Origin of the sequence: Aeromonas sp. QDB25 (genome assembly GCF_027707725.1) — a bacterium.
Lineage (GTDB): Bacteria > Pseudomonadota > Gammaproteobacteria > Enterobacterales > Aeromonadaceae > Aeromonas > Aeromonas caviae.
On sequence record NZ_JAPCIZ010000025.1, the window covers coordinates 1 to 57,404 of the forward strand.

42 protein-coding genes, 1 tRNA gene, 2 rRNA genes, 4 pseudogenes and 1 riboswitch are annotated in these 57,404 nt (G+C 63.6%); of the genes and pseudogenes, 34 read left to right on the forward strand and 15 right to left on the reverse strand.

The window, feature by feature from the left end; genetic code table 11:
• The 9 genes from PG883_RS10730 to cbl form a co-directional block, all read left to right on the forward strand.
• Positions 1 to 92, forward strand: a 23S ribosomal RNA gene (locus PG883_RS10730); the annotation flags it as partial.
• A 123-nt stretch (positions 93 to 215) separates the two neighbouring features.
• Positions 216 to 330: ribosomal RNA gene (gene rrf / locus PG883_RS10735) — 5S ribosomal RNA — on the forward strand.
• A gap of 97 nt (positions 331 to 427) precedes the next feature.
• Positions 428 to 504, forward strand: a tRNA-Asp gene (locus PG883_RS10740).
• 411 nt (positions 505 to 915) lie between these two features.
• Entirely contained in the window at positions 916 to 1,917 is a 1,002-nt protein-coding gene (locus PG883_RS10745) for a sulfate ABC transporter substrate-binding protein (protein ID WP_042864432.1), read from the forward strand.
• A 39-nt stretch (positions 1,918 to 1,956) separates the two neighbouring features.
• Positions 1,957 to 2,532, forward strand: coding sequence for an RBBP9/YdeN family alpha/beta hydrolase (locus PG883_RS10750; protein WP_039039453.1), 576 nt, complete (start codon positions 1,957 to 1,959; stop codon positions 2,530 to 2,532).
• A 269-nt stretch (positions 2,533 to 2,801) separates the two neighbouring features.
• Positions 2,802 to 3,641 (forward strand): sulfate ABC transporter permease subunit CysT, encoded by an 840-nt coding sequence (gene cysT / locus PG883_RS10755; RefSeq protein WP_039039454.1) that lies wholly within the window; start codon positions 2,802 to 2,804, stop codon positions 3,639 to 3,641.
• Positions 3,638 to 4,531, forward strand: coding sequence for a sulfate ABC transporter permease subunit CysW (gene cysW, locus PG883_RS10760; protein WP_223930465.1), 894 nt, complete (start codon positions 3,638 to 3,640; stop codon positions 4,529 to 4,531). Before cysT ends, cysW begins: the two co-directional genes overlap by 4 nt.
• Before the next feature lie 31 nt (positions 4,532 to 4,562).
• Complete coding sequence (locus tag PG883_RS10765) at positions 4,563 to 5,630, forward strand: sulfate/molybdate ABC transporter ATP-binding protein (RefSeq protein ID WP_010672827.1); 1,068 nt, start codon at positions 4,563 to 4,565, stop codon at positions 5,628 to 5,630.
• Positions 5,631 to 5,746: 116 nt separating this feature from the next.
• Positions 5,747 to 6,694, forward strand: a complete 948-nt coding sequence (cbl, locus tag PG883_RS10770; protein WP_010672828.1) for an HTH-type transcriptional regulator Cbl — start codon at positions 5,747 to 5,749, stop codon at positions 6,692 to 6,694.
• Positions 6,695 to 6,805: 111 nt separating this feature from the next.
• Here the strand turns inward: cbl and gbpA are convergent, their stop codons facing one another.
• Together gbpA and PG883_RS10780 are read right to left on the reverse strand one after the other, a co-directional pair.
• A complete protein-coding gene (gbpA, locus tag PG883_RS10775; RefSeq protein WP_270807193.1) occupies positions 6,806 to 8,227 on the reverse strand; it encodes an N-acetylglucosamine-binding protein GbpA in 1,422 nt (473 codons plus the stop codon).
• A 60-nt stretch (positions 8,228 to 8,287) separates the two neighbouring features.
• Positions 8,288 to 8,373, reverse strand: a riboswitch (cyclic di-GMP riboswitch).
• 229 nt (positions 8,374 to 8,602) lie between these two features.
• Entirely contained in the window at positions 8,603 to 10,282 is a 1,680-nt protein-coding gene (locus PG883_RS10780) for a methyl-accepting chemotaxis protein (RefSeq protein WP_210538295.1), read from the reverse strand.
• 295 nt (positions 10,283 to 10,577) lie between these two features.
• On the opposite strand from PG883_RS10780, the gene PG883_RS10785 reads away from it, so the two are divergent.
• From PG883_RS10785 to PG883_RS10815, 7 genes and pseudogenes are all read left to right on the forward strand, one after another.
• Positions 10,578 to 12,428 carry a M3 family metallopeptidase gene (locus PG883_RS10785; protein WP_210538294.1) on the forward strand — a complete coding sequence of 617 codons (1,851 nt, stop codon included), beginning with the start codon at positions 10,578 to 10,580 and terminating at the stop codon, positions 12,426 to 12,428.
• A gap of 398 nt (positions 12,429 to 12,826) precedes the next feature.
• On the forward strand, positions 12,827 to 13,303 hold the full coding sequence (locus PG883_RS10790; RefSeq protein WP_029313677.1) for a L,D-transpeptidase family protein: 477 nt from the start codon (positions 12,827 to 12,829) through the stop codon (positions 13,301 to 13,303).
• A 121-nt stretch (positions 13,304 to 13,424) separates the two neighbouring features.
• On the forward strand, positions 13,425 to 14,138 hold the full coding sequence (locus PG883_RS10795) for an AzlC family ABC transporter permease (RefSeq protein WP_210538293.1): 714 nt from the start codon (positions 13,425 to 13,427) through the stop codon (positions 14,136 to 14,138).
• A gap of 2 nt (positions 14,139 to 14,140) precedes the next feature.
• Positions 14,141 to 14,475: pseudogene (locus PG883_RS10800) on the forward strand (AzlD domain-containing protein).
• A 122-nt stretch (positions 14,476 to 14,597) separates the two neighbouring features.
• Positions 14,598 to 16,124 carry a YjjI family glycine radical enzyme gene (locus PG883_RS10805; protein ID WP_270807194.1) on the forward strand — a complete coding sequence of 509 codons (1,527 nt, stop codon included), beginning with the start codon at positions 14,598 to 14,600 and terminating at the stop codon, positions 16,122 to 16,124.
• A gap of 10 nt (positions 16,125 to 16,134) precedes the next feature.
• Positions 16,135 to 17,016: a YjjW family glycine radical enzyme activase gene (locus tag PG883_RS10810; protein WP_270807195.1), complete on the forward strand. Its 882-nt coding sequence runs from the start codon at positions 16,135 to 16,137 to the stop codon at positions 17,014 to 17,016.
• A 117-nt stretch (positions 17,017 to 17,133) separates the two neighbouring features.
• Positions 17,134 to 17,457: a DUF1820 family protein gene (locus PG883_RS10815; RefSeq protein WP_039039461.1), complete on the forward strand. Its 324-nt coding sequence runs from the start codon at positions 17,134 to 17,136 to the stop codon at positions 17,455 to 17,457.
• 16 nt (positions 17,458 to 17,473) lie between these two features.
• Here the strand turns inward: PG883_RS10815 and PG883_RS10820 are convergent, their stop codons facing one another.
• Complete coding sequence (locus PG883_RS10820) at positions 17,474 to 18,406, reverse strand: LysR family transcriptional regulator (RefSeq protein WP_103858055.1); 933 nt, start codon at positions 18,404 to 18,406, stop codon at positions 17,474 to 17,476.
• 58 nt (positions 18,407 to 18,464) lie between these two features.
• A complete protein-coding gene (locus PG883_RS10825; protein ID WP_103858054.1) occupies positions 18,465 to 19,661 on the reverse strand; it encodes an amino acid aminotransferase in 1,197 nt (398 codons plus the stop codon).
• 482 nt (positions 19,662 to 20,143) lie between these two features.
• On the opposite strand from PG883_RS10825, the pseudogene bcsG reads away from it, so the two are divergent.
• From bcsG to bcsC, 7 genes and pseudogenes are all read left to right on the forward strand, one after another.
• A pseudogene (bcsG, locus tag PG883_RS10830) lies at positions 20,144 to 21,549 on the forward strand (cellulose biosynthesis protein BcsG).
• Positions 21,550 to 21,563: 14 nt separating this feature from the next.
• Entirely contained in the window at positions 21,564 to 21,788 is a 225-nt protein-coding gene (bcsR, locus tag PG883_RS10835) for a cellulose biosynthesis protein BcsR (protein ID WP_244053664.1), read from the forward strand.
• Positions 21,785 to 22,447, forward strand: a complete 663-nt coding sequence (gene bcsQ, locus PG883_RS10840) for a cellulose biosynthesis protein BcsQ (protein ID WP_010672843.1) — start codon at positions 21,785 to 21,787, stop codon at positions 22,445 to 22,447. The genes bcsR and bcsQ overlap by 4 nt, the downstream gene beginning before the upstream one ends.
• A complete protein-coding gene (gene bcsA, locus PG883_RS10845; protein ID WP_244053805.1) occupies positions 22,444 to 24,942 on the forward strand; it encodes a UDP-forming cellulose synthase catalytic subunit in 2,499 nt (832 codons plus the stop codon). Before bcsQ ends, bcsA begins: the two co-directional genes overlap by 4 nt.
• On the forward strand, positions 24,939 to 27,164 hold the full coding sequence (gene bcsB, locus PG883_RS10850; protein ID WP_244059057.1) for a cellulose biosynthesis cyclic di-GMP-binding regulatory protein BcsB: 2,226 nt from the start codon (positions 24,939 to 24,941) through the stop codon (positions 27,162 to 27,164). Before bcsA ends, bcsB begins: the two co-directional genes overlap by 4 nt.
• A gap of 3 nt (positions 27,165 to 27,167) precedes the next feature.
• Positions 27,168 to 28,277 carry a cellulose synthase complex periplasmic endoglucanase BcsZ gene (gene bcsZ, locus PG883_RS10855; protein ID WP_244053809.1) on the forward strand — a complete coding sequence of 370 codons (1,110 nt, stop codon included), beginning with the start codon at positions 27,168 to 27,170 and terminating at the stop codon, positions 28,275 to 28,277.
• Complete coding sequence (gene bcsC, locus PG883_RS10860; RefSeq protein ID WP_270807196.1) at positions 28,262 to 31,702, forward strand: cellulose synthase complex outer membrane protein BcsC; 3,441 nt, start codon at positions 28,262 to 28,264, stop codon at positions 31,700 to 31,702. The genes bcsZ and bcsC overlap by 16 nt, the downstream gene beginning before the upstream one ends.
• Before the next feature lie 28 nt (positions 31,703 to 31,730).
• On the opposite strand, the gene PG883_RS10865 is transcribed toward bcsC, so the two are convergent.
• Complete coding sequence (locus PG883_RS10865; protein WP_041210999.1) at positions 31,731 to 32,006, reverse strand: metal/formaldehyde-sensitive transcriptional repressor; 276 nt, start codon at positions 32,004 to 32,006, stop codon at positions 31,731 to 31,733.
• Positions 32,007 to 32,077: 71 nt separating this feature from the next.
• On the opposite strand from PG883_RS10865, the gene dmeF reads away from it, so the two are divergent.
• Positions 32,078 to 33,019: a CDF family Co(II)/Ni(II) efflux transporter DmeF gene (gene dmeF, locus PG883_RS10870; RefSeq protein WP_104455267.1), complete on the forward strand. Its 942-nt coding sequence runs from the start codon at positions 32,078 to 32,080 to the stop codon at positions 33,017 to 33,019.
• A 15-nt stretch (positions 33,020 to 33,034) separates the two neighbouring features.
• On the opposite strand, the gene PG883_RS10875 is transcribed toward dmeF, so the two are convergent.
• Complete coding sequence (locus tag PG883_RS10875; RefSeq protein WP_041211001.1) at positions 33,035 to 33,436, reverse strand: hypothetical protein; 402 nt, start codon at positions 33,434 to 33,436, stop codon at positions 33,035 to 33,037.
• Between the two features lie 261 nt (positions 33,437 to 33,697).
• Between PG883_RS10875 and pulA the strand changes: the two are divergent.
• Positions 33,698 to 37,757, forward strand: a pseudogene (gene pulA, locus PG883_RS10880) (pullulanase-type alpha-1,6-glucosidase).
• Between the two features lie 193 nt (positions 37,758 to 37,950).
• Here the strand turns inward: pulA and PG883_RS10885 are convergent.
• The gene (locus PG883_RS10885; RefSeq protein ID WP_270807197.1) at positions 37,951 to 40,368 is read right to left on the reverse strand and encodes a zinc/cadmium/mercury/lead-transporting ATPase; all 2,418 of its coding nucleotides are present in this window, start codon (positions 40,366 to 40,368) and stop codon (positions 37,951 to 37,953) included.
• Between the two features lie 254 nt (positions 40,369 to 40,622).
• On the opposite strand from PG883_RS10885, the gene tpx reads away from it, so the two are divergent.
• Entirely contained in the window at positions 40,623 to 41,123 is a 501-nt protein-coding gene (gene tpx / locus PG883_RS10890) for a thiol peroxidase (protein WP_010672853.1), read from the forward strand.
• 146 nt (positions 41,124 to 41,269) lie between these two features.
• Positions 41,270 to 42,490: a DEAD/DEAH box helicase gene (locus PG883_RS10895; RefSeq protein WP_270807198.1), complete on the forward strand. Its 1,221-nt coding sequence runs from the start codon at positions 41,270 to 41,272 to the stop codon at positions 42,488 to 42,490.
• Between the two features lie 96 nt (positions 42,491 to 42,586).
• Here the strand turns inward: PG883_RS10895 and PG883_RS10900 are convergent, their stop codons facing one another.
• The 3 genes from PG883_RS10900 to PG883_RS10910 all read right to left on the reverse strand — a co-directional run bounded on the left by PG883_RS10900 (position 42,587) and on the right by PG883_RS10910 (position 46,313).
• A complete protein-coding gene (locus PG883_RS10900; protein ID WP_270807199.1) occupies positions 42,587 to 44,146 on the reverse strand; it encodes a methyl-accepting chemotaxis protein in 1,560 nt (519 codons plus the stop codon).
• Positions 44,147 to 44,298: 152 nt separating this feature from the next.
• Entirely contained in the window at positions 44,299 to 44,598 is a 300-nt protein-coding gene (locus PG883_RS10905; RefSeq protein WP_049635948.1) for a hypothetical protein, read from the reverse strand.
• Positions 44,599 to 44,708: 110 nt separating this feature from the next.
• Positions 44,709 to 46,313: a peptide ABC transporter substrate-binding protein gene (locus tag PG883_RS10910; protein ID WP_270807200.1), complete on the reverse strand. Its 1,605-nt coding sequence runs from the start codon at positions 46,311 to 46,313 to the stop codon at positions 44,709 to 44,711.
• 173 nt (positions 46,314 to 46,486) lie between these two features.
• Here PG883_RS10910 and PG883_RS10915 point away from each other — a divergent pair, with 173 nt between their 5' ends.
• Together PG883_RS10915 and PG883_RS10920 are read left to right on the forward strand one after the other, a co-directional pair.
• Entirely contained in the window at positions 46,487 to 47,194 is a 708-nt protein-coding gene (locus tag PG883_RS10915; RefSeq protein ID WP_270807201.1) for a ParB-like protein, read from the forward strand.
• Positions 47,195 to 47,279: 85 nt separating this feature from the next.
• The gene (locus PG883_RS10920; RefSeq protein WP_010672859.1) at positions 47,280 to 47,708 is read left to right on the forward strand and encodes a DUF2753 family protein; all 429 of its coding nucleotides are present in this window, start codon (positions 47,280 to 47,282) and stop codon (positions 47,706 to 47,708) included.
• 2 nt (positions 47,709 to 47,710) lie between these two features.
• Here PG883_RS10920 and PG883_RS10925 read toward each other — a convergent pair whose 3' ends face one another.
• Positions 47,711 to 48,460: an enoyl-CoA hydratase-related protein gene (locus tag PG883_RS10925; protein WP_201985516.1), complete on the reverse strand. Its 750-nt coding sequence runs from the start codon at positions 48,458 to 48,460 to the stop codon at positions 47,711 to 47,713.
• Positions 48,461 to 48,549: 89 nt separating this feature from the next.
• Between PG883_RS10925 and PG883_RS10930 the strand changes: the two genes are divergently transcribed.
• The 3 genes from PG883_RS10930 to PG883_RS10940 all read left to right on the forward strand — a co-directional run bounded on the left by PG883_RS10930 (position 48,550) and on the right by PG883_RS10940 (position 50,417).
• Positions 48,550 to 48,996, forward strand: a complete 447-nt coding sequence (locus PG883_RS10930; RefSeq protein ID WP_270807202.1) for a copper chaperone PCu(A)C — start codon at positions 48,550 to 48,552, stop codon at positions 48,994 to 48,996.
• A 92-nt stretch (positions 48,997 to 49,088) separates the two neighbouring features.
• Positions 49,089 to 49,718: a TIGR04219 family outer membrane beta-barrel protein gene (locus PG883_RS10935; RefSeq protein WP_010672862.1), complete on the forward strand. Its 630-nt coding sequence runs from the start codon at positions 49,089 to 49,091 to the stop codon at positions 49,716 to 49,718.
• 18 nt (positions 49,719 to 49,736) lie between these two features.
• The gene (locus PG883_RS10940; protein ID WP_103244239.1) at positions 49,737 to 50,417 is read left to right on the forward strand and encodes an SDR family oxidoreductase; all 681 of its coding nucleotides are present in this window, start codon (positions 49,737 to 49,739) and stop codon (positions 50,415 to 50,417) included.
• A gap of 192 nt (positions 50,418 to 50,609) precedes the next feature.
• Here the strand turns inward: PG883_RS10940 and PG883_RS10945 are convergent, their stop codons facing one another.
• From PG883_RS10945 to PG883_RS10955, 3 genes and pseudogenes are all read right to left on the reverse strand, one after another.
• Positions 50,610 to 51,239 carry a 3'-5' exonuclease gene (locus PG883_RS10945; RefSeq protein WP_270807203.1) on the reverse strand — a complete coding sequence of 210 codons (630 nt, stop codon included), beginning with the start codon at positions 51,237 to 51,239 and terminating at the stop codon, positions 50,610 to 50,612.
• 195 nt (positions 51,240 to 51,434) lie between these two features.
• The gene (locus PG883_RS10950) at positions 51,435 to 53,159 is read right to left on the reverse strand and encodes a proline--tRNA ligase (protein WP_270807204.1); all 1,725 of its coding nucleotides are present in this window, start codon (positions 53,157 to 53,159) and stop codon (positions 51,435 to 51,437) included.
• A gap of 136 nt (positions 53,160 to 53,295) precedes the next feature.
• Positions 53,296 to 55,274 (reverse strand): annotated as a pseudogene (locus PG883_RS10955) (methyl-accepting chemotaxis protein).
• A 232-nt stretch (positions 55,275 to 55,506) separates the two neighbouring features.
• Here PG883_RS10955 and ruvA point away from each other — a divergent pair.
• Positions 55,507 to 56,121: a Holliday junction branch migration protein RuvA gene (gene ruvA / locus PG883_RS10960; protein ID WP_010672867.1), complete on the forward strand. Its 615-nt coding sequence runs from the start codon at positions 55,507 to 55,509 to the stop codon at positions 56,119 to 56,121.
• 8 nt (positions 56,122 to 56,129) lie between these two features.
• Positions 56,130 to 57,140, forward strand: coding sequence for a Holliday junction branch migration DNA helicase RuvB (gene ruvB / locus PG883_RS10965; protein ID WP_270807205.1), 1,011 nt, complete (start codon positions 56,130 to 56,132; stop codon positions 57,138 to 57,140).
• Positions 57,141 to 57,199: 59 nt separating this feature from the next.
• Here the strand turns inward: ruvB and PG883_RS10970 are convergent.
• A partial coding sequence (locus tag PG883_RS10970; RefSeq protein ID WP_270807206.1) for an IS3 family transposase occupies positions 57,200 to 57,404 on the reverse strand: 205 nt, incomplete at its 5' end.

The window sequence follows — 57,404 nt, forward strand, 5'->3', positions numbered from 1 at the left end:
GCCGTTGGAGACCACAACGTTGATAGGTGGGGTGTGTAAGCGTAGCGATACGTTGAGCTAACCCATACTAATTACCCGTGAGGCTTAACCATACAACACCCAAGAAGTGTTTCTGGCCTTGTAGCGAATGAGCGAACTACTTACAAATTCAGTGGTAATGACAACGCAAACTAGCAAAGTCGTTATTCACGTCAGCTTTCTGGATTAAGATTTTGCCTGGCGGCAATAGCGCAGTGGAACCACCTGACCCCATGCCGAACTCAGAAGTGAAACGCTGTAGCGCCGATGGTAGTGTGGCATTCGCCATGCGAGAGTAGGACACTGCCAGGCACCCAATTAAACGGTGATGTGAAGAATTACATGACCGGCTGCGAGGATGACACCTCAGAATAAGCGGCAAATGATTTAGCGAAAGCTAACCGAATGCGGAGCGGTAGTTCAGTCGGTTAGAATACCGGCCTGTCACGCCGGGGGTCGCGGGTTCGAGTCCCGTCCGCTCCGCCACTAAATTGAAAAGGCCTTCCCTATCGGGAAGGCCTTTTTGCTTTCTGGCGTCTGGATAAGAGCTCAGGGAACAAGAGGCAACCGGCGGGTCTGAATCGCCACTTGTCACGGACAACCCGCCTCTTCCCCCCTGTGGTGATTGCGTGTCTGGCATTGTCCCTTTACCCAGGGCTTACCCTTCGCTCTGGTTTGCCTTTGTTCCTCCATCTTTTCCCAACCCTGCCAATCGGCCGGGCTTTGTCGTGTCTGGAGATGAGCATCGCAAGCACGCGAATACGCTCTGGCCGAGAGTGCCAGAGGACCATCGGGAGCTCATATGCGGATAAGAGATAAGCAAAGCGCTTTTTCTTTCTTCATGGAATATGCATAAGCGGGCATGCTGTACTCAACCCAACGATATGGAGTATCACCATGAAACTGCGAATGACCGCTCTCACCGTTCTCTCCCTGCTGGCTCTCGGTCAGGTCCAAGCCGCCGAGGTGCGGCTGCTGAATGTCTCCTATGACCCGACGCGGGAGCTGTTCCAGGAGTACAACAGTGCCTTTGCCAAGGAGTGGAAGGCCAAAACCGGCGACGATGTGGTGGTGAGCCAGTCACACGGTGGCTCAGGCAAACAGGCTCGTGCCGTGGTGGACGGACTGGAGGCTGACGTGGTCTCCCTGGCGCTGGCCTATGACGTGGATGCGGTGGCCAAGGCAGGTCTCACCGCCAGCGACTGGGAAGGGCGTTTGGCCAACAATGCCTCTCCCTATACCTCCACCATCGTCTTCCTGGTGCGCAAGGGGAATCCCAAGCAGATCAAGGATTGGGGCGACCTGGTGCGCAAGGATGTCGCCATCATCACCCCCAACCCCAAGACCTCCGGCGGTGCGCGCTGGAATTATCTGGCTGCCTGGGGCTATGCCCTGAAGAAAAGCGGCACTGAAGAGGGCGCCAAACAGTTTGTCAGCGATCTGTTCAAGAATGTGAAGGTGCTGGACTCCGGGGCACGTGGCGCCACCACCAGCTTCATCGAACGCGGGCTCGGGGATGTGTTGCTGGCCTGGGAAAATGAAGCGTTGCTGGTGCTCAATCAGCCGGGTACCAGCGACAAGTTCGAACTGGTGGTGCCCTCGGTCTCCATCCTGGCCGAGCCGCCGGTAGCCGTGGTGGACAAGGTAGCCAAGAAGCATGGTACCGAGGCCGTCTCCAAGGCTTACCTCGAGTATCTCTACTCCGACGAAGGGCAGCGTATCATCGCCAAATACCACTATCGTCCGAGCAATCCGGCGATCCTGAAGGAGACAGCGGCCCAGTTCCCCAACCTGACGCTCTTTACTGTCAAGGATCTGGAAGGAGATTGGGACAAGGCACAGAAGAAGCACTTCGCCCAGGGCGGATCGTTTGACCAGATTTACCAACCGGGCCGTTAAGAGACGCAGGCCCCTGTGACAACAGATAGGAGTACCACGATGAACAAGATCCTTCTGGTTCCCGGTCTGCACAACAGTGGGCCGGATCACTGGCAGAGCCGCTGGCACCAGCAATTTCCCCAGTGGCAGAGAATGATGGGTCTGCCCTGGGACAAGCCGGATCTCACGGTCTGGAGCGCCAAGCTGGCGAGCAAGCTCAGGAGCCGGCGCAGCCGGGTCCACCTGGTCGCCCACTCCTTCGGCGCTCTGACGGCCATCGCTGCCGCCAGACTGCAACCAGACAAGGTCTCTTCCATCTTCATTGTTGCCCCTGCCGATCCTGCCCGTTTCGGTATCCCGGATGAGGTGTTGGCGGGGTCCATCAAGGTCTCTGCCCAGTTGATCGCCAGCCGCAATGACCCCTGGATGAGTTTCGAGCGGGCAGAGTTCTGGAGCCGGCAGTGGCAGGTGCCCTTGTTCGATGCGGGGGAGGTGGGCCATATCAATGCCCAGTCCGGCCATGGGGAGTGGCACCAGGGGCTCGCTTTGCTCGGCACCCTATACCGCCGTGCCGAAATGGTGGTGGAGCCTGCTCCTGCCGAGTGGGGCAAGCAGGCTGCACTCAGTTTTCGATGAGGGCGCCTCGGATTGTCTCGGCACGATTTCCAGACAGGCTGGCAACTTGGCCAGCGTGACTGACTTTGCATGTTCCCGGTTTTACCGCTCCGTCTTTTAGGTCTTTTATTTATATAAAAGACCTTTTTTTATGCTTATCGCTCTAAAAGCCTTGTTCCACCATTGTTAGATAAAAAAGTGCTTAGCAAAGGCATTATTGGTGTTTGTTGTCCCTGGCCGCCGTGAGCAAAATCGTCACATCCAAAGTATTTATAACAAACGGATGTGTTATGCGATTAAGTTCTTATTCCGTCCTGCCAGGCTTGGGGCCAACGCTGGGCTTCAGTCTGCTCTATCTGGGCATACTGGTGCTGCTGCCGCTCTCGGCACTGGTGCTGTTTGCGGTGAACAACCTGAGCGCCGCCGAGTTCTGGCAGGTGATCGGCTCCCCCCGGGTGCTCGCCTCCTTTCGCCTGAGCTTTGGCGCCGCCTTCATTGCCGCCCTGCTCAACAGTCTGTTCGGTCTGATACTGGCCTGGGTACTGGTGCGCTATACCTTCCCCGGCCGCAGACTGGTGGATGCGCTGATCGACCTGCCCTTTGCCATGCCGACTGCCGTCTCCGGCATCGCCCTGTGCGCCATCTTTGCCCCCAACGGCTGGATTGGCCAATGGGTCGCTCCGCTGGGCATCGAGCTTGCCTACAACCCCATAGGGGTAGTCATTGCCCTGACCTTTATCGGGCTGCCCTTTGTGGTGCGGACCCTGCAGCCGGTGCTGCGGGAAGCGGAGAGCGAGCAAGAGGAGGCGGCCGCGAGCCTGGGTGCCAACCGCTGGCAGACCTTCATCCGGGTACTGTGGCCGACCCTGGTACCTGCGCTGCTCACCGGTTTTGCCCTGGCGTTTGCTCGCGGCGTGGGGGAGTACGGCTCTGTCATCTTCATTGCCGGCAACCTCCCCATGGTGTCCGAGATTGCCCCCCTGATGATCATGAGTCACCTGGAGGAGTATGACTACGCCGGTGCATCGGCCATTGCGTCCGTCATGCTGCTCATTTCCTTTGTGCTGCTGTTGCTCATCAACAAGTTGCAAGCCTGGAGCTGGGCTCGCATCGGAGGAAGCCGTATATGAACGCCTCTACTGCACATCTCGATCAGGCCCAGGAGTCCGCTCCGGCCACCCCGGCGCGTCATCCCCCGGTGACCCATGAACCGGTCTGGGTCAAATGGCTGCTGGTCTCCGTCGGTCTGGGCTGGTTTGCCGCCTTGCTGCTGTTGCCGCTGGCCACCGTCTTCATCCAGGCGCTGAGCCCGGGTCTGGCCTTCTTCTGGCACGCCATCAGCGAGCCGGATGCCCTGAGCGCCCTGGGGCTGACCGCCCTGGTGACGCTCTGCTCGGTGCCCCTGAACCTGCTGTTCGGGCTGGCCGCCGCCTGGGCCATCGCCCGGTTCCGCTTCCCTGGCCGGCAACTGCTTATCACCCTCATCGATCTGCCGTTCTCGGTCTCGCCGGTCATCGCGGGCTTGATGTTCGTGCTGCTGTTCGGCAGTCGCGGCTGGTTCGGCGAGTGGCTCAGCGAGCACGACATCAAGATCATTTTCGCTACCCCGGGGATCATCCTGGCGACCACCTTCATCACTGTGCCCTTCGTGGTGCGCGAGCTGCTGCCCCAGATGGAGGCGCGGGGCCCGGAGGAAGAGGAGGCCGCCATCATGCTGGGGGCGAGCGGGTTGCAGATGTTCTGGCGGGTGACCCTGCCCGGCATTCGCTGGAGCCTGATGTATGGCCTGCTGCTCTGTACCGCCCGGGCGGTGGGGGAGTTTGGCGCTGTCTCCGTGGTTTCCGGCCACATTCGCGGCCAGACCAACACGCTGCCGCTGCACATCGAGATCCTTTACAACGAGTACCAGACCGGTGCCGCCTTCGCGGTGGCCAGCCTGCTGGCGCTGTTCGGGATCTTCACCCTGCTGGGTGAGACCCTGCTGGCCAGGCTGCGCGGCCAACCGACCCAGTCCCATTGATCCCGAATTAACGGTTATAGGAGAGGCATTCATGAGCATTCAGGTTCAAGGGCTCAACAAGCATTTCAATCAGTACGCGGCGCTGGCCGACATCAACCTCGATTTTCACGACGGTGAGCTGGTCGCCCTGCTCGGCCCCTCCGGCTGCGGCAAGACCACCTTGCTGCGGATCATCGCCGGGCTGGAGCAGGCGGACAGTGGCAGCGTCATCATCCGCGGCGAGGATGCCTCGGATCTCCATGTGCGCGAGCGCAACGTTGGCTTCGTGTTCCAGCACTACGCCCTGTTTCGCCACATGACGGTATTCGAGAACGTGGCCTTTGGCCTGAGGGTCAAGCCGCGCAGCGAACGCCCGGACGAGGCGGCCATCCGCACCCGGGTCAAGGAGCTGCTGGATCTGGTGCAGCTCAGCCACGTCGCGGCACGCTACCCGACCCAGCTCTCCGGTGGTCAGCGCCAGCGGGTCGCCCTGGCCCGGGCCCTGGCGGTGCAGCCCAAGGTGCTGCTGCTGGACGAGCCTTTCGGCGCCCTCGATGCCCAGGTGCGCAAGGAGCTGCGCCGCTGGCTGCGTGAGCTTCACGACGAGCTGCATGTCACCAGTCTGTTCGTGACCCATGATCAGGAAGAGGCCCTGGAGGTGGCGGATCGGGTGGTGCTGATGAACGCCGGCAAGGTAGAGCAGATTGGCACCCCTGCCGAAGTGTATGATCAGCCCGCCAGTGCCTTCGTGCACAGCTTCCTTGGCAGCGTGAACCTGTTTCGTGGCAGGGTGGCCGGGCAGGGGCTCGGCATCGGTGAACAGCAACTGGGTGGCCCCATCCCCTCCCATCTGGCAGAAGGGAGTGCGGCCATCGCCTATGTGCGCCCCCACGAGCTGGAGATCCTGCCCTCGGATGCCCCCGGTGGCATTCGCGCCACCATTACCCGCCTGCTGCCCATGGGGCCGCGCATCCGGGTGGAACTGCGTGGCGATGGGGAGACGGGAGGCGCCCACTACGAGGCCGAACTGAGCAAGGAGGCCGCCCGGGCCTTTGCCCCCGGCCAGGGGGTGCGTCTGGTGGCCAGGCAGGCACAGCTCTATCCCGACTACCAGATCTGAGGGCAAGCCGCGAGGTGCGGCCCTCTGTCAGGCTTGCTGCCGGGCCATGATCCCGGCAATCCATAACAATAGGACGGTGGCACGAGCCACCGCCACTCAGCGCAGGAGGCGATGAGGTGAACTTTCAGCAATTGCGAATCATTCGGGAGGCGGCACGGCGGGATTACAACCTGACCGACGTGGCCAATGCCCTCTTTACTTCCCAGTCCGGGGTCAGCCGCCACATTCGCGAGTTGGAGGAGGAGCTGGGGCTCGCCCTTTTCATTCGCTATGGCAAGCGTCTGCTCGGTATGACCGAGCCGGGCAAGGAGTTGCTGGTGATCGCCGAGCGTATCCTGGGGGATGCCGACAACATCCGCAAACTGGCGAGCACCTTTGCCAATCGCGACTCGGGCCGGCTGCTCATCGCGACCACTCATACCCAGGCCCGTTATGCCCTGCCGAGGGTAGTGAAGGCGTTTCGGGAGCAATTTCCCCTGGTACAGCTGGAGCTGCGTCAGGGGAGCCCGGAGGAGATAGTGCGGCTGGTGCAGACCGGCGAGGTGGACATCGGCATCAGCAGCGAGCAGCTCGACAAGAGCGAAGGGGTGGTGGCCTTTCCCTACTACCGCTGGCACCACAATATCGTCGTACCGGAGCAACACCCCCTCACCGCCGAGCGGGAGCTGACCCTGGCCGCTCTGGCCCACTGGCCCATCGTCACCTATCAGGCCGGCCTCACCGGTCGGGCACGGGTGGATGATGCCTTTGCCGAGGCGGGCATAGTGCCGCAGATCCTGCTGACCGCCCAGGACTCCGACGTCATCAAGACCTATGTCGAGCTGGAGATGGGGGTGGGCATACTGGCGGACATGGCGTTCGATTCCCAGCGGGACAAGGGACTGGTGCAACTGGACGGCAGTCGGTTGTTTGCGCCGCACACCGCCTGGATTGGCCTCAAGCAGGGGCAGTTCCAGCACAACTTTGCCTGGCAGTTCATCCAGCTCTGCAACCCCGAGCTGGCGCTGGCGGAGATCCAGGCCCGCGCCATGAGCAACGAGCCCCTGCTCGATTACCAGATTTGAACCGAGGGGTGGATGAAAAACGGGGAGCCATGGGCTCCCCGTTTGTTTGATGTTGACCTGATCTGGCACGGGAAACGCCGAGCGGGTTCTCGCCAGGTCGGAGACGTCCCATCACTGCGCTGTCCAGGCCTCCTGCCAGTGGGAGCCTACGCCCGGTTCATACTGGGTGGCCGTGCTCGCCCACTGGCTGCACCAGCCGCTGTAGGGGAAGGGTTTGCACTGATAGACCTTGCCGTTCTTCGGCTGCAGCACCCGGGTTCCGGCGGTGTAGGACTTGAGGCCGTCCGGGAAGGTGAACTGGTAATCGCCCCCGCTTGCCGGATCCTTGAACATGAGGTCCAGGGTCTGCTGCACCGCGTCACCACCGGCCTTGGGTTTGCCCTCGATCACCAGCTGATGGTGGCCTGCACTCAAGCCGGTCAGCGCCATGGAGAAACTCTGGCTGCCGTCCTTGATGTCGGCACTGCTCTGTCCCCTGGCGACACCGCCGTGGTCATAGAGGGTGTTGGTGATGGCGAGATCCCCCTGGGCCGTGACGGTGAAAGTCAGGGTGAGCTTGCCGTTGTCGAGGGGGTAGTCGCTCGCCAGACCGCTCACGCTGATCCCGTTCTCCACCGGGGGCTGCTGTTGCTCAAGCTGGATCTCGACCCGTTGCAGGTTGCTGCCAGCCTTGAGGTAGACCGGGTTCTGGCCATAGACGGGGTTGAACTGGCCGTCCGTACCTTGCTGGCCAGCACGGATCTGGCTCTGATCGGCGTTGATCTTGCTCGCCAGGGCGTGGGCCCAGTTGTTCTTCTGGCCCTGCTCGGTGCTGGCGATGGTCAGCTCGGTCTGGAGATCGGTGCGCTCGCCATTGGCATCGAACACCCGGGTTCTGGCTTTGTCACCCGCCACCAGGTCGATGGAGGGATAGATGGTCCCTCCCTGGCTCCAGGTCAGCGGGGGCTGGGTGCCATCCTTGAACCGGGCGTCGATCAGGTTGTAGAAGCTGTTGGCGGTATCCCCTACCTCCCACACCCCGAGAATGACCTGATAACCGGTACGCGGGGGCAGGGTGCACTGATGGGTCACCTGTTTGGGGGGTTGCACCATGTTGCCATCGATGACGCAGAAGGGATTGAGATCGAACGCATCCCGGGTGAGGGGCTGGTTCGGGTTCCAGTCCTGCTTGGTGAGGTAGTAGCGCCAGTTGCGGGTCACGTGGTTGGCAGTGAAGGTCCAGCTGATGGCGAAGGGACCGGCCTGCACCTCACGCTTGGTCCAGCGATCGAGGGTCTGGGTGTTGAGCTCGCCGAATTGGGGGTGACCGGCCGAGGCTATCTGGCCGTCGGCGTGGCCGCCATCGGGGAAGCCGGAGGGGGCTTCCAGGCTCTGGGGTTCCCACTGGATGGCGCCACACTGGCTGTTGCCCCCTGTCTTGCACAGGTAGTTGCGCCCTTCGGGCTGGCTGATGTAGCCGTGAGCGAGTACGCCGCCACTGGCCAGCAGCGCCAGCGCTGCCGCGAGATGGGTGAGTCGGATATTTGCTGCCATACATTCCTCTGTTCGGTGATGTGGGCAGTCACGTTGGCAGGGGAGTTCCCCGAAACACGGTGCTGCAACCCCGCTATCCTGGACAGCTTGTCTTTAGACCGGAGGCTTTGCGTCCTGGCCTTTCAACCAGTTTGCCAAATGACTACAGAAAGGATCATGGTGCCGCCTGTGGCGACCACTCATCATGACTATATTTTGTTAAAAAATTAAGTGTAAAAATTGACAGTGCCATCTCATCGGAGCAGCGCATCAGCGGCAGATCACTCCATCGGGATCTGCGCGCTGGTTCAGTGCGAGAGGGTGGTCCGAGAGAGGCTCCCGTGGCCATGACAGGAAGGGAGTCCCTGCAAGCCTGGCAGGGGCTCATGGGGCCACTCAGTGGCGGGGTTGCATGCCTGCTCGGGAAGAGGACACCTGGGTCGGTCGCATCATCCTGTCCTGGGCTTGGGCGTTGTCGAGCTTGAACACCGCCAGTCGCTCGTCGAGGCTTCGGGAGAGACCGGCCAGCAGTTCGCTCTCCTGGGCCAACTGGGAGGCCGCCTGGGACATCTCTAGCGCCGAGTCGTTGATGCCGCTGACGTTGCGGTTCATGTCTTCCGCCACCATGCTCTGCTGCTCCGCCGCCGTGGCGATCTGGGTCGCCATGTCACTCACGTGCTGGATGTGATTGACGATGAGGGAGAGATCCTGCCCCGCCTTCTCGGACTGGTTGACGCTGCTCTCCGCCAGCTTGCGGCTGGCGTCCATGGCGTTGGCGGCGGTGACAGCCCGTTGCTGCAACTGGGTGATGGTACTCTGGATCTCCTCGGTGGAGTGGCGGGTGCGACTGGCCAGCTGGCGCACCTCGTCGGCCACCACGGCAAAGCCACGGCCCTGCTCGCCGGCCCGGGCCGCCTCGATGGCGGCGTTGAGGGCCAGCAGGTTGGTCTGCTCCGAGATGGCGCTGATGACCGCCGTCACCTCGCTTATCTGCATCACACCCTCCTTGAGCTGGTTGACCTGCGAGGTGGCCTGATCCACCTCGGTGGCCAGCGCCTGGATGCCGTGCACGCTGGCATGGACATCCTGGTTGCCGAGCCCGGCCTCGCTGGTGGCATCCTGGGTGTCGCGGGCCGTATTCTCTGCGTGACCCGCCACGTCGGCGATGGTGGCGCTCATCTCGTTCATGGCGGTGGCGAGCTGGGCGAGCTGATCCCGCTGACTGTTGACCGCCTGGTTGGTCTGTTCGGCGGAGGCGGCGATGCGCAGGGCGGCATCCGCCACGTTGCGGGCCCCCTGGCTCGCCTCCAGCAGGGCGCGGCGGATGGCATCCAGCCCCTGGTTGGTGGAGCTGGCGACGGCGCCGAGCTCATCCCTGCCCAGCACCGGGATGCTGACCACCAGATCGCCAGCCGCGACCCGGGCCATGGCCTTGTTGATCTCGGCCAGGGGATTGACGATGGAGCGGCTGATGGCGAGTCCCAGCAGCCCCATCAACAGGATCACCAGCAAGGTGGCGCCACCCATCCACTCATATTGGGACCACATGGTGGCCTCAATGTCCTGCAACAACACACCGGAGCCCAGGATCCAGCCCCAGGGCTGGTAGCCCGTCACCAGCGACATCTTCTGGGACGCCTCGCCGGACGGGGAGACCCACTGATACTCCAGCCTGCCCTGGTGGCCGCCCTTGCCGAGATCCACCATGTGCTGCCAGTGGGACTCGGCAGGGTTGTTGCCCATCTGCTGGCCGACCAGCTCGGGTTTGGCGGGATGCACCACCACCCGACGATCTTCATCCAGCACGAACAGGTAGTTGTCCCCGTCAAAGCGCATGCTGTCGAGCATGGCCTTGGCCTGTGCCTTGGCCTGCTCCGGGGGGAGGGTGGCGGCCAGGGCCTGGATCCGGCTCATGGCCAGGTCCAGCACCGCCTGCAGCCTGGCTTCCCGTTCACTCATCAAATTGCGGTGCAGGGCACTGGCCGAGATGAGCAGCAGTGCGATGAAGCCGACCAGGGCCAGTGAGAGCAGCAGCATCAGTTTGCGACTCACGGCAATATCACCGAGCTTGAACATAGTCTTATCCTTACTTTCCCATGCGGGTCTGATTGTGGCCGTTCTAGCGGCCGGACCTGATTATTGTTTTTTTTAACATGCCATTAACTTTCAATGGGTTGCGATGAAAAACAGCCAATTGAGCAGTTTGACAACCAGTATAGCCAGCAGACAGAAACCCTCGCTTTTGATAGCGTGATGGCGCGCATCCCGGCGCACAATTTGTCTGCTCCATTTGCAAGAAGTGTGAATGGGTTGGCATTTCACCAAAAAGGAGTGGGCGCCCCCGTGGTTGCCCCATAACAAGAGGGAAGTTATGAGTTCCATTGCCAGGAATTATCTCAACCAGCTCAATGCCGATTACCTGCAGGTGCACAGACGCAAGGAGGACCTGTTCTGGTCCACCTACATGGGCACCAGCGACGATCAGGCAGGCTTCACCGCGGCCGAACAGGCCTACAAGGCGTTCTGTGCCGATCCTGACCGCCTGCCCGTGCTGCGGGAGATGCATGCCCAGGCCGAAGAGGCGGATCTCAGGCGCGGCCTGGGGGGCTGGATCGCCTTCTTCGAGTGCAACGTCATCGAAGATCCCGGTGCCTCCGCCCTGATGGACGAGCTGGTGGCCGCCGAGGCGGATCTCTTCACCCGTCGCAAGGGGTTGAAGCTCACCTTGCTGGACGAGCAGGGCCGCCAGGTGCCCGGCAGTCTGCCCGCCGCCAGCACGGCGCTGGCCGCCAGCTGCGACGAGGCGGTGCGCCAGAGCGCGCTCGCCATGTTCCAGACCCTGGAGCAGTGGGTGGTCGACAACGGCTATCTGGCCATCGTCGCGCTGCGCAACCGCTTCGCCCGTGCCATGGGCTATCGCGACTACTTCGATTACAAGGTGCACAAGAACGAGCAGATGAGCCCGGAGCAGCTGTTTGCCATTCTTGACGACTTCATCGCCCGCACCGATGCCCGCTTGCACCAGAGTCTGGCGGAGCTGAAAGCGGCCAAGGGGGAAGCAGCCCTGCTGCCCCACAACCTGCGCTACAGCGTGAGTGGTGACGTGACCCGCCAGCTCGACCCTTACGTGCCCTTCTCCCGGGCGCTGAAGGATTGGGTCGAGAGCTTCCGCCGGCTCGGCATCCAGTACCGCGGTGCCACCCTCACCCTGGATCTGCTGACCCGGGAGGGAAAATACGAGAACGGCTTCTGTCACGGCCCGGTGCCGAGCTTCTGGCAGGATGGGGAGTGGGTGCCGGCGGTGGTCAATTTCACCAGCCTGGCCAATCCGGCCCAGGTGGGCAGCGGCTGGAGCGGGCTCAACACCCTGTTCCACGAGGGAGGCCACGCGGCGCACTTTGCCAACGTCACCGGCAACGCCCCCTGTTTCTCCCAGGAGTTTCCGCCCACCTCCATGGCCTATGCCGAGACCCAGTCCATGTTCTGCGACAGCCTGCTGGACGACGCGGACTGGCTCAAGCGCTACGCCAGAAACGCGGCGGGAGAACCCATCCCCGATGCGCTTATCCAGGCCATGATTGAAGCGCGCCAGCCATTTCGCGCCTTCAACGAGCGCCAGATTGCGCTGGTGGCCTACTTCGAGCGGGATCTCTACGCCATGGACGAGGCCGAACGCACCCCGGCCGCCGTGCTGGCACTGGCCCGCAAGTGGGAGCGCAAGATCCTGGGGGTGGAGAGCCCACGCCCGCTGCTGGCCATCCCACACCTTCTGAACCAGGAGTCGGCCTGCGCCTATCACGGCTATCTGCTGGCGCTGATGGCGGTGGAGCAGACCCGCGCCTATTTTCTGAGGCGCGACGGCTATCTCACCGACAACCCGCGCATCGGGCCGGATCTGGCCGCCCACTACTGGGGACCGGGCAACGGCATGACCCACGACGAGACACTGCAGAGCCTCACCGGCGAGGGTTTCAGTGCGGTGCCGCTGGCAGAGGCGTGCAACCGGAGTGCCGCCGAGGCGTGGCAACAGGCGCAAGCATGCATGGCGGCCGCGCGGCAGCGCCCACCGGCAGGGGAGGGAACGCCCCTCGACGCCCATATCCGGGTGGTACACGGGGCCGAGCTCATCGCCGACAACAGCGAGTCCGAGGCGCGCATGCTGGCAGAGTTCGAGGCCTGGATCCGGCGCCTTGAGACCGCTGAACCAGTGACCCTGGCCTGAGCCCTGTGTCGCATCATGAAAAGAGCCCCATCAGGGGCTCTTTTTTGTGGGTTGAGATGACCTGACCCCATGGCGCCAGCCTTGGATTGGCTGGTGGACAGGCTCAAGTGTCCTTGACGGCGCTGCCCGCTGGTTTTTCTTCCTGCGCCATCTTCTAGGCCTTGACGACCTGCGCTGAGGCGCCCGGTTGCGGGCAATAGGCGACGCCCTGCCCTTGGCAGGGTGTCTGCATGGCGGGTTGACGGCCATTTCCCCCTGCTGGCCACAGATATGTTTCTCCCGATATATTGAGTATTCACGGCGATCCCATATCATGGCGCTCGCTCGCCACCAGAGGGTGGCGGCATTCAGATGATTTGCTAACAAGAGAGCCCAGAAGGCTCGCAGAGGGATGGATAGTGAGAGCCGTATTGCTGTGTTTGCTGGGGCTGTGGCCCGCGTTGAGTTTTGCCACTCTGTCCGCCGATATGGTGGTGGTGAAGAAGTCGAGTTACAGCCTGACCCTGATGAAGGATGGCAAGGAAGTGAAGCGCTACTGGATTGCCCTGGGCCCGGCTCCCAAGGGACACAAGCAGCGTGAGGGGGATCAGCGTACCCCGGAAGGTCGCTATACCCTGGACTACAAGAAGAGCAACTCCGGTTTCTACAAGGCCATTCACATCAACTACCCGAATCTGGACGACATCAAGCGCGCCAACGAGCTGGGTGTGAACCCGGGCGGCATGATCATGATCCACGGCCAGCGCAACAGCCTGGGGGATCGCAGGGTGCAGCCGTCCAACTGGACCAATGGCTGCATTGCGGTGCTGAACCATGAGATGGACGAGATCTGGAACGCCATCGAGCCCGGCACTCCCATCATCATCGAGCCCTGATCCCGCCTGCCAACGCCCGCTCTCATGCGGGCGTTGCATTTGTTGCAGACCATGGCGTGACACTGCCTCCTGCGCCGTGCTAGTTTTCCCGGTTCGCATTGGCTGTGACAAGGATGATCCCATGATGTCGGAAACCCGCCTCCCTGCGCCCGAGCGCACGGGGGCACTCTGGTGGCGCGCCACTCTGGATATGCTCCCGCTCTCCATTTCCGTCATCCCCTGGGGGATACTGTGCGGCGCCCTGGCGCTTCAGGCGGGTATGAGCCCGCTCCAGGCACAGCTGATGTCGCTGCTGGTCTATGCGGGGGCGGCCCAGCTCTCGGCCACCACTCTGTTCGGGGCGGGGACGCCGCTGCTGCCCATCATGGGCTCCACCATGGTGATCACCTCCCAGCATCTGCTCTATGGCTTCACCTTCCGCCGAGACGTGCTGCCGCTCTCCCTGCGCTGGCGGGCCAGCCTCGCCTTCTTCCTGACCGACGAGATGTTTGCGGTGGCGCTGAAAGAGAGGGAGCGCAGCGGCGCCTTCAATCCCGCCTATGCGCTCACCGCGGGCTTTGTCTTCTATCTGTTCTGGAACCTGGCGACCCTGCTCGGCATCGCCGCCGGCCAGTACATCGAGGGGCTGGACAAGATGGGGCTCGACTTTGCCATCGCCGCCACCTTTATCGCCATGACGCTCCCCGCCATGAAGAACCTGCCCATGGTGGCGGCCACCCTGGTGAGCGGCGGGACGGCGCTCGTCACCAAGCCGCTGCTGGCGGAGATCCACATCATCGTCTCGGCCCTGGCCGGCATGGTGGTGGGCTATGTGCTGCACCGGATGAGGAGGTGATTATGGGCTGGCTGATGATAGGGCTGCTGGCCCTGATCACTTTCTTCAACCGTTTTGCCTTCTTCTCGCGGTTGACCCGCTATCAGCCGGGGGCCGAGATGGGGGCTTTCCTCAGCTTCTCGGCCCAGTCGGTGCTGACCGCCATCTGGCTGCCCATCGTCTTCAGCTATGAGCCCGGCCACGGGCTGGACTGGGTCCGGACTACCTGGCCGCCACCCTGCTGGTGACGGTGCTGACCCTGCTGCGCCTGCCTACCCTGGTGGTGGTCGTCGTCGGCATGGGGGGCTTCTTCCTGCTGCGCTGGCTGGGGGGCGTGGCCCTGTTCTGGCCCTGGTGAAGAGCGTGCCGTGATCCGGCATGGCGGATGTCTTGATGGGATATCCGTCCTGTTGGGAATGTCACTTCAAAAAAGGCCTCTCAAGTGTGAGGATTTTGGTTCCACCCGCCACGGAGTGAACCATGTCCTTCACCGAAACCTGCCAGCGCATCGTGCGCGACCCTCTGCTCTCACCGGCCCAGAAGAATCGGGCCCTGGCGCTCGCCGCCGAAAACGCGTTGCCTTACCCCGAGTTGCCTGCCGCCGTGCAGGATGCCATGGCACAAGGGATGCTGTGCGACATGTTCGAGGGACACGCTCCCCACAAACCGCGCTACGTGCTGCCGGATTACGCGCGGTTTCTGCGACAGGGCTCGGCCTGGCTGGAGCTGGCGCCACCCCTGGACTTCGACGAGGCCCTCGATGCCCTGCGCATCCTCTACCATCACGTGCCCTCCGTCACCGGCATGCCGGTCTGGCTGGGGCGCCTCGATCACCTGCTGCTGCCCTTCGTCGGTGAGCTGGATGATGAAACGCTCCATCGCAAGCTGAAGGCCTTCTGGATCTACCTGGATCGAGTGCTGCCGGATGCCTTCATGCACGTCAACATCGGCCCCGATGACAACCGGATCTGCCGGCTGATCCTGCACATCGACAGGGAACTCCAGCAGGTGGCGCCGAATCTCAGCCTGTTCCACGACCCGGTGCAGACCCCGGACAGCCTGTTGCTGCAAGGAGTCGAGAACATCTCGGCCTGCAGCAAGCCCCACATTGTCAACTATCCGCTTCACAGGGACACCTTCGACGAACGCGGCTTTGGCATCGTCAGTTGCTACAACGCTCTGCCCCTGGGGGGCGGTGCCAATACCCTGGTGCGCCTCTCCCTCAAGGGCGTGGCCGGGCAGAGCGCAGGGGTTGAGGATTTCATGGCGCGCACACTGCCTCACTACTGCGAGCAGGCCTCGCGGCTCATCGAGGCGCGCGCCGCTTTCCTGCACCGGGAGTCGGGTTTCTTCGACAGCTTCCTGGTGGAGGAGGGGCTGATCGAGGAGGCGCGTTTCGTCCCCATGTTCGGCATCTTTGGCATGGCGGAGGCGGTGAACCTGCTGATGGAGAAGGGAGGCTTGCCGTGGCGCTATGGCCATGACGATGAGGCCAACCAGCTTGGCTATCGCATCTCGGCTCGCCTCTCCGAATGGGTGGCCAGGAGGGGCCAGACCCATGCCTGGGGCGGCCGCGCCCTGCTCCACTCCCAGGGGGGACTCAGCGTGGACAGGGGCGTGACTCCGGGGGTTCGGATCCCCTATGGCGAGGAGCCGGATCCCGCCAGCCATGTGCTGGCGCTGGCGCCGCACCACGGCTACTACCACTCGGGGATCAGCGAGATCCTGACTCTGGAGCCCACCATCCGCCAGAATCCGCAGGCGCTGCTGCAGCTCTGCAAGGGGGCGCTCGCCATCGGCATGCGCGAGTTCACCGCCAACGTGGCCGACAGCGATCTGGTGCGGGTGACCGGCTACATGATCCGCAAGCGCGATGTGGCCCGCTTCGCAGAGGAGGGCTCGCGGTTGCAGACCACCTGTCTTGGTGCCGAGGCGAGTGACGTGACCGCTATTCGCCAGCGGGCACCGCGAGTGGTGGCCAATGAGTCGACCATCAGCCAGTACTGAGCCGAGTCCGATGGATGAAGCTCTGCTGACGCGCAGCGCCCTGGTGAGCAGGGTGCTGCCTTTTTCCTGCGTAGACGGGCCGGGCAACCGGCTGGTCTTGTTTCTGCAAGGGTGCAACTTCCGCTGCCCCGGTTGTCACAATCCCCACACTATCGGGCTGTGCGACGATTGCGGCGACTGCCTTGCGGTCTGCCCGAGTGGCGCCCTCACCATGAGCGAGGGCAAGGTTCATTGGCAGGAGGCGCTCTGCACCGATTGCGACGCCTGTCTGGAGGCCTGCCCGCGCAGTGCCAACCCCAAGACGCGCCAGATGTCGGTGGCAGAGGTGCTGGCCCTGCTGCGCCGTTATGGCCCGCTGCTCACCGGCATCACCGTCTCCGGCGGAGAGGCGACCACCCAGTTGCCCTTCGTGATCGCCCTGTTCACGGCCATCAAGGCTGCGCCGGATCTGGCCCGTCTCACCTGCCTGCTCGACAGCAACGGATCCCTGGGGAAAACGGGTTGGCAGCGGCTGCTGCCGGTGCTGGACGGCGCCATGATAGACCTCAAGGGGTGGCGCGAGCCTGTGCATCTGGCCCTGACCGGGCGGGGCCGCGAGCGGGTGCTGGCGTCGCTGCAACTGCTGGCGCAGGCGGGCAAGCTGGCGGAGGTGCGGCTGTTGCTGGTGCCGGGGCGGAGCGATTTTCTCGATGCCACCGGCGCGCTGGAGGAGGCGTTGACGACCTTCTTGCTGTCGCTGGGACCCGTACCCATCCGCCTCAACGGCTTTCGCCACCACGGGGTGCGAGGGGAGGCGCTGTCATGGCCAGAAGCCGGGTCGGCTGATCTGACAGTGCTTGCCAACGCATTGAAGGCCAAGGGGTTTGGGGCCGTGATGCTGCCTGCGATCTGATCTCTGCGGCACGTCGGGAGGCTGTGACTCGATATGACGCAACTGTGAACTCTGTCTATAGGGGCTGTCCGAGGGGACGGCTAGAATGGGCAAACCGTCCATCACCAACAGATACCCATGAGTGAATCCAACGCCCTTTATCGAGTGCAGTTCATTTGTCACAGCGAGCGTTACGAAGTCTATGTAAGAGAGGTGAATCAGGGCCAGCTGTTCGGCTTCATCGAGATCGCCCACTTCGTGTGGGACACCCACACGGCGCTCATCGTCGACCCCAGCCACGAGAAGCTGAAGAGCGAATTTGCCGACGTCACCCGCACCCTTATTCCCATGCACCACGTGCTGCGGGTCGATCAGGTGCGCAAGCAGGGGGCCGCCCGCATCACCGAACTGGGCAACAACGTCACCTCTTTCCCTGGTCCCATCTACACCAAGAAACCCTGATTCCTGCCACCAGGCATCATTTTGGGGCGTCCAGCTCCCGGGCCAGTTGCAGGATGCGCTGACGGAACCAGCGCAGGGCGGGATCTTCCCCCAGGGGGCCATACCACACCAGGCTGTGGGTCACGGCGCCGTAATCGAAGGGGACAGGGCGGCTCACCAGCCCCTGGGTACAAGCCCGGGTAGCCCAGCCCTTCACGGCCGTGAGAATGAGATCGCTCTGGCGCAGCAGGGCGGCGGCGCTGCCAAAATCCGGCAGGGTGACCCCCAGTCTGCGCCGTACCTGGCGCTGGGCCAGACTCTGCTCGAAGAAGGGGTCGGCCAGCTCCTGATCGCGAATGGCGATATGGCGCCAGCTCAGGTAGGCATCGAGATCCCAGGGGCGCGTCAACGCCGGATGATCCGCGCGCATCAGGCAGACCAGCTCGTCCTCCCGCAAGGTTTCCCAGACGAGGCCGGGCTGATTGACCCCGGGCTGGCTCTGATCGTGGGGCAGGATCACGAAGTCGAGCTTGCCCGCCGCCAGAGCAGCCAGTCCCTGCTCGTCCTTGTTACGCACGACGGGCATCAGCCCCGGCACCTCCTGCATCAACTGACCCAGTACGGCTCCCATGGGCCAGATCATGCTGCTCTCCCGCATCGCCAGGTTCAGCTCCCCCTGCCAGTTGGCAGGGGCAAATCCTTCCTGGCTGGTGAGGCCGTTGAGCTCCCCCAGCAGGCGGCGCAGCGTCGGGCCGAGGCGCTCGGCAAACGGGGTCAGCAGCAACTGGTTGCCCTGGCGGTAGAGCAGTTGATCCCCCAGCAGTTCGCGCAACTGGTTGAGGGTCTTGCTGACGGTGGAGGGGGTGGTGCAGAGGCGCTCGGCGCTGCGGGTGACACTGCGGGTGTCGAGCAGCAGATGCAGGGTCACCAGGTGGCGACCGCCGAGGCGGGAGAGGGCAATGAGATCCATCACGGTTCCACGGGCAAGGGGACAAACGAAAAGCCCCGCCTGAGCGGGGCTTGCGGGCTTAGCCTTTGAGCACGGCGGCCATGGCGTCGGCCACGTAGTCGACGTTGCGGCTGTTGAGGCCCGCCACGCACATGCGACCGGAGCGCACCAGGTAGACGGCGAACTCTTCCCGAAGGCGGTCCACCTGCTCCGGCGTGAAGCCGGTGTAGCTGAACATGCCGCGCTGGTTGATGAAGTAACCAAAATCGCGGCCCGGCACCTTGGCACTCAGCACCTCGAACAGCTTCTGGCGCATGGCCTTGATGCGGGTGCGCATCTCGGTCACCTCACCGACCCACATGGCGTGCAGTTCGGGCTGGCTCATTACCGCAGCGGTGATCTGGCCGCCGTGGGTGGGGGGGCTGGAGTAGTTGCGGCGCACGGTGGCCTTCATCTGCCCCAGCACCCGGCTCGCCTCTTCGGCATCCTGGCAGATGACCGACAGGCCGCCGCAACGCTCGCCGTAGAAGGAGAGGTTCTTGGAGAAGGAGTTGCTGACGAAAAAGCTGACACCGGCGGCCACCATGGCGCGGATGGCATAGGCATCCTCTTCCAGCCCGTCACCGAAGCCCTGATAGGCGATGTCCATGAAGGGGATCAGGTTCTTCTCGACCATCAGAGCGATCACCTGGTCCCACTGGGCACGGGAGAGATCCACCCCGGTCGGGTTGTGGCAGCAGGGGTGCAGCAGCACGATGCTTTTCGCCGGCAGGCTGCTCAGGCAGTCGATCATGGCGTCGAACAGCACGCCGCCGGTGGCCGCATCGTAATAGGGGTAGTCGTGCACCTTGATGCCGGCCCCCTCGAACATCGCCTTGTGGTTGTCCCAGGTGGGATTGCTGACCCACACCTCGGAGGTCGGGAAGTAGCGCTTGAGCAGATCGGCACCGATCTTCAGAGCGCCGGAGCCGCCGATGGTCTGGATGGTGGCGATGCGACCCGCCTTGACCGCTTCGTGCTCGGCGCCAAACAGCAGGTGCTGCACCGCGGTGCGGTAGTTGGCGGCGCCTTCCATTGGCTGGTAGGGGCGCGGGGCCGGGGCGGCGGCGCGCTGCGCTTCGGCCTGCTGCACCGACGGCAGCAGCGGAATGCGGCCCTGCTCGTCGTAATAGAGGCCAATCCCCAGGTTCACCTTCTGCTCGCGGGTATCTTTGTGGAAGGTTTCGACTAGCGTCAGTATGGGGTCGCCAGCATAGGCATCGACGTGTTCAAACATGGGGGGTCCTTGAAGTTGACTGTCCAATTCGGCCGACCATCAGCCGGGCCGATATGATGGCGCAATCCAGAGGTGGCCTCAAGTTGTTCGAGATGGCGACAGGGCTGACAAAGTCTGTCGCAGTGGTGAATGCGGGGCCCTTGCCAGGATCCTGCATCCCGTCTGCACGTTCCCCCCATTTTGTCAGAGAAGGCTGCCTTATCGGCATCGTTTGGATAATATATGGATGCATACGGCCCCTCTCATTCCCCTCCCACCCATCCGGGGGAGCTAGGTTCGGCGCCGCCTGAGACAAAAGAAATAGTTGCATAATAGTCAGGCTATTCTTTTGACAACCATTGCAGTGTGCCCGGCCCCTTCGGGGGGCCCACGATAACAGGTGACTCATCGCCGATGACCCGACATGTTTCTGATGCCGATTCCCCTGGCTGGACTGGCACGGCCTGGGTGGCTGGAATGTCTATTTTCTTGCCAAGTTCGCCCTGCTCTGGGGGGGATATCTCAACTTCCAACCCCTGATCAACCTGGTGTTTGCCGCCTTCCTGATCTTTCCTCTGCCAAGGGCCGGGTGGCGCCGTGCGCGGCACTGGCTGGCGTTGCCGGTGGGGGCGGGGATCTTCTATCACGATACCTGGTTGCCGGGGATAGAGAGCATTCGTGCCCAGGGCAGCCAGGTCTTCTCCTTCACCCTGGATTACTGGACGGAGTTGCTCGGGCGTTTCATCAATTGGGAGATGGTCGGCGCGGGGTTCGTGCTGCTGACGCTCTATCTGTTCATCGCCCAGTGGCTGCGCTTCACCAGAGTGCCCCGCCGACCAACGAGAACCTCAACGCCTATCTCGATGACTTCTATCGGGAGGAGCAGGAGAGACTGGTGCACTTCCCGGAGAGCCTGCCAGCCCAGGCGACCCCCTTCGATGTACTCATCATCAATGTCTGCTCCCTGGCCTGGCATGATGTGGAGGCGAGCGGCCTGACCGGGCATCCGGTCTGGTCCCACTTCGACATTCGCTTCAACCGCTTCAACTCCGCCACCTCCTACAACAGCCCGAGTTCCATTCGCCTGCTGCGGGCCAGTTGCGGGCAGACCAGCCACCAGGGGCTCTATGTGACGGCGCCGAAGCAGTGTCTGCTGTTCGAGAACCTGGCCCAGCTCGGCTTTGCCAAACAGGTGGCCATGGATCACTCGGGGGATTTTGGCAATTACCTGACCGGCCTGCAGCAGTATGCCGGGCTGGATGTGACCCCCATGGACAAGAAGGGACTGGCCCATGATCTCGCCTCCTTCGATGGCGAGCCCATCTATCGCGGGGATGCCCTGTTCGGCCGCTGGCTGAACGAGCGGACACAGAGTCAGGCGGCACGCAACGTCACCTTCTTCAACCTCATCGCCCTGCACGATGGCAACCGCTATGTGGCGAGCCGCCAGATAGCGCCCTACAAGGCGAGGCTCAAGACCCTGCTGGATCAGCTGGATGACTTCATGACGACGCTGGAGCAATCCGGCCGCAAGGTGGCCGTGGTGATGGTGCCTGAGCACGGCGCCGCTCTCACCGGCGACAAGATGCAGATGGCCGGGCTGCGGGACATTCCCAGCCCGAGCATCACCCAGGTGCCGGTGGGGGTTGCCCTGCTCGGTACCAAGGCGCCCCATGAAGCGACCCGCAACGTGGACACCCCCAGCAGCTTCCTGGCGGTATCAGAACTGGTCTCCAGGCTGGTGGGGAAGGATGTGTTCGGGAGCGAGACCATCGATTGGGATGCCCTGCTGGGCGACCTGCCGCAGACCCCGCCGGTGTCCGAGAACCAGGACTCGGTGGTGATCGAATATCAGGGCAAGTACCACATCAAGCTGGGGCAGGGGGACTGGGTCCCCTATCCCCAATGAGACCGGAAGTGACGATGCGCAGCGAACGGCAATCAGACATGCAGACCCCCTTCGGCGTCCCGGTGGAGGGCACGGTGATCAATGACGTGGCCATGGTCCAGCAGGCCTTTGGTGTCAGCGTCTCCTATCAGGATATTGCCGCCAGGGAGCGGCTCGCCGCCTTGTGCGCACGCTTCCCCCTGCTGGCGGAGGTGGCAGTGAAAGGGCCCGAGGGGACTGGCGAGGGGAGGTCTGCATGAAGGTGATCGCCCTGCAGGGGATCCGGGGAGGCGTGGGGACCACCGCCATCGTGGCCGGACTGGCCCAGGCTGCCCATGAGCAGGGGGCAAGGGTGCTGGCGGTGGATCTCTGCCCGGACAACCAGCTTGGCATCCACCTTGGCCTGCCCCATGACGATCCGGGAGGCTGGAGCCGGCTGACCCAGCCGGCGCGGGAGTGGCGAGGTGCGCTTCACCGCCGGGAGGAGGGACTGGATCTGCTCTCCCATGGCGGGGGGGAGGGGGCGTCGGCCGAGTGGCTGGCGGGGATCGATGGCTATGATCTGGTGCTGCTGGATCTGCCCCTGGGCATGGCCCCCGTCATCCCCTGCAGGCGCTTGCTGGTGGTCAATGCGGATGCCAACTGCCATGTGCGGCTTCACCGCCACCCCTGGGCGGCCGATGAGCGTCTGCTGGTGACCCAGTTCTCCAGCCAGCGGGCCCTGCAGCAGGGGCTGCTGGATCTCTGGCTGGCAGGGGGGCTCCCTCTGCTCAATCTTCATCTGCACAGGGACGAAGCCATGGCGGAGGCCATGGCCGCCAAGCTGCCGGTCGGCCGCTATGCCCCCACCAGTCTGGTTGCCCACGAGCTGGCCGCCCTGGCGACCTGGTGTCTGGCAGAGGGGGAGGCGCCCCGATGAGAGTGCGGCTGCTGACGCCGGCTGCGGGCCTCTGGTGCTCGCAGCGCTATGGCGCACTGCGCGAGCGGGGGGCTTCCCGCCCTGGGGCGGCCGCATTGACCCTGGGCTGGCTGCTGGCCTGGGTTATCTTCCCCCTCGAGCGTCATGGTTGGCAATGGGTGCTGGGCCATGCCCGGGGGCTCTATCCCCAGCTGACGCACCCCCGGGTGGGGGATCCCCTGCGCGTTCTGTTGCAGAGCCTCTGGATGATAGTGCGTCGCCCACAGCCCATCCCTCTGCGCTGGCCTGCCTCCTGGCAACGGCTCTGGCACTGGGGCACTCAGACTCTCGGCGCCTTCCTGGCCCGTCAGGAGGAGAAAGGGCTGGCCGCCGCCAGGGCCACGCCCCGCGAGGCACGCTGGAAGAGCGTGCTGCTCTGCGTGGTGGCCGGGAGCCTCTCCCTGCTCTGCGTCACCCAGCCGTTCACCCTGCAGGCGCAACTGGTGTTCGTCCTCTTGCTGGCGGCCATGGCCTTCATCCTGCGGGCCGTGCCGGGCCGTTATCCCATGCTGATGATGATGGTGCTCTCCCTCACCATCTCCTGCCGCTACATCTGGTGGCGCTACACCTCGACCCTCGACTGGTTCGACCCCGTCAGCCTGACCTGCGGCCTGCTGCTGCTGGCCGCCGAGACCTATGCCTGGCTGGTGCTGCTGCTCGGCTACTGGCAGACCGCATGGCCCCTGCACCGCCCCCCGGCACAACTGCCGGCGGATCCGGCCCAGTGGCCCAGCGTGGATCTGATGATCCCCACCTACAACGAGGATCTCGCCATCGTGAAGGGGACAGTCTACGCCGCCATGGGGCTCGACTGGCCCGCCGACAAACTGACCATCTGGCTGCTTGACGACGGGGGACGGGCGGCGTTTCGCGACTTCGCCGAGGAGGCCGGGATCCGCTATGTGGCCCGGTCGACCCATGAGCACGCCAAGGCGGGCAACATCAATCACGCCCTCAAGATGGCCACCGGGGATCTGGTCGCCATCTTCGACTGTGACCACCTGCCGACCCGCTCCTTCCTGCAGATGACGGTGGGCTGGTTCTACCGGGATCCCCGTCTGGGCGTGGTCCAGACCCCCCACCACTTCTTCTCCGCCGATCCGTTCGAGCACAACCTGCAACGGTTTCGCAAGATGCCGAACGAGGGGGCACTCTTCTACGGCCTGGTGCAGGATGGCAACGACATGTGGGATGCGAGCTTCTTCTGCGGCTCTTGCGCCGTCATCAAGCGCACCGCCCTTGACGAGATCGGTGGCATCGCGGTGGAGACGGTCACCGAGGATGCCCACACCTCCCTGCGGCTGCACCGCCTCGGCTACACCTCGGCCTATATCCGGATCCCGCTGGCGGCGGGGCTGGCCACCGAAAGCCTCTCTGCCCACATCGGTCAGCGCATCCGGTGGGCGCGCGGCATGGTGCAGATCCTGCGTCTGGACAACCCCCTCTTCGGCAAGGGGCTCAAGCTGGGGCAGCGGCTGTGCTACTTCAATGCCATGCTGCATTTCCTCTCGGGCATACCGAGGCTCATCTTCCTGACGGCGCCGCTCGCCTTCCTTATCCTGCACGCCTACATCATCTATGCCCCGGCGGCGGCCATCGCCCTCTACATGTTGCCGCACATCTTCCACAGCGCCCTGACCAACTCCCGGTTGCAGGGCAAGGTCCGCCACTCCTTCTGGGGCGAGGTCTATGAGACGGTGCTGGCCTGGTACATCGCCAGGCCGACCACGGTGGCGCTCTTTGCACCCCACAAGGGGACGTTCAACGTGACCGCCAAGGGGGGGATGACGGAGGAGGTGTTCCTCGATCTGTCGGTCTCCCGCCCCTATCTGCTGCTGATCCTGCTCAATCTGTGCGGGTTGGGGTTCGGCCTCTGGCGCATCGGCACCGGCCCTGCCGACGAGGTGCCGACCCTGATCCTCAGCATGATTTGGACCCTCTACAACATGACCATACTGGGCGGCGCCCTGGCGGTGGCCTTCGAGTCGCGCCAGGTCCGTGCCAATCCCAGGGTGGAGATGGTGATGCCGGCGGCCATCAGGCTGGCGAACGGTCACCTCTACCCCTGTACTGTCAGGGATTACTCCAACGGGGGGGTCGGGGTGCTGCTTGAGGCGCCCCTGCCCCTGGCCGACAAGGAGAGGGTCTGGTTGCTGCTGCGCCATGACCAGCGGGAGCAGGCGTTCGCCGCCAAGGTGCAGCGGGTGTTCGGCTGCAAGCTGGGACTGGAGCTGGAACCCATGGCGCAGGCACAGCATGTCGAGTTCATCCAGTGCACCTTCGCCCGGGCCGATACCTGGTCCCTGTGGCAGCAGCGTCTGGCCCGTACCTCACCCATCGGCTTTGTTTGTATCCTCCTCGAGAAGCTGGCTCGCTGGCTCCTCTCCTTCGTTCCCCGTCGCGTCTCCCCAGATTTCCGGGCTGGGACTCCGACCTCACAGACAGTGAAAGGATGATGAAACCACAACGCTACCTTATTCCTCTCCTGCTGATGGCGCAGAGTGCGACCGCCGCCGAGGCCGTCGGCCCCCTGCCGCCCGTTCCCGCTCCGGTGCGCACCCAGGGGATGAGCTTCGAACAGATGGCGTCATCGCCAGGCACTCTGTCCCTGCGCGGCAATGCGCCAGACGGACTGGCCGACTTCACCGTGCGGCGGGACGAGGTGGTGACCCGGGCCACCCTGGACCTGCACTTCACGCCATCGCCCTCCCTGCTGCCGCTCATCTCCCAGGTCAAGGTCTATCTCAATGACGAGCTGATGGGGGTGGCGGCTCTCAACCAGGATCAGATGGGGACGATGACCCATGCCAGCATCGAGCTGGATCCCCGCTATGCCAAGGATTTCAACCGCCTCAAGGTGAGCTTCGTTGGCCACTATCAGAAAGTGTGCGAGAACCCGGCGAGCGATACCCTCTGGCTCAACGTCAACCGGGACAGCAAGCTGACCCTGCAGTTGCAGACCCTGCCGGTGCGCAACGAGCTCTCCTTCTTCCCCATGCCGTTCCTCGATGTGCGGGACAATGGCAAGCTGACTCTGCCCATGGTGTTCACGGGCTCAGTGCCCCCGGAGCAGCAGCAGGCGGCGGCGGTGCTGGCCTCCTGGTTCGGCACCAAGGCCCAGTGGCGGGGCCAGCATTTCCCGGTGCTCATCAACCAGTTGCCGGATCGCAACGCCGTGATCTTTGCCACCAATGACGCGCGCCCCGATTTCCTGGTGGACTATCCCGAGGTGAAGGGGCCCACCATCGACATGATCAGCTCCCCCGACAATCCCTATGTGAAGCTGCTGCTGATCTTGGGGCGGGATCAGCAGGATCTGCTGACGGCGGTGCAGGGGCTGGCGCGAGGCGATGTCATGCTGCGTGGCCAGAGCGTCATGGTGGACGAGGTGAAGCCGCTCTCCCCGCGTCAACCCTACGACGCCCCGAACTGGGTGCGACTGGATCGCAAGATGCGCTTTGACGAGCTCACGGAGTACCCGGGCCAATTGCAGGCAACGGGGCGCACGCTGTGGCCCATGAGCCTGACGCTGCGCCTGCCGCCGGATCTCTATCTGCTGGGGGAGAACGGCATCAGGACGGAGCTGAAGTATCACCACACCTCGCCCACTCTGCGCGACGGTTCCCGGCTGGATGTGGGGGTCAACGGCCAGCTCATGAAGTCGTTCACGCTCGAGCCCGGCGAGGTCAAGAGTGAGCGGTTGCTGACCCTGCCGCTCTGGTTTGCCGACGACGACGACACCATGGCGCTGCGCATGCCCGGGCTCAAGACCACCCAGGCCAACAGCCTGAGCTTCTCGTTCGAGTATGCCCAGCAATACATGGGAGGAACGGAGGATGGCCGTTGCGATCTGGTGATGCCGCCTGCCCATCAGGTGCGCATCGACGAGGGCTCCACCATCGACTTCACCGGCTATCGCCACTTCATCGAGATGCCCGACCTCAAGGCGTTCGCCTATGCCGGCTTCCCGTTCAGCCGGATGGCGGATCTCGCCGACACCCAGATTGTCATGCCGGCCAGACCCCATCCCGGGCAGATCACCACCTTGCTCGATGCCGTCGGTGCCATCGGGGCCGAGACCGGGTATCCGGCGCTCTCCCTGCAGGTTCTGGACGACTGGGAGCGAGCGCGCACCGCGGATCGGGATACCCTGCTCATCGGCACCCTGCCGGAGGAGTTTCGAGGGGATCTGGCTCCCGACGCCCTGCTGCAATCCACGCGCAGCTGGGTCAACGAGCCAACCCGCCAGCACAAGGGGGATCTGCTGCACACCATGGCCGATCGCCAGCCCCAGGCCCGGGTGGGCATGACGGGCAACCGGGCCATCGCCGTCATCCTGGGGCTGCAATCGCCGACCCATGATCAGCGCAGCCTGGTCGCACTGCTGGCGGATGGACCGGCGGGGGTCACATTGCTCAATGATGCCCTGCAGACCCGGACCCTGCGCGATCAGGTGGCAGGCTCGGTGGCCATCATCCGGGAATCCGGGGTGAAGAGCCTGGTGGTGGGGGATCGCTACGAGGTGGGCTACCTGCCGTGGTGGGAGCGTCTCTGGCAACTGTTTGCCCGTTATCCGGTGCGTCTTGCCGGGCTGACCCTGCTCTGCATGCTGGTACTGGGCTGGGGCCTGCGGGTGCTGCTTGCCAGTGCCAGTCGCCGCCGTCTGAAGGAAGATTAAGAGATGACTCAGATGAAAAATGTCTGTGGTGCCCTGCTCCTCTGGGCCCTTTGTTCCCTCCCGGCGCAGGCCGTCTGTCACTGGCCGGAGTGGGATCACTTTCGCCAGCACTACATCAGCGAAGAAGGCAGGGTCATCGACCCTGCCGACGGGCGCCGCATCACCACCTCGGAAGGCCAGAGCTATGCCCTCTTCTTCGCCCTGGTCAACGATGACAGGGAGACCTTTGCCCGCCTGCTCGACTGGACGGAGCGGCAGCTCGCCCGCGGGGATCTGACCGGCTTCCTGCCATCCTGGCTCTGGGGCAGGCAGCAGGACGGCAGTTGGGGTGTGCTGGATGCGAACAGCGCGTCCGATTCGGATCTCTGGATAGCCTACAGCTTGCTGGAGGCGGGTCGCCTGTGGGACAACCACAGCTACTCTGCCCTCGGCACCCTGTTGCTGCGCCGCATCGCCCGGGAAGAGGTCGCCACGCTGCCGGGTCTCGGCCCCGTGTTGCTGCCCGGGGCGAAAGGCTATGAGGGGGAGGGACGCTGGACCCTCAACCCCAGCTATCTGCCTCCACAACTGCTGGCCAGATTCGCCTCCTTCCAGGGGCCCTGGGGCGAGATGCGGGCCCTCTTGCCCAAGCTGTTGCAGGAGAGTGCGCCCCGTGGCTTTGCCCCGGACTGGGTGGACTGGCAGGCCGACAAGGGATGGCAGGTGACGGCGGACAAGGGCGACACTGGTGGCTATGACGCCATCCGCGTCTATCTCTGGCTCGGTATGTTGAGCGAGGAGGATCCCGCCAGGGCTTCTCTGGTGGCCCACTTTGCCCCCATGCTGGCGCAGCTGACCGAATCGGGTCATCTTCCCGAGCGGGTCTCCAGCCTGAGCGGCCAGGTTCAGGGCAAGGGGCCGAGCGGCTTTGCCGCCGCCCTCCTGCCCCTGTCACGGGGCTTGCCGGTGCAGGTCACCTTGCGCAAGCAGGTCTCCGATCACGGGCTGGATGCGGATGCCTACTACGGCAGCGTGCTGACCCTGTTCGGCGCAGGCTGGGATCAGGGGCGTTATCGCTTTGCCGCCGACGGTACCCTGCAGCCGGATTGGAGCGAGTCATGTCAGGCAGAGTGACCCTGGGGTGCCTGCTCGCCTGCCTGATGAGCGGAGCCCTGGCGCAAGGGACGGTACAGCCGGTGGCCTGGCTGCTGGAGCAGGTCAGGATTGGCGAGGCCCGTGGGCGGGAAGATCTCGTCAGCAACAGCCTCTATTCCCTCTCCCTGGTGGAGCCCGATCATCCGGAGCTGCTGGCAGCCCAGGCCCGTCAGGCCCTGCGCCAGGGCAAGGTCAAGGAGGCCGGGGCACTGCTGGCCCGCCTTGGCAAGCAAGACCCCGACTCTGCGCTCTATCGTCAGGGCATGGCCAACCTGGCCCTGAACGAACCGGCCAGGCGCCAGCAACTGCAACAAGCCAGGCTGCTGACCAGCGCCGGCAGGCTGGAGGAGGCCGAGCGTCTCTATCGCTCCCTGTTCTCCGGTGATTTGCCCCCCAATCTCGACGTGGCGGTGGATTATGCCCTGTTGCAGACACGGATCCCGGCCATGAAGGCAAAGGGGCTGGCGGCCCTGGAGGCACTCAACCGGCAATATCCGGGTGAGCCCAGAGTGCGGGGCGGGCTGGCTCGCCTCTATCTGGCGGAGGGTCGGCGCCAGGGGGCGCAGAACCTGTTGCGCGAGATGGCGCGAGATCCCTATCAGCGGGACGAGGCCGCCGAGATCTGGCTCGCGGACATCGAATCCCTGCCCATCGGTCCCGGGAGCATCGCTGCCTTGCAGGAGTACATGGTGCTCTTTGGCGAAGGGGATACCACCAAGGCGGAACAGCTGCTCGCGGCCCAGGAGGAGAAGTGGGCCTCGCCCGCCTATCGCGCACGCCAGTCGGCGCTCGCAAGCACGGCGGGAGGTGGTGCCTCCATCTCCCGCTTGCAGCGTGCCCTGGCTGCCAACCCGGGGGATCCCGAACTCATGGGGGCCCTCGGGCAGGCCTACTCCCGCAACGATCAGCGAGCGCTGGCCATCGCCCAGTTTGAACGGGTGCTGGCACACCCCGAGGTGACCGACAAGGACAAATGGCGCAGCCTGCTGGCCACCAACCGCTACTGGCTGCTGGTGAGCCAGGGGCGCAGCGCCCTGGAACGGGAGCAGTGGGATGAGGCGGCTACCCTGTATCGCCGTGCCATCGCCCAGGATGGGCGTGAGCCCGAAGCCTGGCTGGGGCTTGGAGACAGCGAGCGTGGCCGCCATCGCGATGCCGACGCGGAGTCTGCCTACCGCAAGGCGCTCGCCATGGGGAGCGCGCGGGAGCGGGCCCTGGCCCGCCTGTTCGATCTCTACAAGGAGCAGGATCCGGCACGTGCCCTGGCCCTGCTGGAGCAGCAGGGCACCCCAGGGATGCAGGCCGAAGGGCGGCGGCTCAAGGCCGGGCTGTTGCAGGAGGAGGCCGATCAGCTCGATCGGGCCGGCAAGGTGGCGGCGGCGCTGCGCCTTCGCGAGCAGGCACTCGCGCTGACCCCGGAAGAGGTATGGCTGGCCTATCGAGTGGCCGATACTCGGGCCCGCCTCGGGGAAGCCGGTAGCGGGGAGCGGCTCTTGCGGGAACGGCTGGCGGCGCACCCGCAGGATGCCACCCTGCGCTACGCCACCGCCCTCTATCTCTCGGGGCAGGACAAGATGGTGGAGGCGAGAGGGGTGCTGGCCGCCATCCCTAGGTCCGGCTGGACACAGGACATGGATGCGCTGGATCAGCGCCTCGCCCGTGACGAGGTGCTCGCCAGGGCGAGGGCGCGTCACGAGGCCGGGGATGATGAGGGGGCCGAACGCCTGCTTCAGCCGTTGCAGCCGGATGACGAGGCGAGCCTGATGCTGGCGGAGTGGGCCACGGATCGGGGGGCCTATGCACTGGCGGAGCAGCGCTATCAGGAGGTGCTTGCCCGCACGCCGCAACAGCCCGAGGCCAGGCTTGGCATGGCCGAACTGGCCCAGGCCAGGGGCGATCTGGCAAAGGCCCGTCACTGGCTGCCCGCCTGGCCGGTCAGCCCGCTGCCCCCGGAGGGGGCCAACTACTACCGCCGGGTAGCCAATCTCTATCAGGCGCTGGGAGAGGGCGAGACAGCCCGCGCCATCTTCACCGACTACGAACCCCTGGTGGTGATGCAACCGGCCTCCCAGCAGACGGCGCTGTTCTGGCGCGATGCCGCCCGCCAGCGCGTTGCCGAGCATGATGTGGAGGAGGCCCTGGTGCGGGATCGCAAGGGGCTGGTGGCCGCAGGTCTGGCCCCCCGCGAGGATCTGGAGGGGGGCGAGCTGACCCGGCTGGCCCGCAGTCAGGATGGGGAGGGGTGGCTGGCATCCGGCCTGCGCAGCGATCTCGACAGGCATTACCGGCAGAGCCAGACCACCTTCTCCCTCGACAGCGATTACTGGGGCTCCAGCGGTACCGGGGGCTACTCGGATCTGCGGGCGCTGACCCAGATGGCGCAACTGGATACGCCGCTGGCCGGTGGTACCGCCTTCGGCCGCCTTGAACTGGTCGACATGGATGCCGGAGATCTGCCGGACTCCCCTTACCGGGCGCAGTTCGGTACCTGTGCGGCCAGGGACTGCCGCGGGGCCGCGCACCAGCAGAGCCGGGGGACCACCCTGGCGGCAGGCTGGCAGCGGGGGGCCTGGGCGTTCGATTTGGGGACCACGCCCCTCGGTTTCGAGGTGGTGGACTGGGTTGGTGGTGCCACCTTGACCGGTGACTGGCACACGCTGGGGTGGGGAATGACCCTCTCGCGTCGGCCCGTCAGCAGCTCGCTGCTCTCCTATGGGGGAACGGTGGATCCGGGCACGGGCATCAGCTGGGGCGGGGTGCGGGCGAACGGGGTCCGCCTCGATCTCAGCCGGGATCTGGGAGGGGCCGCCGGGTTCTGGGGCAGCGCCCAGCAGCACCTGCTGACCGGCAAGAACGTGCCCGACAACTGGCGCACCCGGCTCATGGGAGGGGGCTATTACAAGTTCGTCAACGAGACCCATCGCCGTGCCAGCGTGGGGCTCAGCACCATGCTGTGGCACTACCAGCAGGATCTGGGGGGCTATACCCTGGGGCAGGGGGGGTATTACAGCCCGCAGGGGTACTTCTCGCCCTCGGTGCCGGTGAGCTACCGGCAGCGTACCCCGGACTGGTCGTGGGAGCTGGGCGGATCGGGATCCTGGTCCTACGCCCGTACCGACGACAGTCGCCGCTACCCGCTGGAAGGCTTGTTGCCAAGCGGTTTGCCAGACAGGAATGCGCCTGTGAAAGGGGGCAGTAGCAGTGGATTCGGCTACACCCTGAATGGCGTGGTGGAACACAGGCTGACGGAGCACTGGCGCATCGGTGGCCGGGTGGACATCCAGCAGGCGGATGACTATGCCCCCAGCCATGTCACCCTGTTCCTGCGCTACACCTTCAAGCCCTGGCAAGGGGATCTCGACATGCCCCCAAGGCCTCTCACCCCCTACGCGGACTTCGACTGACAGGGGCGCCCGTCATCACCGGGCGCCCTTATTTCAGATAGGAACGCAGTACCCTCACCACCTGATCCAGATCGTCCAGCCGCTCGGCATGGGTCGCCTCCTCGGCGCCAAGATGCTCGCGCATGTGCCCCTCCAGCACCTCCAGCATCAGGCCGTTGACGGCGCCGCGGATGGCGGCGATCTGCTGCAGGATGGCGGCGCAGTCTGTTTCCTGTTCCAGGGCGATCTCCAGGGCGCCGGTCTGCCCCTTGATGCGCCTGACCCGTGCCAGCAGCTTCTTCTTGTCGTGAACCGTGTGTGACATGCAGGATCCTCTCGATCAATAAAACTATACTGGGGTATAGTATATAGCATCCTCGTTTTCAGGAGAAATCCATGCCATCCCTCGCCTCATCCCACTGCCACCACCCCGTCGTCCACGAAGGGAATCCCCTGGCGGAACAGAAGACCCGCTGGGCCGTGCTGCTCACCGTCGTCATGATGGTGGCGGAGATCGGTGGCGGCTGGTTCTACAACTCCATGGCGCTGCTGGCCGACGGCTGGCACATGAGCTCCCATGCTCTGGCCCTCGGCCTGTCGGTGCTGGCCTATCGCGCTGCCCGCCACTTCGCGCGGGATCACAGGTTCAGCTTCGGTACCTGGAAGATAGAGGTGCTGGGGGGCTTCAGCAGCGCCCTGCTGCTGGTGGGAGTGGCGGGATTGATGCTGTTCGAGTCGGTGGCCAGGTTGCTGGACCCCAGCCCCATCCATTATCAGCAGGCGATCGGCATTGCCCTGCTGGGCCTGCTGGTGAATCTGGCCTGTGCCTGGCTGCTCAGGGACGATCACGGCCATCACCATGGTCACGACCACCATCACGGTCATCACGACCACTCGCACGATCACCACCACGGCCATCAGGATCTCAACCTGCGCGCCGCCTACCTCCACGTGCTGGCGGACGCGGCCACCTCGGTGCTGGCGATTCTGGCGCTGGTGGGAGGCATGTTGTGGGGGGCGGACTGGCTGGATCCCCTGATGGGCATCGCCGGGGCCGTGCTGGTGGCGGTGTGGGCCAGGGGGCTGCTGCGTGATACCGGGCGCGTCTTGCTGGATGCGGAGATGGATGCGCCCCTGGTGGACGAGATCCGCGAGGTGATTGCCGAGCTGCCTGGCATCGAGATCCGCGATCTGCACGTCTGGCGGGTGGGGCAGATGCAGTATGCCGCCGCGATGTCGTTGCAGATGGCGACCCCGGTCCCGGCACAGGCGATCCGTGAGCGCCTCGCCATCCACGAGGAGCTGGTGCACCTGACCATCGAAGTGTCTGCCGACTGACGCCCCTGGCGGGGGTCAGCGGGGAGGCTCGCTCCCCTGATCCTGCCAGAGGGAGCCTAGCATCAGCCTCAGCAGCAGTCCCGGCGGGTCGTCGAGCAGGCGGCCCGGCTCCAGCAGCAGGTGGCCGTCGGCATGAAAGCCCAGGCTGGCGTGAACCTTGCCTTCCTCGCCACACACCTGGAGGAGGCCGTTCAGGGAACCCCCCTCGCCGGGTTGACAGCGCAGCCGCAGCTCCCGTGGTTCCCCCAGCAGGGTGAAGGCGCGGGCGAGGGGCGGGCTCTCTTCATAATCCGGCCAGTTGAAGAAGTGATAGCGTTCGGCGAGTACGCCGGCCTGCTGGCAGAACTGATCGAACAACTGGGCAATGCCCTGATACTCCTGGTCCAGCCGCCTGGCCTGCTCCTCAATCCGTTTCATCACCCAGCCCCCTCTATCCATTTGATTGGACATTGATTTCGTCACTCGCTCCCCTCTTTCCGCTGGTATGGGCCGAAAGCGGTGCCAGGTCTGTGAGCGCGATCGAGTTTTCGTTATGAAAACGTTATCTTGTTGATGCGGATTGGTTTTTTTTGCCCATCCGCTCACATTTACGGCAATTCCCGCTGATTAATATGACACCGCTCGGCAATGACCGGGTACTCGGATATCGAGACTAACTACAGCGGGAATTATAAAAAAATGGATATGAAAAAGACCAAAGTGGCGCTGGTAACAGCCTCACTGCTCGCGCTTTTGTCAGGCTGTAACGACAACAGTTCTTCTGCTCCTGCCCCTGCCCCTCAGGATGAGCCCGTCGCTCGTCTTCCCAACGTCCAGCCCCCGGCCGAACTGCTGACGGCCGGCCCCGACGAAGCGGTCATCGCCCTGGTGGATACCCAGACCAGCGCGGCGCGCGGTGTCACCGGCCCGTTCGCCAGCCACAGCCTGCACCTGTGGAACAACGACGCCTGCAACTCGACCTCGGAGGGCGGCCTCAACACCGGTTGGGATGACAAGAGCAAGACGCCGTCCGCGGCGGACAGTTTTGGTCCGGCCTGGGTCGTGCCGCTCTCCAAGATGGAAGGCTGCATCAACTTCATCGCCCGCAACGGCGATCTCGCGAACCTGACCGGCAGCGACATGAAGGTGGTCTTCAGTGATCACCCGGATCGCACCGTGGCCATCGTCGCCGGCAAGAACGAGATCTTCGGCAGCCGGGCGGAAGCCTTCACCGCCGCCTTCGGCGTGGCGGGGGCCAGTGCCCATCTCATCGACGACAACACCCTGATTTGGCAAGGGGGCAAGGACAAGCCCTATGTGCGCCTCTACTACACAGAGTCAGGCACCATCACCGCAAACAGCGAGGGTGTATTCGATTTCCCCTACCTCAAGCTGACCCCGACCAGCCTGACCGAAGAGCAGCAGGCCAAATACCCGCACCTCAAGGATGCCGCCGCCTTCGCCCTGCCTGCGGGGAAAGATCTCAAGCCCCTGCTCAAGGGTGAGCTGGTCGCCATCGGGACCGATGCGGACGGCATCCTGCAGGGTGCGACCCTGGTGCAGAGTGCCGGTGCCCTCGATGCCCTTTACAGCGAAGCGGCCACCAAGCTGGCCTACGGCGCCGTGGTGGAGGGGGGCAATGTCACCTTCCGGCTCTGGGCGCCGACCGCCAAGTCGGTCAAGCTGGCGCTGTTCGACGAGCAGCACAAGTCGCTTGGCGAGCGCGCCATGACCCTGGACGAGGCCAGCGGCAGCTGGAGCGTGCAGGGGGGCAGCGATCTGGTCGGCAAATACTACCGCTACGATATCCAGGTCTATCACCCGGTCAGCCGCAAGCTGGAATCCTATCAGGTGACCGACCCCTACTCCCTGAGCCTGGCGATGAACTCCGAGTTCAGCCAGGTGGTGGATCTCGACGATCCGGCCCTCAAGCCGGAAGGCTGGGACAGCCTGAAGGCGCCCCCACAGCCAGAAGAACCCCGCCGACATCACCATCTATGAGGCCCACGTCCGGGATCTGACCGGCAACGACGAGTCGACGCCGGTGGAGCACCGCGGCAAGTTCCTCGGGCTGACCGACAGCGACAGCGTGCCCGTCACCCACCTGAAATCCCTGGCCAAGAGCGGCGTCAGCCACCTGCACCTGCTGCCGGTGTTCGACATCGCCACCGTCAACGAGGACCCGGCCAAGGTGGCCAACATCGGCGATGACTTCAGCAAGCTGTGCGAGGTCAATCCCGAGGTCAAGAACTCCAGGTTTGCCAGCCACTGTGGTGGCGGCGAGACCATCGAAGCCGTGCTCGGTGATCTGCAAGCCAGCGACAGCAAGGAGAACCCCGTGGTGCAGGAGCTGTACGGCTATCTGCGCGGGGTGGACTCCTTCAACTGGGGCTATGACCCCTACCACTACACCACTCCGGAAGGCTCCTACGCCACCAATGCGGAGGGGACGACCCGGATCAAGGAGTTCCGCGAGATGGTGCAGGCCATCAAGCAGAACATCGGCATGAACGTGGTGATGGACGTGGTCTACAACCACACCAACGAAGCGGGTCTCGGTTCCAAATCCGTGCTCGACAAGATTGTGCCCTGGTACTACCAGCGCCTCAATCCGGAGACCGGTTCGGTGGAAAACTCCACCTGCTGCTCCAACACGGCGCCGGAACACGCCATGTTCGCCAAGCTGATGGATGACTCCCTGGTCACCTGGGCACGGGACTACAAGATCGATGCCTTCCGCTTCGACCTCATGGGCCATCACCCGAAAGATCAGATGGTGCAGGCCCTGGCCGAGGTGAAGAAGGTCAATCCGGACATGTACTTCTACGGCGAGGGGTGGAACTTCGGCGAGGTACAGGATGACAAGCGCTTCGTACAGGCGACCCAGAAGCATCTGGCCGGTACCGGCATCGGCTCCTTCTCCGACCGGCTGCGTGACGCGGTGCGCGGCGGCAGCCCGTTCGACGGCGGCGAAGCCATTCGCAAGACTCAGGGCTTTGGCAACGGCGCCCTGGTGGATGCCAACGAGCTGGACGGCGTCGATCTCGCCACCGCCCTGCATCAGTCCGATCTGGTGCGCCTCGGCATGGCGGGCAACCTCAAGGAGTTCGTGCTGACCGACAAGGACGGCATTCCGAAGAAAGGCTCCGACATCGACTACAACGGTCAACCGGCGGGCTATGCCCAGGATCCGACCGAAATCCAGAACTATGTCGACAAGCACGACAACCAGACCCTGTTCGACAACCTGGCCTACAAGGCACCCGCCGGGGCCGACCTGGTGCGGATGCAGGGGGTCTCTTTGGCGACTGCCATGCTGGGTCAGGGCATTCCCTTCACCCACGCGGGTGTCGAGCTGCTGCGTTCCAAGTCCATGGAGCGGGACAGCTACGACTCCGGTGACTGGTACAACCGGGTCGACTACGGCTTAAGTGACAATAATTTTGACAAAGGGCTGCCGCGCAAGGACAAGGACGAGGCCAACTACGAGCTGATCGAGCAGGTGCTCGGCCAGCACGCCAAACCGGGTTCGGCCGAGATGCATCAGATGGTGAACTTCTACCAGGAGCTCTCCGAACTGCGTCAATCTTCTCGTCTGCTGCGTCTTGGCAGCGGCGCCGAGGTGATCAAGCGGGTCGACTTCCGCAACACCGGCCCTGAGCAGATCCCGGGTCTCATCGTGATGAGCGTGGATGACGGGGTGGGCGCCGGTGCGGATCTGGATCCGGCCATCGACGGCCTGGTGGTGATGATCAACGCCACCAATCAGCCCCAGAGCATCGGCGATTTCCGTGACGGCAAGGATCAGCCCATCGATCTGACCGGCATGGTCCTGAGCGGTGCCCACCGTGACTCCGACAGCATCGCCAGCGGGGCGGCCAATGACAGCGGTCAGCTGACCCTTGGCGCCTGGTCGGCGGCGGTGTTCGTCAAGCCGCAGAGCGGTGCCCAGGGCGCGGGGCTGCCGGTGAGCAAGAAGACGGATCTGAGCACCTTGCCTCCCTTTGGTGACACCGAGGTATTCGTGCGCGGTTTCCTGAATCAGTGGGATCCGGTCAACAAGATGAACTTCAGTGGCAACTTCACCTATGAGTTCACCACCGAGGTGACGGCGGATCAGCTGGGGTCGACCCAGGTGAAGATCGCTGGCAACGAGTGGAGCGGACCCGTCAATTACGGCAAGTGCAGCGATACCGACCAGCTTGCGACCGGCCAGGTCAATACGCTCTGTGCCAATGGCGGGGATCTGCCGTTCAACGTGGAGAAGGCTGGCACCTACAAGTTTGTCTTCACCGCCATGAACAAGGACAAGCCCACCCTGAGCGTCAGCTACACCGAACCGGCGCAGAGCTGCAAGGTGCTGGATACCGTCGCGGGCAATCCGCTCGGCTTCCCGCTCTATGTGCGCGGCAGTCTGAGCGACTGGAACGCCCAGCCGGCCTACCAGCTGAGCTACAAGGGGATGGAAGGCAACCTCGCCATCTATCAGGCCGCCTTCAACTACGCGGGCAGCTTTGACTTCAAGTTTGCCAACGACGATGGCAACTGGAGCAAGCAGTTCTTCGTGAAGGATGCCGGTGGCACCCTGATCGCACTGGAGCCCGAGCAGGTTTACCCGCTCCAGCACGGCGACGGTGGCATGGGCAACAACAGCATCACACTGGAACAGGGTCTGTGGAGCTTCCTGGTGAAGGTTGACCCGACCCAGACTTCCGGCGAGGTGGGCAGCGTCATCATCCAGGAGTGCAGCGCCAAGTAAGTCTTTCCCATCGAGCCCGGGGTTGGCTCGGCAACCCCAGGTTGAATTCCGCCTCGCCAAGGGCGGGATAACACCGAGAGAGTAAGCAAAGCGCGACTGCCGACCGGCAGCCGCGCTTTTTCTTTGCTGTGGGCGAGGCAATAAAAAAGCCGCCCCGTTGGGGCGGCTGTTGGTTGTACCGTTAACGGTCGGCCTAGCGTTTTCGCAGCAGGCGCAGGGCGTTGGCGGTGACCAGGGCGGTGGCGCCGGTGTCGGCCAGCACCGCAATCCACAGGCCGGTGATGCCGAGCAGGCTGGTGACCAGGAAGATGGCCTTGAGCCCCAGCGCCAGCGCGATGTTCTGGTGGATGTTGGCCAGCGCCGCGCGGGAGAGCCGGATCATGGCGGCAACCCCGCCGAGCTGGTTGTGGGTCAGTGCCGCATCGGCGGTTTCCAGCGCCACGTCGGTGCCGCCTCCCATGGCGATGCCGATGCTGGCCCGCTTCATGGCCGGGGCGTCGTTGATGCCGTCGCCGATCATCGCGACTTTCTGGCTGAGGCCGAGCTTGGCGATTTCATCGACCTTGCCCTCCGGCAGCAGGCCGGCGCGCCAGCCCATGCCGAGCTCGCCGGCGATGGCCTCGGCGGCGCGGGGGTTGTCGCCGGTCAGCATGATGCTCTTGAGACCAAGCTCGCTCAGCTCTTGCAGCGCCGCAGCCGCTTCCGGCCGGATCTGGTCGCGCAGGGCCAGCAGGGCGGCCGGGGCGGCGTCAGGCTGACCGAGCACCACCACCGTCTTGCCTTGCTGCTCCAGGGTGGCGACCCGGGCCTGCATCGCCGCATCCAGGGTGGCGACCCGGCTCGGTGCCAGCAGCTGCCAGAGGACTCCGTCGATGCGACCCTCTACCCCCATGCCGGGCAGGGCGCGCAGCTCCTGGGCGGCAGCGAGGCTGAGGCCCCGTTCGCTGGCCGCCGTCACCACGGCGTGGGCCAGCGGGTGGTGGGAGCCCTGTTCGATGGCCGCCGCCAGCGCCAGCAGGTCGGCCTCAGGCTGGCCATTGAGGTTCACCAGTTCGGTCAGTTGCGGCTTGCCCAGGGTCAGGGTGCCGGTCTTGTCGAAGGCCAGGGTATCGATGTGGGCGAGGCGCTCCAGGGCGGCGCCCCCCTTGATGAGGGCCCCCTGCCGGGTGGCTGCCGCCAGTGCCGAGGTGACCGCCGCCGGGGTGGAGATGACCAGGGCGCAGGGGCAACCGATCAGCAGCAGCGCCAGCCCGCGATAGACCCACTCGTCCCAGCTCTGGCCGAAGGCGAGCGGCGGTACCAGCACCACCAGCAGGGCGACCAGCATCATGGCCGGGGTATACCAGCGACTGAAGCGGTCGATGAAACGCTCGATGGGAGCGCGCTGGGTCTCGGCCTCCTCGATGAGGTGCAGGATGCGGTCGATGGCGTTGTTGCCGGGTTCGGACACCACCTCGAGGCGCAGCACCCGATCCGCCGCCAGACTGCCGGCGGGGACCTTGTCACCCCGGCGGCGCTCCACCGGGATGGATTCGCCGGTCAGGGCGCTCTCGTCAAAGGCGCCGAGGGGGTCGAGCAGGCGGGCATCGGCGGCCAGGCGGGCACCCGGGGCGATTTCGATGATGTCACCGGGGCGCAGCTGGTCGGCAGCGACTTCTTCCCGTACCTCGCCCTCGGCAGGGGTGCGGATGCGCAGCGCCTTGTCGGGCACCAGCGTCATCAGGGCGGTGACCCCGGCGCGGGCGCGGCCAGCGGCGTAGGCTTCCAGATGTTCCCCCAGCATGAACAGCAGCAGCACCATGGCCGCTTCGGCGGTTTCGCCGAGGAAGAGGGCCCCCACGGCGGCGACCGTCATCAGGGTCTCGATGGCGAAGGGGGAGCCGCTTCTGGTCAGTGCCCACGCCTTGCGGGCGACGGGCCACAGCCCCCAGAGGGTGGCCAGGGTAAAGAGCGGCTGACCGATCTGGCTCGGCAGCAGGGCCGCCACCCCCATCAGGCCGGCCAGCGACAGGGGCTGCCAGTATTTGCCGAGCAGGTTACTGACCCTCTGCATCAGCGGGCTGCGGCCCGGTTCGCTGCGAGCCGTGTTCTGAACGTCCCCTTTGAGCTGGAAGCCGGCGGCCAGCACGGCGGCGGTAACGGGGTCGGGGGAGAGGCCGGGGGCCAGATCCACCACCAGCTTCTCGGTGGCAAACAGCACCCGAGCCTGCTGTACGCCCTCCACCCGGCTGACGGCGGTCTCTATCTTGCGTGCACAGCTGGGACAATCCATGCCCAGCACCTGCCAGCTGTGGCGGCGGCTGTTCTGCTCGGGGGTCGTCAGCGGCGGCTCGGTCGCGGCGCCCGTGTGGGCGTGCCCCTGCTCATGATGATCGTGGTCGTGGGCTGTGTCGGTGGCGCAAGCGCCTCTGGGGGGCTCTTCATCCCCCGGGCCGTCTGCGCCACTTTGCCCCTGATGATCGTGGCGGGTCGGGTTGGCGACACCACTGGCCTGTGCCCCGTTGTCGCAGCAGTGGCTGGTGTGGCTGTGCCCGGCCTGTGGGGTGGCGGCCTTGCTGACGGCCTTGATGGGGGCAGCGGCGTGTTGATGGCTGCAGCAGGATTTGCTCATGATGCGTTCCTCTTGAGGGATCCCGCCCCTGCGGGATCCTGGATGACTGAGCCGAGTGTAAACCTTGGTGTAAAGTCCAAGGTCAAGCCCTCTTCTCCTCTTTGTCCGGGGCCATGACAGTGGCCGCTGATCTGCCACTGGAGCAGGAGGGACGCAAAGGGATGCCAAATCCCTTTCATTAGCGGGTGTTTGTCATCCCGTGGCGGGCCTATACTGGGGACCCTGGATCCCACATCAATCATCAAGGACCTAACATGAGCAATACCGTCACTCTGCAAGGCAACCCCGTCTCCGTCTCCGGCCACTTCCCCGTTGCCGGTGAGCAGGCCAAGCCCTTCTCCCTGGTTGCTGGCGATCTGTCCGATGCGACCCTGGCGACCTTCGCCGGCAAGCGCAAGATCCTGAACATCTTCCCGAGCGTCGACACCCCGACCTGCGCCACTTCCGTGCGCAAGTTCAACGAGCAGGCAAGCGCCCTGAACAACACCGTCGTGCTGTGCATCTCTGCCGACCTGCCGTTCGCCCAGGCCCGTTTCTGCGGCGCCGAGGGTCTGGACAAGGTGGTGAACCTCTCCACCCTGCGCGGTGTCTCCTTCCTGCAGGACTACGGCGTGGCCTTCTCCTCCGGCCCGCTGGTGGGTCTGGCTGCCCGTGCCATCGTGGTACTGGATGAGCACGACAAGGTGCTGCACAGCGAGCTGGTGGCCGAAGTCGCCGACGAGCCGAACTACGCCGCCGCCCTGGCCGTTCTGTAAGTCGCGTCACAGGCTGATTGCCTGACGGCCTGCCCCGTTCACACGGGGCAGGCCGTTTTTATTGCGCTCCCGAACCTTTTACTTATGGGGTGGGTCTGGCTAGACTTCGCCTCCACATCCTCGTTCAGCCTGTATTTGCGATCCCCATGACGTTTGACGAACTCGCCCTTGACCCCGCCCTGTTGCCCCTGCTGCCCGCCGCGCTGCAAAAACCGACCCCCATTCAGCAGCTAGCCATTCCTGCTGCCTTGTCAGGACGGGATCTGCTTGCCCTGGCCAGGACCGGCAGTGGCAAGACCCTGGCATTCGGCCTTCCGCTGCTGCAGAGGCTGGACGCAGCCAGTGACCGGGTACAGGGATTGGTACTGGTCCCCACCCGGGAGCTGGCAAGCCAGGTGAGCGCCGCCCTGCAGGAGATTGCCGACGGGTTGGGGGTGCGCCTTCTGACCCTGTGTGGCGGGGTGGCCCAGGAGTGGCAGGAGCGGGAACTGGCTCTCGGCCCCCAACTGCTGGTGGCGACCCCCGGACGGTTGCGGGACTTGCTGGCCCAGCAGACGCTGGGACTGGGTGCCCTGCGCATGCTGGTGCTGGATGAGGCGGATCGCCTGCTGGAGATGGGGTTCTGGCCCGATATCCAGTGGCTGATGAAGGCAATGCCGGGGGCGCGGCAGCAGATGCTCTTCTCCGCCACCTTGCCGATCGAACTGGAGAGCCTGGCCTCGGGCCTGCTGCAGGATCCGGTGCGCATCGAGGCCGAGCCGCTCAACAGCCTGGTGAGCGACATCGAGGAGCGGCTCTATCTGGTCAACAGGAGCAGCAAGGTGCCTGCGCTGATCGCCGTGCTGGAGGCCGGAGAGTGGCCCCAGGTGCTGGTCTTCATCAGTGCCAGGGACGACGCGGACGGGGTGGCCAAGAAACTCGCCAGGGCTGGCATGACGGTGGCGGCCCTGCACGGAAACAAGGATCAGGCCACGCGGGAGCAGGCGCTGGCGGATTTCAAGGAGGGCAGGGTGCGGGTGCTGGTGGCCACGGACCTGATGGCGCGTGGCATCCACGTGGAGGCATTGCCCGTGGTGATCAATCTGGATCTGCCGGACCATGCGCCCGTCTACGTGCATCGTATCGGTCGTACCGCCCGTGCCGGGCAGAGCGGTCTGGCCATCTCCCTTACCTGCCACGGTGATGGGGAGGCGCTCGAGGGGATCCGGGCCCTGACCGGTCGGCCCCTGCCCCTGGCGGCGCTGGCAGGTTTCCCGGTGACCGACAAACCCGCCAGTGGGGAGAGCAAACGGGCGCCAAGAGACAAGCAGGCGAACCGTCGCACCCAGGGCAAGCGCAGCATCAAGCAGTTCAAGGGCAAATCCTGAGACGGACTTCTTGCCCCCGGCGGGAGCCTGTCGTCGTGAAGGAGAGGAGAGATCGGCAGCGCGCCCGGGGGCGCGCCAAACTACACGGCAAGGGGGTCAGTCGTGGAACTGGTTGATCAGGCGGGAGAGGTTTTGCAGCCGCTCCACCAGCAGGGTGATGCCATCGAGGGCTTGACGGCTGTTGTCCGCGGTGTGGCTCGCCAGTTGGTGGATCTGGTGGATCCCCTGATCCAGGGTGATGGTGACATCCGCCTGCTGGCTCACCGCCTGGGCTATCTCGTCGCTGGTGTGGGTCACCCGGGCCAGCATCCGGTTGATCTGGTCGAGCACCTCGGCGGTGGCCCCCATGTGCTGCTGACAGAGCACTGATGTCTGGGCCCCCTGCTCCATGCCATCGGACAGTTGCCGGGTACTCTGTTGCAGCGCCCCTATCATGTCGCTTATCTCGCCGGTGGAACTGCGGGTCTTCTGGGCCAGGGCCCGTATCTCGTCGGCCACCACCGCAAAGCCGCGCCCCTGTTCACCGGCCCGTGCCGCCTCGATGGCCGCATTGAGGGAGAGCAGGTTGGTCTGATCCGCAATCTGCCCGATCACCTCCAGAATGCCGTTGATCTTCTGGCTGTCCTGGGTCAGGCGCGCCAGCACGCCCTGGCTGGCGTCCAGCTCCTGATGAAGCCTGTCGACCGAATCCCGGGTGGTGGCCAGCGCCTGCTGGCCACTGGCGGACACCTGCTGGACCTCGCCCACCAGCGCATTGGCCTGGTGGGCATTGTCAGCCACATCGCGGATGGACTGGCTCATCTGGGTGATGGCCGCCGCCAGTTGCTCGCTCTGGGCCCGCTGCTGTTGCAGGTGAGTGTCTATGGTCTGGATATGCCCCCTGTCATCCTCCGCCGCCTGCAGGATCTGCTGGTTGGTGTCCGCGCTGCGACCTACCACGGCGCGCAGCTCCGCCTTCTTCATGCGCAGCAGCAGTTCAAGGGCGGCCAGGCTGTCCTGACGCCTGGCATAGAGTACCTGGCAAAGGGCGCTGCCCTGCTCCTCGCCCGCCATGGCCAGCAGCCTGGCCAGCCGCCGTTGCAGATGCCAGCCATGCCCCATCTGGGCCAGCAAGCAGAGCAGGGTGATGACTCCCCACCCCGGCTGGCCGGTGACCAGACTGGCCCCCATGCCGAGCAGGGCGGTGCCAGAGAGCAGCAGACACAGCTGCCCCGGCTCCAGGGTCAGCCGGGTCAGCCAGGGCAGTGCCTTGCCGTCACGGATCCGGGCATAGAGCTGCTCTGCCCAGGCGATGTCGTGATCCTGGGGACGGGTGCGGACAGACTGGTATTCGATGATCTGCTGCTGATCGTTGAGAATCGGCGTGACGTAGGCGTTGACCCAGTAGAACTGACCACTCTTGGCGCGGTTCTTTACCAGCCCCATCCAGCTCTTGCCTTGTTGCAGGCGGCGCCACATGTCGGCGAACGCGGCCTTGGGCATGTCGGGGTGGCGGACCAGATTGTGGGGCTCCCCTTCCATTTCGGTCGCGCTGTAGCCCGCCACATCGCAAAAGTGCTGGTTGGCATAAGTGATGTGACTGGCGGGATCCGTGGTCGAGATCAGTGATATGTGATCGGGGAAACGGATCTCCCCTTCGTGCCGGGTTGTGGTCATGTGCGCATCCTGAATGAGCCAAGTAACTGATAAAGTTATTTTTTATTTTTGTGATTGTTACGGCGTCATTGTAGATGCGGACTGTTACACCACCTTGGCTTGGGTCAATAAATCAACACGGGAAAGGCTGAAAAAAGTCGTAGATGGCGGGCTCAGCCGCGGGGAGTGAAGTCGTGGATCTCCCCCGTCCTCGGTTTGAAGCGGGGGTCATTGTCTTCTGCGCTGGCGACCCAGGCCATGGCCTGGCAGAAACTCTCCTGCTTGGCGAAGGCATCCCGGGCCTGATCGATGGCTCGTTCGGCATTGCGCCGATCCATCTTGCTGGCCTTGCGGTCGCTGAACTGCTTTTGCTGGCTCAACATCCATTCGAGGAAGGCCTGGCGGCATTCGGTTTCATCGGCGGCCTTGGCGGGAAGGGCAACAAACAGGGCAATCAGGAGCAGAGCACGCATGGCAGGATCGGATCACGGGGTTGATGAATGAAAAGAGGCGGCATTTTATGCCGGGAACTTGAACAGGAATAGTGCCAGGAGGGGTCAGGTGTCCCGACCCCTCCCCGGACTCAGTGTTTGACGAGGTAGAGCTGACGGCTGTAGGCCACGTCTTCCGGGTTGTTGATGGGATACCCCTTGAGCCAGGGCTTGATGAGCCGGGCATTGGTGTACTGGTAGATGGGGGCGATGGGGGCCTCCTTCTGCAAGATGGCCTCGGCCTCATCGAACAGGCGGGCCCGCTCTGCGGGATCCTGACTGTTGGCCGCCTGCGCCAGCAGCTTGTCGTAAGCCGGGTTGGCGAACCGGGCCATGTTGCCGCTGTGGCCCGATCCCCAGAGCCCGAGGAAGGCGGAGGGGTCGTTGTAATCGGCGACCCAGGAGGAGCGGATCACCTCGAACTGGCCGCTTTGACGGCTGTCGAGATAGGTTTTCCACTCCTGGTTGGTGAGCTCGACCCGGGCCCCCAACTTCTGTTTCCACAGGTTGGCGATGGCCAGCGCCATCTTCTTGTGAATTTCTGCCGTGTTGTAGAGCAGGGTCAGCTTGAGAGGATTGCTTGGGCCGTAGCCCGCTTCTTTCAGCAGGGCTCTGGCACGCTCGTCCAGCGCCAGCTGACTGCTGGTGGAAAGCAGATTGGGCTTGGGGTCGAAGTCGGCGGTCACGTCCGGGGTGAAGTGGTAGGCCGGTTTCTCCCCGGTGCCCAGCACCTTGTCGGCAATCAGGCCCCTGTCGATGGTGTAGGAGAGCGCCTGGCGCACCCGCACATCATTGAGGGGCGGGCGCTGGGTGTTGAAGGCGTAGTAGTAGGTGCCGAGCTGTTCCGGGGTATAGACCTCCCCCGGGATCTGGGCCATCAGGCTCTGGTACTGCTCCTTGGGGAAGGATTCGGTGATGTGCAGATCCCCGGCCAGATAGCGGTGGGTGGCCGCGCTCTCCTGGTTGATGGGCACGAAGGTGACGCGGGTCAGCACCGTGTGGGCGCGATCCCAGTAGTAGGGATTGGGCGTCAGCTCCAGTTTCTCGTTCACCACCCGGTGACTCAACACGAAGGCGCCGTTGCCCACCAGCTTGCCGGGCTGGGTCCACTGGTTGCCATATTGTTCCATGCTGGCCTGGTGCAGGGGCGACAGGCTGGGATGGGTCAGCAGGCTCAGGAAATAGGGCACCGGCTGGGAGAGGGTCACCTTCAGGGTATGGTCATCGACGGCCTCCACCCCGAGCGCATCGGGGGCCAGCTTGCCTGCCACTATGTCGTCCACCTTGTCGAAGCGAGCGAGCTGGGCGAACCAGGCGAAAGTGGCGGCTTCCCTGGGGTCAACCAGCTTGCGCCAGCCATAGACGAAGTCGGCGGCGCGCACGGGGTCGCCGTTGGACCAGCGGGCATCCGGCCTCAGGTGGAAGGTGAATGTCTGGTTCCCCTCGTTGTCCCAGCGGGATGCCACCCCGGGCAGCACCTTGCCGTCCGGCCCCTGGGTCAGCAGCCCCTCGTAAAGGTCTCTGAGGACCTGCAGCTCCGGCAGTCCCACCAGCTTGAGAGGGCTCAGGCTCGCCGGTTCATCCTTGAGATGACGGACGACGGCTTGTTCAGCGGCGAGTGGGGTACCGGGCGGCACATCGGCGGCCTGGACGCAGGCACAGCCCAGCAGGGCCAGTAGGGGGCTCCATCCTTTCATGGTGAATCCTTCAAAATGTGTGAAGCGGGGAGAAAACTCGGCGAGAATGCATCGCCGGCAGATGGGAAATCATGATATCCCCTTTGCTGGTCAGACCGCCAGCATGAGTCCCATGATATCCGATGCGGCTGTCAACGAGGGGGCGCCGTGAGCGCCAGGAAAAGGAGAGAGTGATGAGAGCATGGATCTTGTTGGTCTGCGTGCTGAGCCAGGGCGCCTGGGCGTTGTCCCCGTGCGAGAAGAGCAGCCCGGTGGGAAGCTGGTGCGAAGTGAACATAGAGGCGCTGCACCCCACCCAGGGCGGCGTGGGGCAGTTGCAGGTGGATACCACAGCCCGGGAGCTGGCGGACAAGAGCGAGAAGCAGCTCGACAAGCTGATGAAAAAGAAAGAGATCCCCATCGTCATCGCGCCGGATGGGGGTTACTGGCTGGTGGACAGGCACCACCTGACCAAGGCGCTGTGGCAGCAGGGGGTGAAGCAGGTCAGGGTCAAGGTGATTGCACGGTTGCAGGACAGGGCCAATTTCTGGAGCCAGATGCAGAACAACCACTGGGCCTGGCTCAAGGATGAACGGGGTCAACCCCTGACTCCCGAGCAGTTGCCCGGCCATATCGGTGAATTGCCGGATTACCCCTACCGCACCCTGGCGGGGCTGTTGCAGGATGCGGGCTACTTCAGCAAGAAGGATCAGGTCTACTTCGTCGAGTTTGCCTGGGCCAGCTGGCTCGGCCAGCAGATGGCCTGGCAGCCGATCGATGAGGTCAACCTCGCGGATCGCCTCGCCGAAGCCAAACGGCTGGCGTGCAGCAGCAAGGCGTCGGATCTGCCTGGTTACCCCGGCAAGCAGTGTCGCGTCAATCAGCCCAGAACGGCGGGTTGAGGGATCCTGCACAAAGGGTCTGGTTGATATTTGTTCTCGATTGGCCATGATACAAACTCCACTCGTGTCGGCAAAGGAGAGGAACATGGAACATCAGAACTGGCAACGTTACATGCTGGAGGCGGAGAACGCCCTTGGCATGGGGGCTTTGGGCACGGCGATCTGCCTCTATCAGCAGGCCCTGGGGGAAGTGTATGAGCTGGCCTCCGGGGATCTGGACGAACTGGCCAGCATGCGGGTCGCCACCTGTCACCGCATGGCCGACTTCTGGCGTGCCATGGAAGAGCCCGCCTATGAACTGCGCTACCTCAAGCTCGCCTCCGAGCTGGTCACTGCCCTGGTGCCCCAGTGCCCCAACCGGGAGTGCGAATCCCTCATCAGCGAGCTGGGCTGCTGCCGCGCCGCCCTGCTCTCCTTCTTGAAGCGCCACCCCAATCCGGAGATCGCCCGGCTTATCCAGGTGCAGGACAGGGTGCAGGGCTGCGAGTTGATAGGCCGGTTCCGTCTCAACTGAGTTCAGCGCCGTTTTTGCAGCTTGCTGGCGATGCGGTTTTGCGCCTCTTCCCCTTGGAGGGCCTGGGCGAAGGCGCGCGCTTCCAGGTCGATGACGAAATGCACCGCCTGTTTGAGCTCCTGCTTGAGCAGCGCCTTGCTCTTCTGGAGCGCCATCGGCGGCTTGGCCGCTAGTTTCAATCCTTGCTCCCGAGCGAAGGGGAGCAGGTCCGCCGGGGCCAGCACCCGGTTGGCGAGCCCGAGACGCAGCGCCTCTTCCCCATCGATGGCCTCTGCCAGCAGCAACAGCTCCGCCGCCTTGAGGTGACCGACGGCGCGTGGCAGCAGCAGGCTGGCGGCAAACTCCGGCACCAGTCCCAGCTCGACGAAAGGCAGCTGCAGCCGGGCGTTGTCACCCAGATAGACCAGGTCGCAGTGCAGCAGCAGGGTAGTGCCGATGCCGACTGCCGGGCCGCCCACTGCGGCGATCACCGGTTTGGGGAAGTCGGCCAGGGTGTGCAGAAATTGCAGGATGGGGTCGTCCGGCTCAAGGGCATGCTTGCCAACAAAGTCGGCCAGATCGTTGCCGGCGGTGAAGCACTCCGCCTGGCCCTGCAACAGCAGCACATGGACCTCTTCGTCCCGGGCTGCCTGGCGCAGTGCATCGGTCAGCGCCAGATACGTCTCCGTGTTGAGGGCATTGCGCTTTTCCGGTCGATTGAAGGTCAGGGTGAGCAAGCCGTCCTGCTGTTCGGCCAGAATTGTGAGGGCCATGTCTGAATCCTTGTTGTCGGGGGCTGTCAAAAGCTTGCCACAGGGGTAAGCTTTGTCTCGTTTAACAACATCATAAAAGGATTTCAACCATGTTTAAACGTGCGTTTTATTCCACCATGGCACTGCTTCTGGCCGCCCCGGCCCTGGCCAAGGTCGACGCAGTCGATGGTTATGTGCGCCTGCTGCCCCCTGGTTCGCCGAACACGGCGGCGTTCATGGTGCTCAGGAACGATGGAGACAAACCGGTGAAACTGGTGGCGGGAGCGTCTCCTGAGGCGGGCCGTGTCGAGCTGCACACCCATTTGCACGAGAACGGCGTCATGAAGATGCGCCAGGTGGAGAGTATCGAGATCCCGGCCAAGGGGGAGGCCGTGCTCAAGCCCGGCAGCCTGCACATCATGTTGTTCGACATCCATACCCTGTCCCAGGGCACGCCCTTCCCGCTGACCCTGACCCTGACCCTGGACGATGGGCAGACGCTGTCACTGAGCCTGCCCGTGAAGCCGGTCGAACCCATGAAAGGGATGAAGCACTGACATTTATGGACGCTTGTTCAGCTTTTTACTCTAGGTATTCCTTGCCCAGCGGGTAAAATGATGGCCTTTCCAGTCCAAAATGGAGCGAAGTGATGAAGAAGACCCTGATTGCCGGCACTGTGATGGCTCTGCTCAGCCATGGGGCCATGGCCGCCAATGACTGGCGTTTTGCGGCGGGTGCCGATCTGTGGAATGCCCAGGGAAGTGGCCAGGTCAGCAGCGTGGGTGCCGATGGCAGCTACGACGAGAACTACAACTGGAGCGGCTACCTGCAACTGGAGCACGGCATCCTGCTGCTGCCCAACGCCAAGTTCGAAATGTCCGACTTCAGCAGCAGCGGCGGCAGCTTCAACAACGATCTGCTGGCTTACGACCTGAGCCTCTACTATCGCCTGTTCAACAACGATCTGTTCCAGATCGATCTGGGTCTGACCGGTCGTCGCTACGACGGTGATTTCAACACCCAGCACTACTCCTATGACAAGGATGTGCTGATGGCCTACACCGGGGGGGAAGTACGCATCCCGGGGACCGGCTTTGCGGCGTTTGGCGATATGCGGGTGCAGGATGCCGACAACTACGACTACCGTCTGGGCGGCTCCTACAAGTTCTCTTCCGTGCCGCTCAAGATCCGCGCCGGCTGGCGTGAGGCCGAGATGGACTTCGATCGCGTCGATCAGACCATCGACGGCTGGTTCATCGGTGGTGAATTCACCTTCTGATCTCCCTGAGGAGCACACATGGGCCACATCATAGTGACTGGCGCGGGGTCCGGACTGGGCCGCGCCCTGACCATAGGGCTGGTTGAACGCGGCCATCAGGTTTCCATGATGGGTCGCCGTTACCAGAAACTGCAGGAGCAGGAAGAGCTGCTCGGCAAGGCGGTGATCGGCATTGCCGCCGATCTCGCACACCACGAAGAGGTGGATGTCGCCTTTGCCGCTGCGGTGGAGTGGGGCGGCCTGCCCGACATGGTGATCCATTGTGCCGGTGTCGGCGAGTTCGGCCCGGTGGGTGTCTACACCGCCGAGCAGATCCGCCGGGTGGTGGAGAGCAATCTCATCTCCACCATACTGGTGGCCCAGCAGACGGTGCGTCTCATCGGCGACCAGGGCGGCGTGCTGGCCAATGTGCTCTCCTCCGCTGCCCAGACCGGCAAGGCCAACGAGAGCCTCTATTGCGCCTCCAAATGGGGCATGCGCGGCTTTCTCGAATCCTTGCGGGCCGAGCTGAAGAGTGCTCCCCTGCGACTGGTGAACCTCTATCCGAGCGGGATCCGCAGCGAGTTCTGGGAGAATTCGGATCACGTGGATTCGAGTGGTTTCATGACGCCGGAAGACGCGGCAGCCTACATGCTGGATGCGCTGGCCGCGAGAAGCAGCTGCCATGTGACCGATCTCTTTATCGGTCGTAATGCCTGAAGCGCCGTGAACCGGCCCCGTCGCCAGATGACAAGGAAAAAAAGCGCGCCATTTGGCGCGCTTTTTCATTGATGTGCAGTGCTAAATTATCTGCTTGCCTGCCTCTCTTTACGCCGGGCCATCATGGATGTGAAGGCGGGTAAATTCAGTGCCGACATGGCATGGATGATTGATGATGCATGTCGGCACATATTATTTCCGAGTCGCATATTCCCGCAGGAAGGATGGAATCACCTGTTTTGGCTTCTTGCCAAGGGTCAGCAGCAATTCAAAGTCCGGGTCGATAATGCCATGTCGGCACGCCAGCTCTTCCAACAAGGCAAGCCAGAGGTGGGCCGTCACCTCTGCATCCGCCAGGGCACGGTGAAACACCCCGTCATTGGGCAGGCTCCGGTATTGCACCAGGGTACCCAGCTTGTGATCCGGAGCATCGGGAAACAGGCGCCTCGATAGCAGCAGGGAACAGGCGAACTGGCCGCGGTATTGCGCCGGCAATCGCTCTATTTCCGCATCCAGAAAGCGCTTGTCGAAGGAGGCGTTGTGGGCGACCAGATTGTCATCACCGATAAAGTCGACGAAATCCGCCATCACCTCGTTACAGGGGGGAGCCTGTTTCAGCATGGCATTGCTGATCCCGGTATATTGCTCGATGAAGCTGCTCACGTTGAAGCCCGGATTCATCAATGCCGAGAAACGCTCACTGATATGGCCATTCTTGATTCTGACGGCACCGATCTCGATGGCTCTATCCCCTTGTCCGGGTGAAAGCCCTGTGGTCTCGAAGTCGAGCACGACAACGGTATTGGCTGAGGCGATGGACATAACTTCTCGGGCAAGCTGGGTAAAGAGCGCCAGTCTAGGAAATCAGCCGTGGCGTGTACAGGGCAATGCAGTTATCTCATTGGTTCACGCTGGAGACGCATTTTTGTGCATCATGGCTGAGAGCCATATAAAAAGCCCCGAGTGCCGTGGCACTCGGGGCTTTCCTATGAAAAGCGAAAGGCGGTGTCGGCGTTATCAGCGACCCAGCTTGGCCTTGAGCAGGGCAACGATCTCTTTGATCGCCACTTCCTGCTTCTCGCCGGAGCGGCGGCACTTGTACTCAACCACGCCGTTGTCCAGACCACGGTCACCGATGACGATGGCGTGGGGCACACCGATCAGCTCCATGTCGGCGAACATCACACCCGGGCGCTCCTTGCGGTCGTCAAACAGCACGTCCACACCGGCGGCTTTGAGCTCGGCGTAGAACTGTTGCGCCTGCTCGGCCACGCGCTCGGATTTGTGCATGTTCATCGGCACGATGGCCACTTCGAACGGGGCGATGGCATCCGGCCAGATGATGCCGTACTGGTCGTTGTTCTGCTCGATGGCCGCAGCCACCAGACGGGAAACCCCGATACCGTAGCAACCCATCTCCATGGTGACGGACTTGCCGCCTTCGTTCAGCACGCTCGCCTTCATCGCTTCGGAGTACTTGGTGCCCAACTGGAAGATGTGGCCCACTTCGATACCGCGCTTGAGCAGCAGCTTGCCCTGGCCGCACGGGCTCGGATCACCTTCCACCACGTTGCGCAGGTCGGCCACTTCGTAAGAGGCGATGTCGCGATCCCAGTTGGCACCGGTCATGTGGAAACCGGTCTCGTTGGCGCCGCAAACAAAATCGCTCAGATGGGCGGCGCTGCGATCGACGATGATGCGACCGGCAAAGCCGACCGGGCCGATGGAGCCTGCGTCGCAACCGGCGGCAGCCTTGATCTGCTCGTCATTGGCGAAGGTCAGTGGGTTAGCCACGCCAGAAAGCTTCTCGGCCTTGATTTCGTTCAGCTCGTGGTCGCCACGCAGTACCAGGGCGATGACGGCCTGTTTGCCGTGCTCGTCTTCCTTGGCCAGTACCAGCAGGGTCTTGGCGATGGCGGTCGGCGCCACGTTCAGGAAAGCGGCTACTTCATCGATGGTGTGGACGGCCGGGGTGGCCACCTTGGTCAGGGCTTTGGTTGCGGCAGCGCGCTCGCCAGCCGGTGCCAGGGCTTCGGCCATCTCGATGTTGGCGGCGTAATCGGATGTATCGGAGAAGGCGATCAAGTCTTCACCGCTCTCGGCCAGCACCTGGAATTCGTGGGAGCCGGTGCCCCCGATGGAGCCGGTATCGGCCTGCACCGGGCGGAAGTTCAGACCCATGCGAGTGAAGGCGGTGCAGTAGGCCGCATGCATCTTCTCATAGGTATCGACCAGGGAGGCCTTGTCGATGTGGAAGGAGTAGGCATCCTTCATCAGGAATTCGCGGCCACGCATCACGCCGAAACGGGGGCGCACTTCATCGCGGAACTTGGTCTGGATCTGGTACAGATTCAGCGGCAGTTGCTTGTAGCTGTTCACTTCGTAACGGACCAGCGCGGTGATCACCTCTTCGTGGGTCGGACCCAGCACGAAGGGGCGGTTGTGACGGTCGGTCAGGCGGCACAGTTCGGGGCCGTAGTCATCCCAGCGGCCGGACTCCTGCCACAGCTCGGCGGGCTGTACCACCGGCATGGATACTTCGACGGCACCCGCATTGTTCATCTCTTCGCGGACGATGTTTTCAATCTTCTTCAGGACCCGCAGGCCGGTCGGCAGCCAGGCGTACATGCCGGAAGCGAGTTTGCGGATCATCCCGGCGCGCAGCATCAGCTGGTGGCTGACAACTTCAGCGTCGGAGGGGGTTTCCTTGAGAGTGGAAAGCAGATATTGGCTGGTACGCATCGCGGTAGACCTTCGCTAGTTCGGGCGGCTTGGCCCTGGAAAATTTCAAGTGCGGAATTTTAACAGGCGAAGCCCCCCGGCCCAAGGGCTAAATTCAGCGGCGCTGGGGGGAGGGCGGGGCCTTGCCCCGCCCGCACTAGACCCGAAATTGCGACAGCAACTGCTGTTGCTGCTGGCTGGCCTGATGGAGGGAGGAGGCCAGTTGCAGGCACTCCTGGGCTTCCTGTTAGCCCGTCTGGGCCTGCAGGCTGATATCCGAAACCTTGCCCGTGGTGTGCCCCAGGGTGTGGGAGAGCTGGCTGGTCGCCTCTGCCACCTGTTGCACCATGTCGGCGAGCTGATCGATGTCCTCTTCTACCTTGAACAGGATCTGCTTGGTGTTGTCGGAGTCCGCCATACCCGATTCCACGGTTTTCAGGTTGCGTTGCATCATCAGATAAGCCTGCTCTGTCTGCTGCTGGATGCTGTTGATCACGTCCGTTATCTCGGCACTGGAGGTGGCGGTGCGATTGGCCAGGGTGCGCACCTCGTCGGCCACCACGGCAAAACCGCGCCCCATCTCGCCCGCCCGGGCGGCTTCGATGGCGGCATTGAGTGCCAGCAGGTTGGTCTGCTCCGAGATATTGCTGATGGTGGAGATGATCTGGCCAATCTGCCCTGCCTGCTCCTTGAGGGCGTTGATGGCGGTGGCACATTCACCCACCTCCATGACCACCCGCTGCATGCCGGCGGTGGCGGAGGAGACATACTGGCTGCTTTGCGTGGTGAGCTGGCGCACCTCGTTGGCGTTGTGTGCCGCCAGGTTGCAGTTGTCCGAGATGGTGGTGGCCACCTGCACCATCTGCTCGCTGTCGTGGTGCAGCGCCTGGGCATGCGCTGCGGTCTGGCGGCTGCTCTGGCTGATGGCCTGGACCCGGTTGACCGAGGTGTGCACGTGCTGGTTGTTGTCCATGGTGGCGCTGATCATCTTCTGCAGCTTCTCGATGAAGCGATCCACGCTGCCGGCCAGGGAGCCAATCTCGTCGTCGCGTGAGAGGTTGATGCGGGCATTGAGATCTCCCTCCCCGGCGGCGATGTCCTGCATGCGCTTGTCGACCTGGAGTAGCGGGCGAACAATGGTGCGTACCAGCCAGAAGCCGCAGCAGGTGACGATCAGCAGGCTGAGCAGCAAGCCCCCCAGGATGAGTCCCCTGGTGTAGTCGATGATGGCGTTGAGCTGGTGAACCTGATCCTCGACGGTGGCGTCCCCTGGGCCTCGACCTCGACCAGCGCCAGCCTGAGCTGGTCGGCACTGTGTTCGTAACGGGCCAGCTGGTTCTGATAAGCGCTCAGGGCTGTGGTCCATTCACGGATCAGGCGGGCATTGTCGGCTTGCAGGGCACGATACTGGGTGGAGAGCATTTGGCCTGCAAACTCCCCGTCGCCGGGCACATCGAACTGGCCGGTTGCCAGCATGCCGTCAACCGCGTCCTGATAGAAGCGGGTGGCTTGTGCCAGCTCGGCCTGGATGGCAGGAGTAGGGCCTTCGCTCTGCATCTTCTCCAGCGCATAGAGCTGGCGCAGGAATCCGATGTTGGCCTCCATGCCGCCATCGGCCGCCTGCCAGCGGGTCGCGAGGCCGCCGTTCCAGCTGATGGCCTGATCCGGTGAGCGGGTGAGGCTCTCGACGGCCTCGTCACCGATCACTTCCAGCCTGGTCGAGAGGCGTGACATGCGTTCCGAACTGGCACGCAGCGCCTCATCGGCGCTCGTGAAGGTGCGATAGAGGGTCAGCAGCTGTGCCTGCTCTTGCTGCTTCAGCGTGGTAATGGCCGCCGCATCGATGAGCCCGCCTTGCTCCACCCGGCGCAAAGCGTCGCTGGCCGCCTCTTTTGCCCGTTGCAGCTCCGGTGCGTCGAGGGGGATCCCCGAGAGCATCTTCTGGATATAGAGCGACTGGTTGCCGAGTTCGATGGAGCCCTCCATGGCACCATCTGCCGTCTGCCAGGCGGCACCCAGGACGTAGGAGAGCAGATCAGCCAGCCGCTGGCTGCCATACCAGCCGATCGCCCCCATGCCCAGGGTGCAGCCGAGCAGAATGGTGAGTCCGAGGTTGGATGTGGTGACGATTTTCATGATTCAAGCCTTCCCTGGTGCCGAACAAGACCATTTCAGTGTTCAATCAATGACGAAGATGTGCCATCCCTGATGGAAAATAAAGTGACAGACTGTGTTCTGAACGAGGGAAATGGCTGGGTATGAAGAGCGGGTCATCCCATGATCTGCATGGACCTATGCTGGATACTTATCCAGTTATTCTTTATGCTATGACCCAATTTGCGAGAGTCTGCGTGGCGAGGAAAAGAACATGATCGGTCGCTTGAGAGGCGTCATCATCGAGAAGCAACCCCCCGAGGTGTTGCTGGAAGTCGGAGGGGTGGGATATGAGGTTCATATGCCCATGAGCTGCTTCTATGATCTGCCCGAACTCGGGAAGGAGGCCGTCATTCACACCCACTTCGTGGTGCGTGAAGATGCCCAGCTGCTCTACGGCTTCAACCACAAGCAGGAGCGGGCGCTGTTTCGCGAGCTGATCAAGACCAACGGGGTCGGCCCCAAGCTGGCCCTGGCCATTCTCTCCGGCATGACGGCCACCCAGTTTGTGATGAGCGTCGAGCGCGAGGAGATAAGCTCCCTGGTCAAGTTGCCCGGCGTGGGCAAGAAGACCGCCGAGCGCCTGGTGGTGGAGATGAAAGACCGCCTCAAGGGCTGGGTCAGCCACGATCTCTTCTCCCCGGCCGAAATCACCCTGCCCGCGAAAGAGAGCCCGCTGCGTGCCCCGGATGCGAGCGAGGAGGCGGCCAGTGCACTGGTGGCCCTCGGCTACAAGCCGCAGCAGGCCAGCCAGATCGTCAGCAAGGTAGCCGCCGACGGCATGTCGGTAGAGGAGATCATTCGTGAATCCCTGCGCAGCCTGGTGTGAGGTAGACAATGATTGAAGCGGATCGCCTCATCTCGGCCGGTGCCGCCCGTGAGGACGAGATCATCGATCGGGCCATCCGGCCCAGAAAGCTGGCCGATTACACCGGACAGGAGCACGTCTGCGATCAGATGGAGATCTTCATCGAGGCCGCCCGCCAGCGCGGGGAGGCCCTCGATCATCTGCTGATCTTCGGGCCTCCCGGCCTTGGCAAGACCACGCTGGCCAACATCGTCGCCAACGAGATGGGGGTCAACATCAAGACCACCTCGGGCCCCGTGCTGGAGAAGGCCGGCGATCTGGCGGCGCTCCTCACCAACCTGGAACCGAACGATGTGCTCTTCATCGACGAGATCCACCGTCTCAGCCCGGTGGTGGAGGAGGTGCTCTACCCGGCCATGGAGGATTATCAGCTCGACATCATGATAGGGGAGGGGCCGGCGGCCCGCTCCATCAAGCTCGATCTCCCTCCCTTCACCCTGATCGGTGCCACCACCCGGGCCGGCTCCCTCACCAGCCCCCTGCGTGACCGGTTTGGCATCGTGCAGCGCCTCGAGTTTTACAACGTCAAGGACCTGACCGACATCGTCTCTCGCAGCGCCCGTTGCCTCGGGCTCGACATGACGGAAGACGGCGCTCTCGAGGTAGCCCGTCGCTCCCGGGGGACACCGCGCATTGCTAACCGTTTGTTAAGGCGGGTACGGGATTTTGCCCAGGTGAAGTCTGACGGGCGAATTGACGGACCCATTTCGGCCCGTGCCATGGACATGCTGGACGTGGACAACGAAGGTTTCGACTTCATGGATCGCAAGCTATTGTTGGCCGTCATCGACAAGTTTATGGGGGGGCCCGTCGGGCTCGACAACCTGGCCGCCGCCATCGGTGAGGAGAAGGACACCATAGAAGACGTGCTGGAACCTTATCTGATCCAGCAAGGCTATCTGCAACGTACACCCAGAGGGCGGATCGCAACTCAGAGAGCCTACGCACACTTTGGCCTGGAACGACCGGCAGATCAGTAGACGTTGCGATATGAACCAAAAAGCCGCCCTTGTGAAGTGAACCCCATTTATTGGACACGTTAGCTGGCGGATGACATGGCCTGAGTTCGGTACTGTACCGGGCTCAGGCCGTTTAGTTTTACTTTGAGCCGTTCATGGTTGTAGTAGTGGATGTATTCATCCACTGCTCGCTTCAACTGCTCCGTGTCCTCGTATTTCTCGTTGAACCAGCATTCGCTCTTTAGCAGCCCGAAGAAGTTTTCTACCACCGCATTGTCCAAGCAG

Coding starts and splice junctions, on each gene's coding strand:
- PG883_RS10745 (WP_042864432.1), top strand. CDS start 916: ATGAAACTGCGAATGACCGCTCTCACCGTTCTCTCCCTGCTGGCTCTC.
- PG883_RS10750 (WP_039039453.1), top strand. CDS start 1,957: ATGAACAAGATCCTTCTGGTTCCCGGTCTGCACAACAGTGGGCCGGAT.
- cysT (WP_039039454.1), top strand. CDS start 2,802: ATGCGATTAAGTTCTTATTCCGTCCTGCCAGGCTTGGGGCCAACGCTG.
- cysW (WP_223930465.1), top strand. CDS start 3,638: ATGAACGCCTCTACTGCACATCTCGATCAGGCCCAGGAGTCCGCTCCG.
- PG883_RS10765 (WP_010672827.1), top strand. CDS start 4,563: ATGAGCATTCAGGTTCAAGGGCTCAACAAGCATTTCAATCAGTACGCG.
- gbpA (WP_270807193.1), bottom strand. CDS start 8,227: ATGGCAGCAAATATCCGACTCACCCATCTCGCGGCAGCGCTGGCGCTG.
- PG883_RS10780 (WP_210538295.1), bottom strand. CDS start 10,282: ATGTTCAAGCTCGGTGATATTGCCGTGAGTCGCAAACTGATGCTGCTG.
- PG883_RS10785 (WP_210538294.1), top strand. CDS start 10,578: ATGAGTTCCATTGCCAGGAATTATCTCAACCAGCTCAATGCCGATTAC.
- PG883_RS10795 (WP_210538293.1), top strand. CDS start 13,425: ATGATGTCGGAAACCCGCCTCCCTGCGCCCGAGCGCACGGGGGCACTC.
- PG883_RS10805 (WP_270807194.1), top strand. CDS start 14,598: ATGTCCTTCACCGAAACCTGCCAGCGCATCGTGCGCGACCCTCTGCTC.
- PG883_RS10810 (WP_270807195.1), top strand. CDS start 16,135: ATGGATGAAGCTCTGCTGACGCGCAGCGCCCTGGTGAGCAGGGTGCTG.
- PG883_RS10815 (WP_039039461.1), top strand. CDS start 17,134: ATGAGTGAATCCAACGCCCTTTATCGAGTGCAGTTCATTTGTCACAGC.
- PG883_RS10820 (WP_103858055.1), bottom strand. CDS start 18,406: ATGGATCTCATTGCCCTCTCCCGCCTCGGCGGTCGCCACCTGGTGACC.
- PG883_RS10825 (WP_103858054.1), bottom strand. CDS start 19,661: ATGTTTGAACACGTCGATGCCTATGCTGGCGACCCCATACTGACGCTA.
- bcsR (WP_244053664.1), top strand. CDS start 21,564: ATGCGCAGCGAACGGCAATCAGACATGCAGACCCCCTTCGGCGTCCCG.
- bcsQ (WP_010672843.1), top strand. CDS start 21,785: ATGAAGGTGATCGCCCTGCAGGGGATCCGGGGAGGCGTGGGGACCACC.
- bcsA (WP_244053805.1), top strand. CDS start 22,444: ATGAGAGTGCGGCTGCTGACGCCGGCTGCGGGCCTCTGGTGCTCGCAG.
- bcsB (WP_244059057.1), top strand. CDS start 24,939: ATGATGAAACCACAACGCTACCTTATTCCTCTCCTGCTGATGGCGCAG.
- bcsZ (WP_244053809.1), top strand. CDS start 27,168: ATGACTCAGATGAAAAATGTCTGTGGTGCCCTGCTCCTCTGGGCCCTT.
- bcsC (WP_270807196.1), top strand. CDS start 28,262: ATGTCAGGCAGAGTGACCCTGGGGTGCCTGCTCGCCTGCCTGATGAGC.
- PG883_RS10865 (WP_041210999.1), bottom strand. CDS start 32,006: ATGTCACACACGGTTCACGACAAGAAGAAGCTGCTGGCACGGGTCAGG.
- dmeF (WP_104455267.1), top strand. CDS start 32,078: ATGCCATCCCTCGCCTCATCCCACTGCCACCACCCCGTCGTCCACGAA.
- PG883_RS10875 (WP_041211001.1), bottom strand. CDS start 33,436: ATGAAACGGATTGAGGAGCAGGCCAGGCGGCTGGACCAGGAGTATCAG.
- PG883_RS10885 (WP_270807197.1), bottom strand. CDS start 40,368: ATGAGCAAATCCTGCTGCAGCCATCAACACGCCGCTGCCCCCATCAAG.
- tpx (WP_010672853.1), top strand. CDS start 40,623: ATGAGCAATACCGTCACTCTGCAAGGCAACCCCGTCTCCGTCTCCGGC.
- PG883_RS10895 (WP_270807198.1), top strand. CDS start 41,270: ATGACGTTTGACGAACTCGCCCTTGACCCCGCCCTGTTGCCCCTGCTG.
- PG883_RS10900 (WP_270807199.1), bottom strand. CDS start 44,146: ATGACCACAACCCGGCACGAAGGGGAGATCCGTTTCCCCGATCACATA.
- PG883_RS10905 (WP_049635948.1), bottom strand. CDS start 44,598: ATGCGTGCTCTGCTCCTGATTGCCCTGTTTGTTGCCCTTCCCGCCAAG.
- PG883_RS10910 (WP_270807200.1), bottom strand. CDS start 46,313: ATGAAAGGATGGAGCCCCCTACTGGCCCTGCTGGGCTGTGCCTGCGTC.
- PG883_RS10915 (WP_270807201.1), top strand. CDS start 46,487: ATGAGAGCATGGATCTTGTTGGTCTGCGTGCTGAGCCAGGGCGCCTGG.
- PG883_RS10920 (WP_010672859.1), top strand. CDS start 47,280: ATGGAACATCAGAACTGGCAACGTTACATGCTGGAGGCGGAGAACGCC.
- PG883_RS10925 (WP_201985516.1), bottom strand. CDS start 48,460: ATGGCCCTCACAATTCTGGCCGAACAGCAGGACGGCTTGCTCACCCTG.
- PG883_RS10930 (WP_270807202.1), top strand. CDS start 48,550: ATGTTTAAACGTGCGTTTTATTCCACCATGGCACTGCTTCTGGCCGCC.
- PG883_RS10935 (WP_010672862.1), top strand. CDS start 49,089: ATGAAGAAGACCCTGATTGCCGGCACTGTGATGGCTCTGCTCAGCCAT.
- PG883_RS10940 (WP_103244239.1), top strand. CDS start 49,737: ATGGGCCACATCATAGTGACTGGCGCGGGGTCCGGACTGGGCCGCGCC.
- PG883_RS10945 (WP_270807203.1), bottom strand. CDS start 51,239: ATGTCCATCGCCTCAGCCAATACCGTTGTCGTGCTCGACTTCGAGACC.
- PG883_RS10950 (WP_270807204.1), bottom strand. CDS start 53,159: ATGCGTACCAGCCAATATCTGCTTTCCACTCTCAAGGAAACCCCCTCC.
- ruvA (WP_010672867.1), top strand. CDS start 55,507: ATGATCGGTCGCTTGAGAGGCGTCATCATCGAGAAGCAACCCCCCGAG.
- ruvB (WP_270807205.1), top strand. CDS start 56,130: ATGATTGAAGCGGATCGCCTCATCTCGGCCGGTGCCGCCCGTGAGGAC.